This is a genomic window from Candidatus Pelagibacter sp. PS_23 (assembly GCF_059417905.1).
In genome coordinates this window covers 57,672-114,806 of record NZ_CM182071.1, presented here as the reverse complement: position 1 = coordinate 114,806, position 57,135 = coordinate 57,672, and the positions used below count along the sequence as shown (strand labels likewise).

The following is a 57,135-nucleotide window of genomic DNA, read 5'->3' as shown; positions in this document are numbered from 1 at the left end:
CTAATAGGGGTTCTTTTCACCTTTCCCTCACGGTACTAGTTCACTATCGGTCACTGAAGAGTATTTAGGCTTAGAGGGTGGTCCCCCTATATTCGAGCAGGATTTCTCGTGTCCCGCTTTACTCAAGAATTTTGTTAGACATTACTCATACGGGACTATCACCCTCTATGGTTAGCATTTCCAAACTATTCAAATTTTTCTAACAAAACTACTGGCCTACTCCGCGTTCGCTCGCCACTACTAACGGAATCTCAATTGATTTCTTTTCCTCTGGTTACTTAGATGTTTCAGTTCTCCAGGTTGTCTCTTTAAACCTATGTATTCAGTTTAAAGTACCACATAAAGTGGTGGGTTTCCCCATTCGGAAATTTTCGGATCAAAGCTTACATACAGCTCCCCGAAACTTATCGCAGTATATCACGTCCTTCATCGGCTTTCAGTGCCAAGGCATCCACTACACGCCCTTAAACGCTTGATTTATGCACAGAAAAAAATTCTTTTAACAGAAAATTTATCTATGTTGTGATCAAATTTTTATTTTGAACATTAAATAATAACTTTTAATGTTCGGATATAGATATTGATATAAATTATTTTTATTTACAGTTTTAATAACTAAATGTTTCCTGGTGGAGGATAGCGGGATCGAACCGCTGACCTCCTGAATGCAAATCAGGCGCTCTCCCAGCTGAGCTAATCCCCCAGTTAAGTATGGTGGGCCGAGAAAGACTCGAACTTTCGACCCCACCCTTATCAAGGGTGTGCTCTAACCAACTGAGCTACCGGCCCTACAAGAAGGAAACATTACTTTAAGAAGAGAAATGAGGACGGTCAACATTACCGATGTATATTATTTAGAGTGAAATTTTACTTTCACTCATCCTTAGAAAGGAGGTAATCCAGCCGCAGGTTCCCCTACGGCTACCTTGTTACGACTTCACCCCAGTCGCTGACTATACCGTGGTCAAGGGTTTGAAACCTTGCCTTAAGGTAGAACCAACTCCCATGGTGTGACGGGCGGTGTGTACAAGACCCGGGAACGCATTCACCGTGGCACGCTGATCCACGATTACTAGTAATTCCAGCTTCATGCACTCGAGTTGCAGAGTGCAATCCGAACTGAGGCATCTTTTCGGGATTTGCTTAACGTTGCCGTTTTGCTTCCTGTTGTAGATGCCATTGTAGCACGTGTGTAGCCCAACACGTAAGGGCCATGAGGACTTGACGTCATCCCCACCTTCCTCCAGCTTATCACTGGCAGTTCTTTCAGAGTGCCCAACTTAATGATGGCAACTAAAAGTGAGGGTTGCGCTCGTTGCGGGACTTAACCCAACATCTCACGACACGAGCTGACGACAGCCATGCAGCACCTGTGTTTCGTCCGGCCGAACCGAAAACTCTAATCTCTTAGAGTCGCGACGAACATGTCAAGTGTTGGTAAGGTTCTGCGCGTATCTTCGAATTAAACCACATGCTCCACTACTTGTGCGGGTCCCCGTCAATTCATTTGAGTTTTAACCTTGCGGTCGTACTCCCCAGGCGGTGTGTTTATCGGTTTCCCTGCGACACTGAAAATAAATTTCCAACGTCTAACACACATCGTTTACGGCATGGACTACGAGGGTATCTAATCCTCTTCGCTACCCATGCTTTCGTTCCTCAGTGTCAGTAATGATCCAGAAAGCTGCCTTCGCAATTGGTATTCTTTCTAATATCTACGAATTTCACCTCTACACTAGAAATTCTGCTTTCCTCTATCATACTCTAGCTGAAAAGTTTTGATGGCAGTTCCAGAGTTAAGCTCTGGGATTTCACCACCAACTTTTTCAACCACCTACGAACTCTTTAAGCCCAGTAATTCCGAACTACGCTAGGTCCCTTCGTATTACCGCGGCTGCTGGCACGAAGTTAGCCGGACCTTCTTATTCGGGTACAGTCATTTTCTTCCCCGACGAAAGAGCTTTACAACCCAAAGGCCTTCTTCACTCACGCGGCATCGCTGCATCAGAGTTTCCTCCATTGTGCAAGATTCCCCACTGCTGCCTCCCGTAGGAGTTTGGGCCGTGTCTCAGTCCCAATGTGGCTGATCATCCTCTCAAATCAGCTATTGATCATAGTCTTGGTAGGCCATTACCCTACCAACAAACTAATCAAGTGCGGGCTCATCCAATGGTGCATAAAGCTTTCTCCGTAAAGACTTATCCGGTATTAGCACAAGTTTCCTCGTGTTATTCCAGGCCAAAGGGTAGATACCCACATGTTACTCACCCGTCTGCCACTAAGTATTGCTACTTCGTTCGACTTGCATGTGTTAGGCGTGCCGCCAGCGTACGTTCTGAGCCATGATCAAACTCTCAAGTTAAAAAACGGCGCACACTAGCTTCATATATAAATTGTAAGAATACAATCCATACGATTTTGAAGTGTGTACGACAAATTTTGGTAACCTTAACCGTCCACACTTCTCTTCTTAAATTTTTACTTTTTAAATAGCTAATTGGGTCTAGAACGCCCAATAATCCTCACTAATCTATTGAGTAAACAATAATTTTACTGAGAAAGTGTGCTGCTTATAAGCTAAAATAAAAGTAAATCAAGCATTTAGCATTTAAATAAATGCTCAAATATATCAATAAATACTAGGTTTTTTTTGATTTTTAGTCATTACTAAATTAATAATTCAAAGTTCAAGATGATATTTAGTTCAAATAAAATAATAAAAATAATAAAAAAAAACATTGAGATTACTTTTCTTTTCTTACTATTGTTAATTACGATTTCAATCACCAACATCTATAACGAAAAAAAGGTATTAATAGATGAGAATTACAAAAATTTAATAAATAATATTTATTTCCAAAAAAGTATTAACCAAATTTTTGACAATCTAGTTCCAAGATATAAAAATATTGATCATAAAATTTCTAGCGGTGAAACCTTTGATAAAATTTTAAATAATTATTCAATACCTAATGAAGAAATTAATCAGATCAAAAAAAAATTAAATTCAGATTATAATATAAATAATCTTCAGTCAAATCTTGAAATAAAAATTACTATTGATCAATCAAATAATAAAAAAATTACTTCTTTTTTATTTCCGGTTTCTAGAACAGAAAAAATTCAATTAACAAGAAATCTAGATAATAACCTTTTTGAAAAAAAAATAATTATTACAAATTTAAATAAAAAAATTATTTTTAAAGAAGGAAAAATTACACAAAGTTTATATAAAACAGCTATTGATTTGAACGTTCAACCAAATGTGATTATTGAGTTTGCAAGAATTTATGGATTCCAAGTTGATTTTCAAAGAGATATTAGGAAAAATGATAATTTTCAAATCATGTATGAAGTGTTTGAAGATGATGATGGTAAAATATTTGAGACTGGTAATATAATTTTTGCAGATCTAAAGCTAAGTGGAAAAAATAATGCATTATATTATTTTGAAAAAAAAGGAAGTGAAGGACACTATGATGAAAATGGTAAGAGTGTTGAAAAAGCATTGATGAAAACCCCTATTAATGGTGCAAGACTTTCTTCTGCATTTGGCATGAGAAAACATCCTATAGATGGTTTTAATAAAATGCATAGAGGAACTGACTTTGCAGCCCCAATGGGCACTCCTATTATGGCATCTGGAAGTGGACTGATAACTAGAGCAAGATGGTGTGGTGGTGGTGGAAATTGTATTAAAATAAAACATAATTCAACTTATGAAACTATTTATGCTCATATGAAAAATTTTGCTAGAGGAATAAAAGAAGGAATAAGAGTAAAACAAGGTCAGATAATTGGTTATGTCGGGTCGACTGGAAAATCTACAGGTCCACATCTACATTATGAGGTAGTTGTAAATGGAAAAAAAGTTAACTCTCAAAAATTAAAGTTGCCTTCTGGTAAAACTCTTAAAGGAAAAGAAAGAGAAATATTTGAGGTAGAAAAAATTAAATTAGATGTTTTAAAATCAGAATTAATTATTGGATAAAATTAACTAGCAGCGACTTTCTTTTCAACCACTTTTTTATCTAGACTTTTTACAACTTTTTTAACTTCAGGTTCAGTCACTTCTTTTTTAATCGTCTCAGCTTCAGTTTTAATAGTTTCTTCAACTTTTTTTTCTGAATCTACTGGCTTAATAGTTGAAGTTGCAGATGAATTTACTCTAGCCATTCTAAGGCTTTCTTGCTCGTTTTGAACTCTTGTAAAGTGATCCGCATGTTGAAAATAATTTTCAGATAAAATTTTATCTTCATTAGCTAAGGCTTCTCTCGCTAAATCATTGTATTTTTCAATAAGTTTAACTGCATTATGATTATTTCTACCTGGAACTTTTCTTTGAAAATTATCATTGTTAGAAAATTTTGACCCTTCATTATTGCTTCTAAATGGAGGTCTTCTATTATTATTGCTTCTAAATGGAGGTCTTCTATTATTATTACTATTATTACTTCTAAATGTTACCATAATATTTTTTCAATTTAAATTTTAGTGCTGATTATACAGCGATCATTGTTGCCATAATCTTTTATGGCTTTGTTAACGTAAAAACCTTCTTCTTTTAATATTTTTATAACTTTATTTTTTTGATTAAAACCAATCTCTAAAATAAATTTACCATTTTTCTTAATCAGATTACTTGTCTTATTGATTACTTTTCTGATTTTTGAAAAACCATCAAACCCACCACTTAAAGCTAACTTTGGCTCAAAATTAACTACATCTTTTTCCAAATATTTTAAACTTAACTGTTCAATATATGGAGGGTTTGAAACAATGATATCATATTTGCCATTATTAAAATTGTCAACACTTGAGTGAAAAAACTTTACTCGATTAGTTAAGTTTAGTTGTTTTGCGTTAAATTTACTTACATTTATACTTTTTTTAGAAATATCTATTCCAGTGCCATAAAAATTAGATCTCTCTTTTAATATAGATAAAAGAATACATCCAGATCCAGTTCCAATATCAAGAATTTGTAGTTGATCATCTTTTGAATAAATTTTTAAAACCTGTTCTATTATTAATTCACTATCAGGTCTTGGAATTAGCACATCTTTATTGACAAAAAATTCATCTTTCCAAAACTCTTTTTTATTTATTAAATAAGCAATTGGTTCACCTTTTTTTCTTCTTTCAATTAAACTTTTAAATTTTCCTAATTGCTCTGAGTTCAAAACTTCTTTAGGGTTTAAAATAATATGCTTGTTATCTCTTTTAATCGAGTTGGATAATAATATCTCACTATCAAGTTGAGGATTGGCTATCTTATTTTTTTGTAGGATATCTATTCCTTCTTTCAGAATATTTTCTATATTCATTTTAATTAAGATTGCTCAATTTTTCTTCTTGTGCTTGTAGCGTTAAGCTTTCTACCATTTCATCAAAGGCTTCTCCTTCTAAAAAAGCTTCAAGTTTGTGTAAGGTTAGATTAATACGATGGTCTGTTACTCTTCCTTGTGGAAAATTGTATGTTCTAATTCTTTCAGAACGGTCTCCAGTTCCTATTTTGCTTTTTCTATCTTCAGATCTTTCGCCTTCTATTCTTGATCTTTCTAATTCATAAAGCCTTGATCTTAAAATTAACATCCCTTTTGCTTTATTTTTGTGTTGTGATTTTTGATCTTGTTGAGATACAGATAATCCAGTTGGAATATGAGTAATTCTCACGGCACTATCAGTTGTATTAACGGATTGTCCACCTGGGCCACCAGCTCTAAAAACATCAATTCTTAAGTCTGAATCATTTATTTTTATATCAACCTCTTCTGCTTCTGGTAGAACGGCCACTGTTGCTGCAGAAGTGTGAACTCTCCCTTGAGTTTCTGTATCTGGAACTCTTTGAACACGATGAACTCCACTTTCATATTTTAATGTTGAATAAATATTTTTCCCCCTAATTGATGCAATAACTTCTTTCAGTCCCCCTGCCTCACTCTGAGACATACTTATTAATTCTAATTCCCATTTTTTTTGATGACTAACTTTTTCATACATCTTAAAAAGATCTGCGGCAAACAAACTTGCCTCTAACCCTCCCGTACCTGCTCTTATTTCTATAATTGCATTTTTTTTATCTGCCTCATCTTTTGGTAATAAAAATAGTTTTAATTTTTTTTCTATGGATTCGTTTTCTAATTTTAAATCTTTTAATTCTACTTCAGCCATTTCTTTAAACTCATTATCACTATTTGAGTCGCTTAATATTTTCTCCAGATCTTTTTTTTCACCCTCATAAGAAAAATATTTTCTAGCATCATCAATTACTTCGTTTAAATCCGAGTATTCTTTTGATTTTTCGGCAAAAAGTTTTTTATCCACTTCACCTGATGATAACTCTTTCTCCAAAATAGAATGCTTAGATATTAAATCTTCAATAGTTTTTAGAGGTATCATTGTATTTATAATTTTTTATCAAGTTCAGCAGCTTTTTTTTCAACTTCACTTACAACTCTTGATATTATGTCTTCTGATAAAACTTTTTCACTTTGAATGCCAGATAAATAAAGCATATTATTACCCTTACCGCCTCCAGTAATTCCTATATCTGTCATCGCTGCTTCACCAGGTCCATTAACTACACAGCCAATAATCGATAATGTTAAAGGGGTTTTGATGTGAGCTAGTTTATCTTCTAATATTTTTACCGTGTCAATTACTTGAAATGCTTGTCTTGCACATGATGGACAAGATATAATTTTTACACCTCTATTTCTTAAATTAAGTGACTTTAATATTTCATTACCAATTTTAATTTCTTTAACTGGATCATCAGACAAAGAAATTCTTATAGTATCCCCTATTCCATCCATTAAAAGTGAGCCAAGACCTATTGATGACTTAACACTACCCGATACAAAACCTCCAGCTTCTGTGATCCCTAGGTGTAATGGATAATCTGTAACTTTTGATAGTTGACGATACGCTGCAATAGATAAAAATATATCTGAAGATTTTACACTTATCTTAAAATTAAAAAAATCTTGATCTTCTAAAATCTTAATATTCCTTTGTGCGCTTTCAACTAAAGCTTCTGGGCATGGCTCTTTATATTTTTCTAAAATATCTTTTTCAAGAGAGCCAGCGTTAACACCTATTCTAATAGAACAATCATTATTTTTAGCAGCACTAAGTACATCGTGTATTTTTAATTTATCACCAATATTTCCTGGATTAATTCTTAAACATTTTGCTCCATTTTCAGCTGCTTCTATTGCTCTTTTATAATGAAAATGAATATCAGCAATTATTGGAACAGATACATGTTTTGTAATTTCTTTAAGAGCTAATGAAGACTCTTCATCTGGGCAAGAAACTCTAACCAAATCTGCACCCTCTTCATGAATATCATTAATTTGTTTTATTGTGGCCTGAATATCGGTTGTTAAGGTATTGGTCATTGATTGAACAGAAATAGGATTGTCACCACCTATTTTTACATCACCAACATTTATTACTTTTGTTTTTTTTCTATGAATGTCTCTAAATGGTCTTAAGCTCATCAGTTAATCTAACTTAAATTCTTTGTGAAGCACTGCTACTGCTTTTTTTATCTGTTTATTTGAAATTAAAACTGAAATTTTAATTTCAGAAGTTGAAATAACCATTATGTTAATCTTTTTTGAAGCCAAAGCTTGGAACATTCTATAGGTAATTCCTGGTGTTGTAATCATACCCACACCAATAATAGATACTTTTGAAACATTATTATCATACGTAAGTTTTCTAAATGAAATTCTTTTATTTTGTTTAATTATTTTTTCTGTTTTTTTTACATCCTCAGATTTAATTGTAAAAGTTAAGTCTGTTTCTTTTCCATTTAAAGAAATATTTTGAACTACCATATCAACATTAATTTGATTAAGTGATAATGGTTTAAAAACAGCAGCTGCTACTCCTGGTCTGTCCTTAACACCTACAATCGTAACTTTAGAATCATTTTTTGTAGAAGTAATTCCAGTTATTATTTGATTACTGAAGGTTTTTTTTGTACCAGTTATTAATGTGCCTTTCTTTTTTTGAAATGAAGATTTAACTGAAAAATTAATATTATTTAGTTTTGCATCTTGCACAGATGTAGGTTGCATAACCTTTGCGCCTAATGATGCCATCTCTAACATTTCATCGTAGGAAATTTTATGAATTTTTTTAGCTTTAGGATGATTTCTTGGATCTGTAGTATAAACACCATCTACATCAGTGTAAATATCACACGCATCAGTATTAAAAAATTTTGCAAGCATTATTGCTGATGCATCAGTTCCACCTCTGCCCAGTGTTGTAAGTCTATTTTCTAAGTTAATGCCTTGAAAACCAGTTATGATAGGTATTCCACCTGATTTCATGAAACTAAGTATTTTTCCTTTATTGATTTTGCTAATTCTTGAAGAGCTATAAGGTCCTTCTGTAATAATTGGTAGCTGCCAAGACATCCATGATCTAGCTTTAAAACCAAGGTGTTTTAATCTACCAGCAATTAATGCACAAGTTGCTTGCTCTCCTGTTGCTAACAAAACATCATATTCTGCTGCATCAAAGGTATTACTTAATTCTTTTGTTTTTTTTATTAATTCATTGGTTGTGCCACTCATTGCAGATGAAACCACAATGACACCCATTTTCTTCTTTTTGTAAGAGGAAATAATTTTTGCTACGCTCTTTATTCTATCTATACTTCCAACGGAGGTTCCACCGAACTTTAATACAACAGTTTTCATTGATAATTTTGTAATTTATATTTGATAAAATACATCTTAATTGTTATGTCCACAAGTTATCTATTATGAATTCAATAAATAAAAAAGAAATTGAGAAATTTTCCAAAATTGCTGAAGAATGGTGGGATCCTAATGGTAAATTCAAACCATTGCATAATTTTAATCCAATAAGAATTAGATATATAAAAGAAAATATTATCAAAGATTTTAAAATTAGATCATCTGATAAGCCGTTAAAAAATATTAAATTACTTGATATTGGTTGTGGTGGAGGGTTATTATCTGAACCAATGTGCAGACTAGGAGCAAGTGTTGTTGGCATTGATGCATCAAAGAAAAATATTGAAGTTGCAAAATTTCATGCAAAAAAAAATAAACTTAAGATTGACTATAAAGTTGCATCTCCAGAGATGTTAAAAGATAAAAAAAAATTTGATGTAATTTTGAACATGGAAATAGTTGAACATGTTAATGATATAGACTTTTTTATTAAAGAAAGTTCAAAATTATTGAAAAAAAATGGAATAATGTTTATCGCAACTCTTAACAAAACATTAAAATCTTATGTATTTGCAATAGTGGGTGCTGAATATATTTTAAAATGGCTTCCAATTGGAACACATGATTGGGAAAAATTTGTTAAACCTAGTGAGCTAATAGATATAAGTAAAAAAAACAATCTATCTCTTAAAAAATTAGATGGAATGAATTTTAATATATTAGATAATAGCTGGAAAGTAACAAATGATACTTCTGTTAATTATATTACAAAATTTATAAAAAATTAGTTCGTAGTATCTTTTATCCAAGGCAGTATTTCTGCTTTTATACCCTCTTCCTTTAATTCGTTAAGATCTTTTTTTGTTGCAGTACCATAAATACCTTTGGCTTTTTTTTTGTCTTTATAATGTAGAGACCTTGCCTCATAAGCAAAATTTTCTCCCACATATTCAAAATTTTTTTTTATAAATTCTTGATATTTATAAATTGTTTTTTTTATTTCTTTATATTTTTCACTGGATGAATCAATGTCTGTTAAAATATTTTTTGAAGTACTCACATTAGGAGACATCAAGCCCTTTCCAACATTTAAAGAATTACAAAAATGACAATTTAAGAATTTTTTCTTTTTAAGTTTTTCATATTCCTTAGACGATGAAAACCAACTATCAAAAGTAGTTTCACAATCTTTACATATGAGCTTGTATTTGATCATGGTTTATAGTTAATAATTAATAAAGTTAATTCAATATCAAATTAGCTTCTATAATCAGCATTAATCTCAATATATTTTTTTGTTAAATCCATTGTGTAAGCAGTAAAACTTTTTGATCCCATATTTAAATTTACTGAAATATCTATTGATTGACTTTTCATATAGTTAGCCACTTCATTTTCTTTATAATATTTAAAAATTTGTCCTTTTTCTATAATCTTAATACCACCAAAGTTTATTGCTAATTTTTTTAAATCTATTTTCACTCCAGATTTTCCTATAGCCATTATTATTCTGCCCCAATTTGGATCTTCTCCTGCGATGGCTGTTTTAACAAGATTTGAATTCGCAATAGAAAAAGCTATTACTCTTGCTTCTTTCTCACTTTTTGATTTAGCTATATTGATTGTAATAAATTTAGTAGCTCCTTCACCATCTTTAACCACTCTTTTTGACAAATTTAATAATACTGAATGCAGTGCTTTATCAAAACTAAATATCTTTTTATCATTAATATTATTAATGATTGGGTTTTTTACTTTTCCTGTTGAAAAAATAGAAACCATATCATTTGTACTAGTATCGCCATCACAACTGATTGCATTAAAGGTTGTATTAATATTTTTCTTTAATAGTTTTTTTAAAACATCGTTTGAAAGATCTGCATCTGTGAAAACGTAACCTAATGTGGTCGCCATGTTTGGAAAAATCATTCCTGATCCTTTGGCAATTCCATGGATCTTAACTTTTTTATTTCCTATTTTGCATTCCTCCATGGTAATTTTTGGCTGTAGGTCTGTTGTCATTATGCCTAATGCAGCTTTCATCCAGGTAAATTTGTTTTGCGTATATTTAATTTTTTTGATTAATTCTGGAATATTCTTTTTAATTTTTTCAGTTGGATATTTTTCTCCAATTGTTCCTGTGCATCCAAAAAGAACTTGATTTGATGATATCTTCTTTGGAAAATCTTCATCTTCAGTTTGTTTTTTTGTTAATTGTAATGCTGCTTCTTCTGCTATTTCTTTTAAACCTTGGTAACCATCTGATCCTGTAAATGCATTAGCATTTCTAGTATTAATAATCAGAGAGCTTATTTTTTTACTTTTAATATTTAAATTCCACTTAATGTTCTCTGAAACTATTTTTGATTGTGTATAAACAGATGCATAGTTTGCCCCGTCTCTAAAATAAAACATAACCAAATCATCCCTAGGTTTGCTGTATAAATTTGCACAAACTGTGGATATTGAAACTCCATCTAGATGTTCTAAATCTTGAAAGTCACTATTTTTTGACTTTAAATTTAGTGAGTTTATAAAGTTTTTAACGTTTATTGGCATGTGTTTAAAATATTTATTTAATACTTATATTAAAAGTTATAATTAATTATATACCAGAAAATTAAATGCTTAATCCCTTAAATTTTATCACAAAGTTTATTAAATCTAGCAATCAAAAAGAGCTCGATAGAATAAACAAAATAGTTGTAAAAGTTAACTCCTTGGAAGCATCTGTTAAAAACCTTAGTGACGAAGACTTTCCTAAAAAAACTACAGAATTGAAAGATAGACTTAAAAATGGTGAAAATTTAAACACCCTATTGCCTGAAGCTTTTGCACTTGTGAGAGAGGCTTCTAAGAGAACAAGAAATGAGAGACATCATGATGTTCAAATACTTGGAGGTGTTGTGCTTCACGAGGGCAAAATTGCAGAAATGAGAACTGGTGAAGGTAAAACTTTAACAATAAGTCTTGCAGCTTATTTAAATGCTCTGACAGAAAAAGGGGTACATATAGTTACTGTAAATGACTATCTTGCAAAAAGAGACTCGCAAGAAATGGGGGAGATATATAAATTTTTAGGATTAACTTTTGGTTTTATAAATAATGACCAAGATGATCTTGAAAGAAAAAAAAATTATAATTTTGATATTACATATGCAACTAATAGTGAATTAGGGTTTGATTATCTTAGAGACAATATGAAATTTTCAAAAGAACAAATGGTTCAAAGAGGACATGTTTATACTATTGTTGATGAAATAGATTCTTGTTTGATTGATGAGGCTAGAACGCCACTTGTAATATCGGGAGCGGCTGAAGACAAAACAGAACAATATCTTGCGATTGATAAACTTATAAAAAGATTATTACCAGAACATTATGAGATTGATGAAAAAGATAAAAATATATTGCTTACGAATGAGGGAATAAATAATGTGGAAAAAATATTCTCTGATGCTGGAATTCTAAAAAATAATAACTTTTATGACCCTGAAAACTTAAGTTTAGTTCATCATGTAAATCAATCTTTAAGAGCTCATCATCTATTTGAAAAAGGAAGAGACTATATTGTTAAAGATGAAATATTAAAAATTATTGACGAACTTACTGGTAGAATATTAGAGGGAAGAAGATTTGGAGATGGCCTACACCAAGCACTTGAAGCCAAAGAAAGAATAGATGTTCAAGCTGAAAATCAAACTCTAGCATCGATAACTTATCAAAATTACTTCAAACTTTATAATAAAATTTCAGGATGTACTGGAACTGCAGCAACTGAATCTCAGGAGTTTTATGAAATATATAATTTAATTGTGGTTATCATTCCTACGAATAAAGAAATGATTAGAAAAGATTGGAATGATCAAATTTTTAGAACTGAAGAAGAAAAAAATAAAGCCATCATTGAAAAAGTTCTAGAGTGTCACCAGCAAGGTCAGCCTATATTGGTTTTCACTTCTAGCATTAATAAATCAGAAATTTATTCAAAATTACTTAATGATGAAAAAATTAAACATGTAGTTTTAAATGCAAAAAATCATGAAAATGAAGCTGAAATCATTGCAAATGCTGGAAAAATGAATTCAGTTATAATCACAACAAGTATCTCGGGTAGAGGTGTTGATATCCAGTTAGGTGGAAAAAAAGGAAGTCAACCTGATGATGAACTTTTAGAAAGTAAAAATAAAATAAAATCACTTGGTGGACTATTTGTTATTGGTACAGAAAGAATGGAGTCTAGAAGGGTTGATAACCAAGCCAGAGGAAGAGCTGGTAGACAGGGCGATGAAGGAAGTTCAATTTTTTATGTTAGTTTAGAAGATGACTTAATGAGAATTTTTGGTTCAGAATCTATGAATAATATTCTTCAAAAATTAGGCTTAAAAGATGGAGAAAGTATTGATCACCCTTGGATTAATAAAGCACTTGAGAGGGCGCAACAAAAAGTTGAGGCTAGAAATTTTGATATAAGAAAAAATTTATTAAAATTTGATGACGTGTTAAATGATCAAAGACATGTAATATTCTCTCAAAGAAATGGTGTGATGAACAGTGAAAAAGTTTTTGATTATTCAGATGAATTCTTATCTGAAATTATTAGTCATCTAATCACCTTAAAAACACAGAAACTATCAACAACTAAAAATAATGAATTTAACAATCAGTTAAAAACTTTACTAGGAAAAAGTGTTGATGATAATGAATTTAAAAATGTTACTGAATTAAAAGATGAAGAGTTCAAAAATAAAATTAATTCTAAATTTTTAGAAGCAAGAAATGAAAGAATTAAAATGTTGGATGAAGAAAAAGCAAAAGAAGTTGAAAAAAGAATTTTTCTTCAGTGTATAGATTTAAACTGGAAGTCACATATTCAATATCTTGAACAACTAAGACAAGTTATTGGCCTAAGATCTTATGGTCAAAGAGATCCATTAGTTGAGTATAAAAAAGAAGCCTTTTTTCTTTTCGAAAACTTATTGAATAAATTGAAAATGGATTTTGTTACAATTTTAATAAATTTAAAAATAGTTCAAGAACCTAGTGAAAGTATTTCAAGACCATTAAAAAAAGAAACATCTAACGATCCAAAATGTTTACTAATAAAAAGAAAAAATAAAAAAATTTCAAGAAATGAGAAATGTGAAGCTACAGGTAAAAAGTTTAAAAACTGTTGTGGGGCCTTATAAAGAAAATATAAAATAGCCCAATAAAACTATTACTCCAAATAAAACTGCTAAATTTAACTTTGATTTAAAGAAGTTTTTAATAAATAAATTAACCTTACTCTCTTTCATGCTGAGTGTACTTAGATCGTCTAGTTGATTTACGAAACCTTTAGATCTTCCAATAGTTAAAAATTTATTTTTTCTATGATTAAAAATTTCTTCTCCACTCATGTTAAAAAATTCATTCAAATTTTTTTCAATCGATTTTCTTACGTTATCTAATATTAGGTCTCTATCTCTGTGGGCACCACCAATTGGCTCTGGAATAATTTCATCAATTACTTTTAGTTCTAAAAGGTCTTTTGAAGACAATTTCATAGCTTTTGCTGCTTCTAAAGTTCTTTTAGGGTCTCTCCATAAAATGGTGGCACAGCCCTCTGGAGATATTACTGAGTAAATTGCATTTTCTAACATGATTACCTTGTTAGATGAAGCAAGTGCTATTGCCCCTCCTGATCCACCTTCTCCAATAACAATTGCAAGAGTTGGGACGTTTAAAGACATGCAGCACTCAATTGATTTTGCAATTGCCTCTGCTTGACCTCTTTCTTCTGCTCCTACACCAGGGTAGGCTCCGGGTGTGTCTATAAAAGAAATTATCGGAATGTTAAATTTATTTGCTAATTTCATTAATCTAATTGTTTTTCTGTAACCTTCAGGTCTCATCATTCCAAAATTTCTTTCAATTCTACTTTCAAGGCTGTCCCCTTTTTCTTGACCAATAACTAAGACAGATTTTTCATCAAATTTTGCAAATCCTGCTAATACGGATTTGTCTTCTCCATAATATCTATCACCTGACAATGGGATAAAATCCTCAAATAAATTATCGATAAAAAATTTTGCTTTAGGTCTGTCTTCATGTCTTGCAACTAGAGTAGTTTGCCAGGGGTCTAAGTTAGAGTAAATCTCTTGTAGCTTATTATCTATCTCTTTTTGAGACTCAGATATTTTTTTGGTATCTACTTCCGAAAGACCATCTTGATTATAAGGGTCTTTAAGTTTGTCTATTTCTATCTCTAAATTTTTAATATCTGTTTCAAAATTTAAATAATTTTTCATATGATTGTTTAATTATTAATTAATTGAGAAAAAAGGCAATAAAATGTTTTAAATAATTTATATTTGACATAATTCTATTAAAGGGTACTCTTAATTGATATCGGGAGAGACTATTAGATAATAGCGCCGAAGGAGCAACCACCCCGGAAACTCTCAGGCAAATGGACCGATAACAAACATAACACTCTGGAAAGAGATTTATCTCGCCGATGGAGCAAAACTCTCAGGCAAAAATACAGATGGGGTAAAATGGGTGCTATGAAAGAACAATATACAAAAATACACAATTTATCAGTTTCTAATAAATTGCTTAACTTCGTTAATGAAGAATTGCTTAAAGATACAAATATTTCTTCTGAAAAATTCTGGGAAGGCTTCGACCAAGTAGTTCATGAGCTAGCCCCAAAAAATGAAGAGCTATTAAAAATAAGAGAAGATTTACAAAAAAAAATAGACGATTGGCATATTGCTAATAAAGGTAATGAAATTAATCTTGAAGAGTATAAAAAATTTTTAAAAGAAATTGATTATTTAAAAGAAGTAGGCCCTGATTTTAAGATCAAAACAAATAATGTTGATGAAGAAATAACTAGTATTGCTGGACCTCAATTAGTAGTTCCAATCATGAATGAAAGGTATACACTGAATGCAGCTAATGCTAGATGGATGAGTTTATATGATAGTTTGTATGGTACAGATGTAATCGAACAATCTGAGGATAGTGCCACTCAAAGATACGATCCTTTAAGAGGAGAAATGGTTATAAAATATGGAAGAGACTTTTTAGAAAAATATTTTTCTCTAGAAAATTTTGAATGGCATAATATTACAGGCTTTAAAATTGATAATGGCTCGTTAACAGTATTAAAAGATAGTAATAAATCATCTTTAAAAAATAAAGATAAATATATTGGTCATAGAGGAGAGGCCAATGATCCATCAGCAATAATTTTAAAAAATAATAATCTTCATATAGAAATAATTATAGACCCAAATGCTTTTAGCGCTCAACAAGATCCTGCTAAAATTAGTGATATTATTGTTGAAGCTGCAGTTTCAACTATTTGTGATAATGAAGATAGTGTTGCTGCAGTAGATGCTGATGACAAAGTTATTTGTTATCGTAATTGGCTTGGACTTATGAAAGGTGATTTGAAATCAACTTTTGAAAAAAATGGAAAGACTTATGAGCGTAAATTAAATCCCGACAGAAGTTATATTTCTAAAGATGGAAAAGGATTAAAGCTACATGGAAGAAGTTTATTATTGGTAAGGAATGTTGGACACCTTATGACTAACTCAGCAATCACTTTAAAAGATGGATCTGAAATACCAGAAGGTATTATGGATGCCTTTATAACTTCAGCAGCTTGCCTTCATGATATTAAAAAAAAAGGTAATTCTAGAACTGGTTCCATTTATATTGTTAAACCAAAAATGCATGGTCCTGATGAAACCTCATTTACTGATTTAATTTTTACTAAAGTTGAAGAAGTTTTAGGATTGGAAAAATACACCTGTAAAATTGGAATTATGGATGAAGAGAGAAGAACCTCTTCTAATTTAAAAGAGTGCATTAGAACACTTCAAAATAGAGTATTTTTTATTAATACTGGTTTTTTAGATCGTACTGGTGATGAAATGCATACTTCAATGGAAGCTGGTCCTATGATTAAAAAAGGAGATATGAAATCTTCTAAATGGATTGGGGCATATGAAAATAACAATGTAGACATAGGTCTTCAATGTGGTCTTTCTGGTAAGGCTCAAATTGGCAAAGGGATGTGGGCTATGCCGGACAAAATGAAAGAAATGATGGAACAAAAAACTGGCCATCTAAATGCTGGTGCAAATTGTGCTTGGGTTCCCTCACCTACAGCAGCAGCTCTTCATGCTCTTCATTATCATGAGATAAATATTTTTGAGAAACAAAAAGAAATTCAAAAAAGGGAATCTGCAAAACTGGATGACTTGTTAACAATTCCTGTAGCAGATAGACCAAACTGGTCAATGGAAGAAATTAACTCCGAAATTTCCAATTCTGCACAAACTCTTTTAGGGTATGTCGTCAGATGGATAGATCATGGAGTTGGCTGTTCAAAAGTACCTGATATTAATAATGTTGGTTTGATGGAGGATAGAGCCACTTTAAGAATTTCTTCTCAACATATAGCTAATTGGATACATCACGATATTTGTACAAAATCACAAGTTATGGAAGTAATGAAAAAAATGGCAAAAATTGTTGATGATCAAAATAAAAATGATGGTGCCTATACTCGCTCCGGAAGAGGAAGCTACGAAATGATGTCTGAAAATTTTGAGCAATCAATTGCTTTTAAGACAGCTTGTGATTTAATCTTTAAAGGTAAAGAGCAACCTTCGGGTTACACAGAACCGTTATTACATCTAAATCGATTAATAAAGAAATCTAGTCAGAATTAGTTTTAATTCCAGTTCTGTTTTTAAAAGCTGAATATAAAGTTCCATCATCGAGACTTTCTATTTCACCACCAACAGGAAGTCCTTGAGCAAGTTTTGTAACCTTAGTAGAAGTTTTTTTTAAACTATCCTCTATGTAATAAGCAGTAGTTTGACCTTCTACTGTTGCACTTGTTGCTAGTATAACTTCTTCAATATTTTCTCTTGAAACTCTTTCTACTAATGAATTAATCAAAAGATCCTCTTTTCTCTGGCCGGCAGAAGAAATAGTGCCACCAAGAATATGAAAGTAGCCTTTATAGATATTTGAATTTTCAATTGACCATTGATCTGCAATGTCTTCAACTACACATATTTTATTATATTTTTCTTTTGAATTTTCACAATTGTTACAGCCTAATGAATTAGATTTTAAAGTACCACAAGATTGACACCTAATAACATTTTTATAAACTTGTGCCAACGTGTTTGCCATTGGCTTTACAAGTTCATCCCTATTATTAATAAGTTTTAATACAATTCTTTTTGCAGATTTAGGACCTAAGCCAGGAAGTTTAGAAATTAATTTAATTAACTCTTCTATCTCATTAATATTTTGCATATTCTTAAAGCGGCCATTTAAAACCAGGAATACCTAATCCACTTGTAGACTTAGAAATTTCTTCAGATGTCTTAGATTTTAATTCTAATTTTGCATTATTATGGGCAGCCACTATCAAATCTTCGATTATAATTTTATTTTCCTTTAATATTTCGTCTGAAAGGTCAATTTTGATCATTTCATTTTCACCATTTAAAGTAACCTTTACAGAATTTGAACCAGACGTTCCTTCTACCTGAATGTTCTTTATTTTTTCTTGGCTCTCTTTCATTTTAGCCTCTAATTCTTTTGCTTTATCTAAAATTTTTGTAAAATCAGTCATTCTTTAATCTTCTTTTCTAGGTTTAACATCAATAAGTTCTGCGTCAGAGAAACTTTTTAAAATATCTTTATAAATTGAGGAGTTCTTTACACTTTCTATCAGTTCTTTTTTTTGATTGATTTCTTCTTCTTTTTTAGATGGCTGTCCTTTAGTTTTGCTTAGACTTATAATCCATCTTTCATTGGTCCATTCAAAAAGTTTTGTTGAAAGATCTTTAATAAAATCTTTATCTAAATCTTCATTAAATGAAATTTCAATTCTTTTGTTCTCAAAACTTACAAGGTTAACATTTTTTTCTAATTCATATTTTAATTTAATCTCTTTTTTAGAAGAGCATGCTTTTAATAGATCATCAAATGAATTTATAAGACTGGTATTTGTTTCAATGTTATTATTTTCTTTTTCTTTGATATCTTTTTCCTGAACAATATTTTTCATTTGCCCTATTGTTTCAGATTTATCTTTTATTCCAAAAATATCTTCGTTTGTTTTTTTTGGGGAAAAAGATGTTTGGTTTTCACTTTCAGATAATAGTTTGCTATCGTCTTTATATTTGTCACTTTCCTGTTTAATGCTTTTTAAATGAATTAATCGAATTAAGAACATTTCCATTGATAAATGTTGATTAGAAACAATATCAAGCTCCTCAAGTGTTTTAATAGTAAATTGCCAAAATAATATTAGGGTCTCATTATTAACTTTTTCTGAAAGATCTTTAATTTTATTAAACTCTTCATCATTCAATAAAAAATTATTACCATCCAAATTGAGTGAATCAATATTTTTAAAATAATATAAGAGCTCTAAAAAATCATTAATAAAAATTTTTGGTTCAACACCCTGGTTATATATTTCTCTGTAAGTATTTAGAACTTCAGTTTCTTTACCTTCAAATATCAATTCAAATAAATCAATTAATTGAGACTTATCAAAATAACCAAATATTTTTTGTGCTGCTGCAAGATCTAATTCTTTGTCTTTATCCAAGGTAAGTAAAGCCCTATCAAGTAACGACAGCGCATCCCTAACTGAACCCTCAGAAATTTTAACAATTAATTTAAGAGCATCATCTGATGCATTACCATTTTCTTTTTCTTTAATTTTCTTAATAAAATCAAACAACTCTAACGATTTAATTCTAGATAAATCAAACCTTTGACAACGTGAGACTACTGTAATTGGAATTTTTTTTATTTCTGTTGTTGCAAAGATAAATTTTAAATATTCTGGTGGCTCCTCTAAGGTTTTTAACAATGCATTGAATGCTTGTTTGCTAAGCATGTGAACTTCATCAATTATAAATATTTTATATTTAGCAGTAGTTGGGCCATATCTAGAAAATTCAATAAGGTCTCTTACATCGTCCACCCCTGTTTTACTTGCTGCATCCATTTCCAATACATCAATATGATTTGAGTTAGAAATGGCATTACAATTTTCACAAAGTTCCTCTTTACACAAATTATCTATTCCATTTGAACAATTTAGAGATTTTGCAACGATCCTTGCTGTTGTCGTTTTTCCTATTCCTCTAATTCCAGTAAAAAGATAGGCATTAGGCACTTTATTAGCCTTAATAGAGTTAGAAATTGTTTCCGCAACAACATCTTGCCCTATAAGATCATTAAATGTCTGAGGTCTGTACTTTAAAGCTAAAACTTTTGTATTTTTATTCATTTTATATAAAGGAGACTAGAACCTGAATAACTGTCTCTACGACTGCTTCCGTTAAGATCTGGTCGGGTTCAAGCAGTATCCACCTCTAGCCTCCAAAACTATTATAACAGTAATGTTTTCTATTCTACAAGAAAAGTTTCTAAGTTATTTTTCTCTAAACTTATCAGCCTCAAAAACACCTAGTACGTGAAAATCTTGGCAATGAAGTCCTAATTCTTCTAAAGACTTTTGTATTTTTGGATTGTCGATGTGTCCCTCTAAATCACATAAGAAAAAATATGACTCAAAGGAATTTTGCTCTGGATAGCTTTGAAGTTTTGTAAGGTTAACTCCATTGATCGCAAAACCACCTAATGATTGATAGAGAGCTGCAGGCTTGCTTTTTAGCTTAAATAGAAAAGAAGTTATGTATTTCTTATCACCAAAATCAGGCTGTAAAACTTCATTACCCATTACCAAAAACCTCGTAGCATTCCCTTTTTCATTCTCAATATTTTTTGAAAGTATTTTTAGATCATAAATTTCAGCACTTAAAGTAGAAGCAATTGCTGCTTCAGTTTTAATTTTAGTCTTTGAAATTGTCTCAGCCGAACCAGCAGTGTCAGCACGAATATGTTCAACTAAATTATTTTTTTTAATAAATTTAGAGCACTGTGACAAAGCTTGAGCGTGAGAATAAACATCTTTGATATCACTTAAATTGCTATCTGGCTGTCCTAATAAATTATGTTCAATTTTCTGAAAATGTTCCGCATAAATATTAAGTCTATACTTAAAAATAAGATATTCGATTCCAATATTTCCTGTAATTCGATTTGATTCTGGAATTACCATTCTCGAATTTTTATCTTGTGATGTTTTTAAAAAACATTCATCAAATGTCTTACATGGAATTATTTCTACTTTAGGATCTATTTCTAGTGCTGCTAAATGTGAATAAGCACCGAATGTTCCTTGAAAATAAATTTTGGTCATTTTAGGATTTATATTCCATAATTTTTTTTATAGCTAGATAATCTTCTTTTGTATCTACACCAATGGGAGAAAAGTTTGCCAAAGCAACATTGATTTTCAGATTATTATCTAATGCTCTTAACTGTTCTAATCTATTTTTTTTTTCTTTTAATGTTTGGTCTAGACTAACAAATTTTTTTAATGTACTTGCTTTATACGAATAGATTCCAATATGATGATAAGTATTTTGATCATTTCTTGAAAAACCATCTCTAGTAAAATTTAATGCTATTGGAAAATTATTCTTTTCTAATTTTGTTTCTGTAATAACCTTAACTATATTTTGATCAATTAACATTTTATCATTTTTAATTTCTGCTGCTAGCGTTCCAATTCCAGAATTACTATTAATCATAAAGTTATTTAAATTTATAATATCATTTTTATCGATATTTGGTTCATCCCCTTGCAGGTTTAATATAAAATCAATGTCTTTAATATTAAGCTTTTCGTAAGCCTCAAAAATTCTATCTGTGCCGGTTTTGTGAGTGTTACTCGTCAAAACAGCTCTACCACCATTTTTTTCAACATCATCGAGTATTTCTTGATCTTCGGTTGCTACTACTACCTCGCCAATATTTGTTTCTTCTGCCTTTTTAAAAACATGAGAAATTATTGATAAATTATTAATTGTTAAAAGTGGTTTACCTGGCAATCTACTTGCTGACATTCTTGATGGAATTAATATTAATGTTTTAGCCATTATAAATTTACCAATTTATGCGTCTAACAGACGCAAAATTAAAAAATTAAAAATTAAGTATTTTTTTAATTATCATGTTATATCTGCAAAATAATAAAATTTATATGGATTCGTTCGAGCTTAATAAAATTATTGCTGCTATTTTAATGGTTGCGCTTCTTGTAATTGGTTTAGGAAAAGTTGCTGATGGTGTCTTTCATGTAAATAAACCAGAAAATCCAGGGTATCAAGTTGAAGTTGAAGGACAACCAGCTTCCACAATATCCCAAGTTGCTGAAGTTGAGCAAAAAGTAGACATTGCCGCTATAATGGCTCTAGGCGATGTAACTTCAGGTGAGAAAATTTTTAAAAAATGTGCAGCATGTCACTCTATTGAAAAAGGTGGTCCAAATAAAATTGGTCCTGCTCTTTATAACGTAGTAGGCAGTAAAGTAGGTGCTGTAGAAGACTACAAATATTCTAAAACTTTAGCCTCATATGGTAAAGACTGGACTTTTGAAGAACTTAATGGTTTTTTAACTAAACCTAGCTCATATTTGAAAGGAACAAAAATGTCTTACGCTGGCTTGAGAAAAGAAGCAGATAGAGCCTCGATTATTAAGTACCTAAATCAAAATAGTGATAGCCCTAAACAGCTACCTTAATTTACCAAAACAATATAATAAAATACTTTTTTGAACGTGCACTCTATTTAGAGCCTGCAGCCATACTTCAGAGTTTTTTCCCAAAAAAACATCTGTCGTAACTTCTTCTCCCCTTGGAAGACAGTGTAAAAAAGTTGTATCTTTTTTAGCAAAACTCATCAATTTTGAATTAATTTGAAAGTTTCTAAAATCTTTAATTTTTTTATTTTTATTAACTTTATCGTTCAATGAAATTACTTTATCTGAAAAAATTACATCAGCATTTTTAACTGCTTTTTTAGCATCATTAAAGATATGAATTTTTCTTTTATTTTTTTTTACCCAATCTAATACAAATTTTTTAGGCCCATAATTCTTGGGACAGCCAATATTTAAGTTGAATGAAAATTTAACTGAAGCAGCAATCAAACTATTTAGAACATTATTAGAATCTCCAATCCAGCAAATATTTAATTTGGAAATAGATTTTTTTTTAATCTCTTCAACTGTGAAAATATCTGATAGCACTTGTGTTGGATGAGACGATGGACTTAAACCATTTATTACTGGTATCTTTAAGTATCTGCTAAATTCTTCTATTTTTTTATCACTATCAGTTCTCAGCATAAAACCATCCCCATAAGTTGATAAGATTTTAGCAGTATCTGCTAGACTTTCGCCACCTTTTCCTAGGTGTAATTCATTAGCTCTAAGTGTTATAGTTCCTCCACCTAGTTGTTTTATTGCAAGGTAAAAACTTAATCGCGTTCTCAAACTTGCCTTTTCAAACATTTGAATGAGTAACTTGCCTTTTAAAGGTTTATCTTTATCAACTTCTAGAGTGTTATAATTTTTTCTTTTTTGTTTTCTATTCTTTGCATCAATGATGATTTTTTTAAGGTCTGCTGAAGGTATATCTTTAAGGTTGATGAAATGTTTCATATTTATTTATAAGTAGAACACACTTTTTTAATAATATTTATTGCTATATCTATCTCTTCTTTTTTAACATTAAGAGGAGGTAATATTCTAATAACATTTTCAGCCGCTCTAATTGTTAATAATTTATTATCCATTAGTTTCTGTATAAATTTTGTTTGATCATCATGAAGTTGTAATCCGATTAATAAACCAACGCCTCTTACTTCTTTAATTATTTTAGGAAACTTTTTTCTTAATTTATTTAATTCTGAATAAAAGTATTTTGATAATTTTTTAACATTTGAAAGAAATCCTTTTTTTAATATTTGATCTAAAACAGCATTTCCAACAGACATAGCTAGTGGGTTGCCACCAAATGTTGACCCATGAGTTCCAGCTGTCATTCCTGATGCTACCTTTTTATTCATTAAAACTGCACCTAACGGAAATCCACCTCCAATACCTTTTGCTATTGGGACAATATCAGGCTTAATTTTAGAATTTTCAAATGCAAAAAAATTTCCACTCCTTCCAATTCCACACTGAACTTCATCTAAAATTAATAAAATTTTTCTCTTATCACAAATCTTTCTTAATTCTTTTAAACACCAATTGGGTATAACTTTAATTCCTCCTTCTCCCATCACAGTTTCAACCATAATAGCAGCCGTTTTTTTTGTTATTTTTTTTTTAAAATCTTTATGATTTCCAAATTCAAAATGGTCAAATCCATCAACTTTTGGTCCAAAGCCCTCAGTCATCTTCTTTGATCCACTAGCATAAATTGTAGCTAATGTTCTTCCATGAAATGAATTTTTAACACACAGAATTCTATTTTTTGAAGGTTGTCCTATCGAATAAAAATATCTTCTAGCAACTTTAATTGCAGCCTCTGTGGCTTCTGCTCCACTATTTTGGAAAATAATAAAATCTGCAAAAGTTTTTTTTGCCAATCTTTTAGCCAATTTTTCTCCCTCTGGAATGATAAATGCATTAGAAACATGCCAAAGTTTTTTAGATTGTTTGTTAACTGCTTTTATTAAATATGGGTTTGCATGCCCCAAGGAATTTACTGCTATTCCCTGAACAAAGTCTAAATATTTTTTTCCATTAGTAGAATATAAAAAACTTCCTTTGCCATATTTAAAGGAAATTTTTCTTCTATTATAATTTTTTGCTAAAGCGCTCATTAACTAAGATTTAATTTTATAACCTTTTTTGTAAAGAAGAAAAGCAACATACCACATAACAATACTTAATATGGTTAGATAGATTAGGCCTATTGTTATTGGTCCATCTGATTTTCCTAAGAAGCCATATCTAAACCCATCGATCATATAAAAGAATGGATTTATGTGACTAATATTTTGAAATAATTCTGGCAGTTTATCTATAGAATAAAATACACCTGATAAAAAACTTAATGGAGTTATTATAAAATTTGTTACAGTTGCTGTATGATCAAATTTTTCAGCCCAAAGGCCAGTTATAAAACCAAGACTTCCAAGAATAAATGCACTTAAAAAACCAAAGACAAAAATATAAAAAATATTATAAATTGTGATATCAACTATTAATGAAAAGACAGCTATTGAAATTATAGCTATTAAAAAACTTCTTGTTAAGGCAGCCAATATTATTGCCATTGATACTTCAAGGGCTGATAATGGTGCATAGAGCATGTCAACAATATTTCCTTGAATTTTTCCTATCATTAGTGAAGAAACAGAGTGACTAAATGATTGTGTTAAGATGCTCATCGCAATTAAACCAGGAGCTAAAAAATTTATAAAAGAATAGCCAAGCACATCTCCTCTATTATTGCCTAAAGCTAGGGACAAAACTGATAAAAATAATAAACTTGAAACAAGTGGAGATAGCAAAGTTTGCTGCCAAACTGCCATGAACCTGTTGCACTCTTTAAGCCATAGGCTTTTAAAGCCAATCCAATTTACAAAGCCAAACTTTTTAACTCCGATATGATATTTTTTATCCAATTCAACCATAAGTAATCATATATAAATTTTAAAAAAAGATGTGTATAAAACAGAAAAATCCATTGTCTTTTTTTTATTCTTGTGTGATCTGTATATAGTTATAAAATTTAATTAACATACTAAATATAGAATATGAGCTGGAACGAAGAAAAAGTAGAAAAGTTAAAAGAACTTTGGGGCAAAGGAAGCACTGCAAGCCAAATAGCTGAAATAATCGGTGGTATTAGTAGAAATGCAGTAATTGGTAAAGCTCATAGATTAAATTTATCATCAAAAATTAAAACTAGAAATACATCTTCAAGCCAAAATTTTGATAATAGTTCAGAAGAAAATTCTTCTAAGCAAAAAAGAGGCCGAAAAAGTAAGTTTCAATCCCTAATTATTGAAAAAGACTTTGAACCAGAAAATCCTAAGAAATTAGAGGAACTAGACGAGAGCTCTTGTAAATGGCCTATAGGTCACCCTGAAGAACAATCATTTTATTTTTGTGGACGATCGTCTTTAAAAGATTTTTCATATTGCAAACTTCATTTACTATATGCCTATCAGCCAAAAGGAAGAAAAGAAGAGCCTGTAGCTGATAAAGATGAAGAGACACCTCAGTATATTGATAAAAAAATTAATACTGCTTAATAATTTTTTAATTTAATTAATCTTAATTTTTTATTTCTTATTCTTTCCATTAAACCCTCTAATCAGAGATTTTATGATTAGATAAATTAGGTAAGAGAAAATTGAGAATATTAAAAAATAAATAATATTAATTATCATAAATAATCATACAATTTTAGTATAGGAAATTCTATTAAGAATTAGCAGGGTTATATTTTTTTGTAGAAAATTGCCCACCTTCTCTCCACATATAGCAATATTTTTCTACTTCATTATCAAATACTCTTGTACTTGGAACCCCAATATCAGCATTAGTTTGATATTTACCTGAAGGAACATTGTCATATTTTAAAAGCGTAAGCTGATCTATTGTTAGGAGTGGTTTTGGAAATAATTGAAAAAATTTAGCAGATATAGTTGCTACAAAAAGAGGTAATGGTACTAATAATCTTTTTTTATCTATTAAATGTAATAATTTTTTTAAAATTTCTTTTAAGGATAAGATGTCAGGCCCAACACACTCTATAATTTTCGAGTAAATATTTTTAGAGACAACATGATAAATGGTATCAGTCAAATCCGAACAATGTATTGGAGCAAATTTAGTTGATCCATTATAATAAAGAGGGAAAAATGGAAGTCTACTGAGTAAAGTCATAAAAGACGTAGTAAAATTATCATCAACTGAATAAACTACAGAAGGCCTTAATATTGTTGCTAAAGGAAAATTTTTTTGAATATTAAGTTCACCATCTAATTTACTGTTTGCATACTCTGAGTCTGGTGCATTATTTATCCCTAATGCTGACAAATGAATAAATTGCTGAACTTTATATTCTTTACAAAGTTTAGATAAAATAGAAGGAAAAATAGAGTGAATATTTTTGAAAGTATCGCCCTTGCCACTTTCATATAAAATACCAATTAAATTTATACAAATATCAGTTTGGGAGAAAAGCTTTCTAATTTTTTTTTCATCAAAGATATTAGCTTCAACAATGTCTATGTAACCTGCATTAGCTTGAGTTTTTATTGCATATCCTTTTTGATGAAGGTTTCTAGTAACCACAGTTACTTTATAATTATTTTTAGTAAGCTTTCTTATTAAATGACGACCTATTTGACCACTACCGCCAAAAATTAGACAATTTTTTGCTTTCATATATATATAATTAAAAATGAATATTGATATTAAACTTCACAAGAGTGATCTACCAGAAGATTTAGATTTAGGCAATATTATAGCGGTTGATGGAGAGTTTATGGGTCTCAATGTTAAACGTGATCCTTTATGTCTTATTCAAATATCAACTGGTAATTCTGATGCTCATATTATCCAGCTTGATAGGGAAAAATATGATACTCCAAACTTAAATAAAGTTCTTTCAGACGAATCAATCACCAAAATATTTCACTATGGTAGGGCGGACATGGCTCACATTAAGCATTACCTGAAAACAGAAACTAATAATATTCTTGATACAAAAATAGCTTCAAAATTAGCTAGATCCTATTCTGATAGTCACTCCCTAAAAACATTAATTAAAGAATTTATGAACGTAGATGTAAGTAAACAATTTCAAAGTTCAGACTTTGGAGGAGAGCTATCTCCAGCACAATTAAAATATTGTGCTAATGATGTTATTTATTTGCATAAAATTCATGAAGAATTAAATAAAATTCTAGTAAGAGAAAAGCGAATTGATTTATATAAGAGCTGTTTAGCATTTTTAAAAACTAGAGTTGATCTTGATTTGGCTTTATTTAAAGACGATATATGGTCTCATTAAATGAAAAAAAGAAATTATAAAAAAATTGCAAAGAGTGTAATTGATCTTGAAATCAAAGCTTTAAAAAAACTAAAAAATTCAATTAATAATTCTTTTAGTGAAGCGGTAGAATCGTTGGCAAACTGTCAATCAAAAGTGATACTATGTGGGGTAGGCAAAAGTGGATTAATAGCAGCAAAAATTTCAGCAACACTTTCCTCTGTTGGCACACCTTCATTTTCACTATCTGCAAATGACTGTTCTCATGGTGATCTTGGTAGTATTTCAAAAAAAGATATTTTAATTTTGATAAGTTATTCTGGTTCCACAGAAGAGTTAAAAAATATTATTAAATATGCAAATCGAAATAAAATCACTCTAATAGGAATAATGTCTAAAAAAAATTCGATATTATACAAAGCGTCTGATATCAAAATACTCATTCCAGAAGTAACTGAGGCAGGTCTTGGTATCGTTCCAACTTCAAGCACAATTAATCAATTGAGCATAGGTGATGCGTTGGCAGTAGCAGTTTTAAATAAAAAAAATATTAATAAAAAAGATTTTAAAAAATTTCATCCCTCTGGAAATCTTGGCGCACAACTTAGAACTGTTGAAGAATTAATGATCACAGGAAACAAAATTCCATTCGTAAATGAAAGCTTAAATATGAAAAAAGCTTTACAAATTATTTCAAATAAAAAACTTGGTACTTTAATTGTTCAAAATAATAAGAAAATCACTACAGGAATAATTACTGATGGCCAAATTAGAAGAGTTAATGCAATGAGCAATAATCTCCAAGATCTATCTGTCAAAAAAGTTATGACCAAAAACCCTATAAGCATCAATCTAGACACTCTTGCTGAAAAAGCTTTATCTATAATGAATGCAAAGAAAATCACCTCCCTATGTATTCATAAAGATAAGAACAAAAAAAAGACTGTTGGTATTCTACATATTCACAACATACTTCAGTCAAACATTCACTAAATGAACAAAAAGACAGGCCTACAAGTTGTAATGGTTCTTATTATTATACTTATTTCATTATGGTTTTATTTAAAATATTTCACTAAGAATTTTGAAGATGTAAAGGAGACTCAAGTTAGAGAAAAAATTGATGAAAATCAAAATAGCAACTCAACCTATATTGATGATATTAATTATGTTTCTACTGATGCTAAAGGTAATAAATATCAGATCACTGCAAAAAAAGCTGAAATTAAAATTGAAAATCCTGATTTAATGTTTCTAAGCGACGTTGTAGCTTTTATTTTAATAAAAGATTCAGACACAGTTAAAATTACTTCTAATTTTGGCAAATATAATTCAAAAAATTATGATACTATTTTTTCTGAAAATGTAATAGTTATTTACCCAGGACATAAGATATCTGGAGAATACTTGGATTTTTCCTTTTTAAGTAATCTTGGCACATTTACTGAAAATGTCGTTTATACTGGAGAAAAAACAAATTTATATGCTGATAAAATTGAAATGAATCTTACTACTAAAGACACTAAAATTTTTATGAATGATACTGGAAAAAAAGTATTAATCGAAGGAACTAAGTAATATGGGTGTAATAAAAAAATTTAGAATTAAATCTTTTAAAAACCCTCAGCCCTTTATCTCTCTAGAAAATATATCATTATCATTTGGTAAGAGAAAAATTTTAGACAATGTAAGCTTTAAGATTAATCATGGACAAATTCTAGGAATGTTAGGACCAAATGGAGTTGGAAAATCAACAATTTTTAATTTAATCACAGGTTTAATTAAACCTGACTTTGGTAAAATTAAATTTGAAGGGATTGATGTTGTTGATTACCCAATTTATTTGAGAACAACAAAATTTAGAATTGGGTATGTTCCTCAATATGGTGGTTATTTTAGTGATCTTACTTTATTAGAAAATTTAAAAGCAATAGCAGAAATCGTAATCGACGATAAAAATTTAATTCATCATAAGATTGATATGCTTATAGCTAAATTTGAATTAGACGCTATCAGGGATATAAAAGCAAAGTTTCTATCTGGTGGACAAAAAAAGAAGCTAGTAATTGCTCTTGCCTTATTAAGTGACCCAAAGGTGCTTTTACTTGATGAGTGTTTCGCAGCACTAGATGTTCTTACTATTAAGATGCTACAGGAAATCATTGTTAATTTACAAACAGAAAGTAATATAACTATTTGTATTTGTGATCACCAAGCGCGAGATCTTCTTTCTTGTGTAGATGTAGCAGTCATTTTATCAAACTGTAAGATTGTAGCGCAAGGATCTCCAAATGAGTTGATTAATAACACTGAGGCCAAAAATGCTTATTTCGGTGACTCTTTTAAATTTAATTAAAGCATGTCAAAAACACTCATAATTAAGGATAAAATAAAAAAATTTAATAAACAAATAAGAGTTAGTGGAGACAAGAGTTTAAGCATAAGATGGGTTCTTTTAGCTTCTCAAGCAATTGGAAAATCAAAAGGTTACAACCTTTTAATGTCAGAAGATGTATTAGCTGCAATTGATAGCATCAAAAAACTTGGCATAAAAGTGCGGATACAAAAAAATTACTGTGAAATAGTAGGCAATGGGATTAATGGCTTTAAATACAATAAAAATTTAACAATTGATGCTAAAAATTCTGGAACACTTGGTAGATTAATTCTAGGTCTTTTAATTAAATCTACAAAAAAAATAAAGATAATTGGTGACAAAAGTTTATCTAAAAGAGATTTTTCAAGAGTAACCACACCTCTAAGAAAATTCGGGGTTAAATTTTCTTATAAAATAAAGAATAAACTACCTTTAACAATTCTTGGCACACAATCAGCAAAAGGTATTAAATATTTTGAGAACAAAGGTTCAGCTCAATGCAAAAGTAGCGTAATGCTTGCAGCACTAAATGCATCAGGAACAACCTCTATTAAAGCAAAGAAATCAAGAAATCACACAGAATTACTTTTTAAATATTTAAAAATTCCAATCAAGGTAAGAGAGACTAAAAAGTTTGATTTTATAGATATTAAAAAACCAAAAAAAATTAATGCCTTCAATTATCAAATTCCAGGAGACATAAGTTCCAGTGCTTTTTTTATGGTACTAACAACGCTTGCTGATAATTCAAAACTTTTAATTAAGAATGTAAATATCAATCCTTCTAGAATGGGAATTATTACAATCTTAAAAAAGATGGGAGCCAAAATAATAGTTAAAAACCAAAAAAATTATAGAGGAGAAAAAATTTCTGATATTTTAATAAAAAGTTCAAAAAAACTTAAAGCTATTAATTGTCCAGCAGAATTAAATAGTAGTGCCATTGATGAATTTTTGGTTATTTTTTTAATTGCAGCAAAAGCAAAAGGTATTTCTTATTTTAAAGACCTTTCAGAACTTAACCAAAAAGAAAGTCCAAGATTAATTTGGGGTTCTAAAATTTTAAATATGATGGGTATAAAAACAGATTTAACAAACGATTCTATTAAGATTTATGGACAACCTGATTTAGAAATAAAAAAACTAATAACTGTTAAAAACTATCTAAAGGATCACAGAGTTTTTATGATGAGCACAATTGCTGCTTTAACCTTTGGCGGAAAATGGAAAATTTACGATAAAGATTCTATCAACACTTCCTTTCCATCTTTTTTGAAGATAATTAAAAATATAAACCATTCATCACTATGAAACTTAAAAAAAAAATTAAAATCGCTATAGACTCACCTGCTGCTGCTGGTGCTGGCACTCAAGCAAAATTAATTTCTAAACATTTTAACTTATTTTATTTAGATACAGGAAAAATTTATAGATTAATTGCAAATATTAAACTTACTCAACCAAATAAGTATAGTCATAGTTTAATAAAAAAAAAGATGCTCAAATTAACTATGAAAGATTTGCAAAATAAAAAATTATTATCGGATGAAGTTGGAACAATGGCATCAATTATATCAAAAGATAAAAAAATAAGAAAACTTGTTCATGCATTTCAAATTAAAAGCGCTTATCATCCTCCCAAAAAGTATAATGGATCTTGTTTAGATGGAAGAGACATAACTTATAAGATAATTCCTGATGCTGATTTTAAATTTTTCATAACAGCAAATACTAAGACTAGAGCTTTAAGAAGGTATAAAGAGTTAAAAGGACTAAATAAGAAAATATCTTTTAATGAAGTCCTAAAAAGTATCAAAAACCGTGACAAAAGTGACTATAATAGAAAAGTTTCACCTCTTATGAGAACTCGAGATTCGGTCTTGATTAATACCACGAATTTAACTAAAAGATCATGCTTTTTAAAAATTAAACAAATTATGGATAGAAAACTCAAAGCTTAATGGAAATTTATAAAGACCTTTCAAACCCTGCCTCTAAAAAATTCGAACAATTACTAAATTCACAGTTTACTAAAACAGCAAATCTTGAAGAAGGAAAAATTATTACTGGTGTAGTAAACAAAGTTACTGATAACTTTGTATTTCTTGAAGTACCTGGTTTAAAATCAGAACCTATCTTAGATATTAATGAATTAAAAAGCATGGGTATGCTTGATAAAGCAAAAGTGGGTGAAAAAATTTCTGTTCTTCTTGAGAGATTAGAAGATAAAAAAGGTGAAGTACTAGTATCAGCTTCAAAAGCCCAAAAAATTCAAGGTTGGGACAAACTTGTTGAAGCGTATGAAAAAAATGAACCTATCATGGGTAAAATTACTGGACGTGTTAAAGGTGGATGTATAGTTGAGCACATCGATACTGGTTCTTTAATGTTTTTACCTGGATCTCAAATTTCAGATAAACCATTAAAAGATATTAGTCATTTAATGAATGAGCCTCAAAAATTTGCTCTAATAAAATTAGATAAAGTTAGAGGGAACGCATGTGTTTCTAGAAGAGAAATAATCTCATCATTTAAAAAAGAAGATAAAATTAAAATTGTCGAAAAATTCAAAGTTGGAGATATAATTAAAGGTGCTGAAGTAAAAGGCTATAGTTCATTTGGTTGTTTTTTTAGTGTTAATGGTGAGCTTGATGTTTTAGTTCACTTACAAGAAATTTCTTATTCAAGAGTTAATCATCCTGATGAAGTTTTTACAATTGGTGAGAAACATGACCTTAAAGTAATCAGTGTTGATCTTGAAAAGCTTCAGGTTGGTTGTTCAGTAAAACAGCTTACACCAGACCCTTTTGAAAACATTTCAAATTACGAACTAAACAAAATCTATAAAGTAAAAGTCGTTAAGCTTATGGACTTTGGAGCTTTTTGTGAGCTTGAAAAAGGATTATCAACTTTATTGCACTCAAGTGAATTAAGTTGGACTAAAAAAAATATTTCTGCAAAAAAAATGTTTAAAGTTGGAGATGAAATTGATTGTGTAATCACTGAAATTGATAAAGAAAAAAGAAGAGTGGCAATATCTCACCGTTTAACAACTGATAACCCTTTTGAAACATTTGAAAAAACTTACCAAATTGGATCTGAGGTTGAGGGTGAAGTTGCAAGTAAAAATGAATATTCTATTTTCTTAAAAGTTGATGGCTTAGATATTGATGCTTTCTTGCATTGTAATGATTTAACTTACCTAAATAATGGTGAAGAAGAATTAGCAAAATATAAAATTGGCGATAAATTAAAAGTTAAAGTGTTAGAAGTAAAAGCAGCAGAACAAAAAGTTAGAGTTGGCTTACGTCAAACTCAACCAGACCCTTTTGATTGGTTTAATGATAAAAAAGTTAAACAAACTATCACTGTTAAGATTATTTCAACTGACAACAAAGGTCTTGTTGTAAGACCTGAGGGCTGTGAAATGGACTTCATTATTAAAAAATCTGCAATAGCTATAAACGCAGCTGACGCAAGACCTGCTAGATTTACTGGTGGAGAAAGAATTGACTGTGCTATTCAAGAGTTAGATATAGATAAAAGAAAAGCAACATTAAGTATTAAACTTTTAGAAGAAATTGAACGTAAAGTTGCACTAGATACTTATGGTTCTGAAGCAAGTGGTAAAAACTTACCTTTCTCATCATTATCTGATGATTTAGAGAAAAAGAAAAAAGAAGACGAATAAAAATTGGCTATTGTAAAATCAAAGCTTCTAAAACAACTCGCTAATAACTACCCAAATTTTTTAAAAAAAGACCTAGAAAAGTTTACTGATATTATTCTTACTGAAATAAAGCAGGCCCTTAAACGAGGAGATCGTGTTGAATTAAGAGGTTTTGGAATGTTCTCTACTAATATTCAAAAAGCAAGAATATCAAGAAATCCCAAAACGGGAGAGAAAGTGAATACGCCTGAAAAAAAAACAATTCACTTTAAAATGTCTAAGGAAATGTTTAAAAAATTAAACAATGATGAATAAAAATATCTTTGTTGCTTGTGATACATCAAGCTTAAAAGAAATAAAAAAAATAATTAGCGATACGAAAACTAATAAACTTCAAATAATTCCAAAATTTGGCTTACAGTTTTTTTATTCAAAAAGTGGAAGAGTTTTTCTTCAAAATTTTAAGAAAGATTATTTCTTAGATTTGAAAATAAATGATATTCCACAAACGGCTTTATCTGCAATGGATAGTTTAAAAGATTTAAAGAAATGTAAATATATTACAGTTCATGTAAGTGGTGGTCTTGAAATGCTTAAAGCTATTACAAAAAAAGCTAAATCAATTAACAAAAATTTAAAAGTAATAGGAGTTACAATTTTAACAAGCCTTAACAAAAAATCTCTTAAAGAAATTGGTCACACCAAGACCGTAGAGCAGCTAGTATTAAAACAAGCTGGTCTTATAAAAAAATCAGGTGCAGCTGGAATTGTGTGTTCTGCACAAGAGGCAAAAATAGTTAGGAAAAAATATAAAAATTTATTTATTATTACACCAGGAATAAGGCTACCTGGAGATGATGCAAATGATCAATCTAGAGTAATGACTCCAAATGATGCTTTTAAAAATAAAGTTTCTGGTATTGTAATGGGAAGGTCATTAATAAAGGGTAATATCAAAAACAACATTAAAAGATTAATTAATCACTTAAATCAATGATCCAACCCTGCAAGATTTGTGGGATCTCCGACTCTAAAACTTTAGAATTTTTAACTTCCCATCCTACCCCACCTAAGATGATAGGGTTTATTTGTAATTGGCCTAAATCAAAAAGATTTGTTGAACACGACAAGCTTAAAAAGCTATTAAAAGTTGATAAAAAAAAATCAGAATATGTTGCTGTATTAGTTAAACCTAATGAAGATATATTAGAAAAAATAAAGGATTTACCATTCGATTATTATCAACTTTATGATTGTACACCTACTGAAGTTAAATCAGTTAAAGAAAAATATAATAAAAAAATTATTGTTGCAATAACTGTAAAAGATCAAAATGATACAGTTAAATATTTAGAATATAATGAACTTGCAGATATAATATTATTCGACAGTAAAGGTTATGAAAAAAGCATGTCCTTTGATCATCAATTGATTAAAAATATTAAAATTAATAAAGAATTGATGCTTGCTGGGAATATTCAAATTGAAGATAACCTTGAAAATTATAAAGAAATAGCAGACATTATAGATATTTCTGGAGGTCTAGAAACATCTGGATTAAAAGATATTTCAAAAATAAATATTTTTTTAAATAAAATTAAATTAATTAACAATGAAACTTAAAAAAAAGATTCCTTTAATCGATCAGCACAACAAAAATGGATTTTGGGGTGGTAAATTTGGTGGTAATTTTATACCTGAAACTTTAAAAAAGCCTATTGAAGATTTAACTGAAATTTTTGAAAAACTTAGATACGATAAGAAATTTCTTAAAGAAAGAGACTATTATTTCAAGAATTATATAGGCTCTCCTACTTCATTTGTTAAACTTCAAAACCTATCAGATCACTTAAGTGGAGCTCAAATATATGCCAAAATGGTGTCAGAGGCGAACGGAGGAGCTCATAAAATTTATAATGCAACAGTTCATTGCCTTATTGCTAAAAAAGCAGGGAAAAAATATGTCGTTGGTGATACGGGCGCAGGTTATGCTGGAAAGATGCTGAGTATGGCAGCTAAAAAATTTGGCCTTAAATGCAAAATATTCATGGGTGCAAAGGATATTAAAAGACAAAAGCCTAATGTAGATGCAATGAAAAAGAATGGTGCAGAAGTTGTACCCGTTTATTCAGGAAGCCAAACATTAGTAGATGCTGTCAGTGAATGCATGCGTTATTGGGTTTCAAATTGTGATAACACCCATATGTGTGTTGGATCAACAGTAGGCCCTAATATATTTGTTAAAATTTGTGGCTGGAGTACAGCTCAAATTTCAAGAGAATTGAAAGTTCAAATTCAGTCAGAATTTAAAAAGATGCCTAAAAAAATTAAACTCATTAATTGTGTTGGAGGTGGAAGTTCAGCTTATGGGTTTTGGAGTGAGTTTATTGATTATGACAAAAAACAGATTGAATTAATTGGTGTTGAAGCTGGTGGACCAAAAAATTCAAAACTACATGCAGCACCTCTAACTAATGGAGCTAAACTTGGGATATTGCATGGAGCTGCAGCTTATGTTTGTCAAAATAGTGAAGGACAAATTAACGATACCGCTTCTATTTCTGCTGGATTAGATTATCCTGGGGTATCCCCTATTCACTGCTTCTTAAAAGATACTAAAAGAGCAAGATATACATCTGCAACTGATGAGGCGGCTTTAAATGCATACAAACTAGTTACAAAACTTGAAAAAATAAACCCAAGTCTTGAACCTAGTCATGCTTTTGCTGAAGCTATAAAAATTGCTCCAAAATTAAACAAAGATACTATCATTATTGTTAATTCTTGTGGTGATGCCAAAAAGGATCGTGATATTTTAAAAGAAAGATTGGGAAAAATTAACTAAGATGTCAATAATCAACTTAGCATTTAAAAAAGTAAAAACTGAAAAGAGACCTGCATTACTAACTTACACGGTAGCTGGAGATAGTACTAAAAAGAAGTCTCTTGAGATATTAAAATCAATTGCAAAATATGCTGACATTTGCGAAATAGGATTTCCTCATAACACTCCAATTGCAGATGGTGGACAGATTCAATCAAGCGCTTATAGAGCTTTGAAAAATGGTATCAAAATTAAAGATGTTTTTTCAATAGTTAAAAATTTTAAAAAATCAAAACAATCAAAACCCGTAATATTGATGGGTTATTATAATATGATTTATCAATATGGAGATAATAACTTTATAAATATTTGTAAAAAAGTAGGAGTAGATGGATTAATTGTTGTTGACCTTCCTTATCCAGAAAATAAAGAATTTGCAAAAAAATGTAAGAAAAAAGATATTAGTTTTATTCAATTAGTATCTCCTACTACGTCTCTGGACAGAATGAAAAAAATTATAAGAGACTCACATGATATGGTCTATTATATCAGTATGCTCTCAACAACTGGTGGCAAGCTAAAGGTTTCGCCTAAAAAAATTTTAGAGCGTTACGGTAAAATTAAAAAACTTAACAAGAATAAGAATATTGTAATAGGCTTTGGGATCACTGAAAAAACCATAGCATCTTTAAGAAAGGCTGATGGATTAGTGGTTGGCAGTGCTTTATGTAAAGAAATATCAAATTCTATTAAAAAACGCCAAAATCCTGTCACAAATGTAACTAATATTGTGTTAAAGTTAAGAAAAAAAATAGCATGAATTGGATTAAAAAAACTTTAAGATTTGGTGAAAAGATTAAAACCATCATTAAAGCACGTGCAACCAAAACAGAGATAGCTAATAGTGACTGGACCTCATGTTGTAAGGGGCCAATCTTAAAAAAAGATTTAGAAGAAAACTTATGGGTTTGCCCATCTTGTAACAAACACCACAGAATAAACCCACGTCAGAGATTTGACATTATATTTGGCAAAAATAATTATGAAGTTCTAAAAACTCCAATTCCTCAAGATGACCCTTTAAATTGGAATGATGCAAAACCTTATAAAGATAGATTAAAAGCTGCTAGAAAAAAAACTGGCATGGATTGTGGAATGATGGTTGTTAATACTAATATTCTAAATTTAAAAATCACAGCAATTGCATCTGATTTTGATTTTGTAGGTGGCTCAATTGGTGCTGCAGAAGGTGAAGCTTTTTTATACGGAATTCAACATGCAATAGAAAATGAACAACCTTTTGTAGTGTTTACTTCTGGTGGCGGAATGAGAATGATGGAAAGTCTTATATCTTTAAGTCAAATGACAAGGACGACACTTGCAATTAATGAACTAAAGAAAAATAATTTACCCTATATTGTTGTTCTAACTGATCCAACTGCTGGTGGTATTACAGCGTCATATGCAATGTTAGGTGATCTGCACTTAGCAGAACCAGGAGCTCTTATAGCTTTTGCAGGAGCAAGAGTAATTCAAGGCACTGTAAGAGAAGAGTTACCAGAAGGCTTTCAAAGAAGTGAGTATGTAGAAAAAACTGGCTTTGTAGATTTAATTGTAGAGAGAAAAGACTTAAGAGAAAAAATTGGATCATTATTATCAATATTGTTAAAGAAAAATTCTGCTATAAATTCATCAGAAAATGAAACTTCAGAAGATAGTAGAGCGCTTACAAAAGCTGCATCCTAAAGAGATTGATCTAAGTCTAGATCGAACTAAAAATCTTTTAGAAAAATTAGGCAATCCTCAAGATCAAATTAGTTGTATTTCTATTGTTGGCACGAACGGAAAATTTTCAACTATCCAGGCACTTTATGCAATTTTAAAAGAGGCTGATTATAAATGTAATATTTATACCAGTCCTCACATTCAAAAAATTAATGAGAGATTTGTCTTTAACAATAAGCCTCTAACAGATGATGAATTAGCCAATCTTTTTTCTGAAGTAGAAGAAGCGAATAATCAAACACAAATCACTTTCTTTGAAATTTTAACTGTTGCTTATTTTCATTATGCAAAGAAATACCCTGAAAACATTAACTTAATTGAGTCAGGTCTATTTCATAGATTTGATGCAACCAATATTTTAAAAAAAAACTTAGCTACTATTGTAACAGCTATTGGTCTGGATCACTTAGACTGGCTTCCAAAAGAAGAGCAAACAGTTGAAAAAATAATATTTGAGAAAACATCCACTTTGTTAAACTCTAAAATAGTAGTTGCAAAACAAAGCTCAAATGAAATTAACAAAAGTATTGAGGATACAATTAAAGATAACTCTTCTAAAAAAATAATCTTTAATAAAAACTATAATTTTACCTTAAAAGAAAATAATTTTTTTTATTTTGAAGATGAATTTGGTTCTCTTAAACTTCGAAAACCCAATTTGCCTGGAGAATTTCAATTAGAAAATGTCTCTACAGCAATTGCAACTGTTAGACAATTAGCAGACTATAAAATAACTGATGAACATATTAAGAGTGGTATTACTAAAATAGAAAGTATCGCACGACTACAAGAGTTAAAATCTGGAAAATTAAAAGATTTAACTAGTAATAATTTATTATTTGTTGATGGATCTCATAACCCACTTGGCGCAAAGGTATTAAATGAATATCTTCAAAGTCTAAATTGTAACAAACATATTATTTTAGGAATGATGGCTAACAAAGACCACAATGAATATATGAGTTACTTTAAAGATATTAAATCTTTAACAACAATTGACATTCCAAATCAACCCAATGCTATTAAGGGAAGTGAACTTAAAGAGAAAATTAAAAATTTTGAAAATATTAATTATAAAGATTCTATTGAGGAAGCAATTGGCTCAATTGATCTTCAAGAAAATGATATTATTTTAATTACAGGGTCTTTGTATCTTGCGGGAGAAGTTTTAAACTTAAACTAGATATTCTTATCTAGAAATTCTTTCATTTGACTCTCAGCAACTCCACCAACTTTTCTGTCTACTTCAATACCTTTTTTGTAAACAATAACAGTTGGTACACCTCTTACACCAGCAGCTGAACCTGTGTTAATTCCACCATTTTCTATGTCGGCATAATAAAAGTTTGCTTTATCTTTGTAGCTATCTGAAAACTTATCCATGATGGGTTTAAGGCTCTTGCAAGGAGCACACCATTCTGCAGAAAATTGAACTACAGAGATATCTTCATTCTTAATTTTTGTTTCAAATTCTTCGTCTTTAAAATCAATAAGCATATTTCATATATAAATTCTTATTAGATTTATTCAATATGTAAAAAAGGATTTTTTTAGTTAATTAACAGAGACTTATTATGCTTGTTCGTATTTTTTTTGAATACCTTCAACGAACTCATTAATTTCGTCTAAAAACTTGAGCTTTTTCTCATCTTTTTCGTTGGTATATCTATCTCTTAAATTATCACACTCAAAATAAAACTCTTTGCATGTCCACCATTTTTCTTTTTCATCACTTAATATTCTTTCGGCTATTCCACGTTTAATGGTCTTAAACATATCAGGAGGAAGTGTCTCAGGTGATTCTTGATATATTATTTTTTTTCCAAAGCTTACCATTCTCTCGTCTTCAAATTTATCTAATAATATTAATTTATCTTTCCAAGAAGCTGCATGCCATTTTGGAAATAAAGCTGTATCTTTTTGAGGAGTAAATTTTTTATAAATTGTCTCTTCTGCCAGTAAATCAACTTGTGAATCGAATTGTGCTTTTTCTTCAGCTGTTTCTCGTAATGCGGTTAAAACATTTTGAGAAAATCTCTCATTACTGTTTACTAATTTTGCACGCTCTTTAATTAGATCAGGATCAAGATTGCTATATGGTTCAACTTGTAGTCCATAACTTGCGTCTAGAATTATAGGAGCTTTATTTGATCGTATAGTTCTTAAAAACTTTAATTTTTTAATAGCACTTTTAAGTTCAGAAATTGACATATCAAATAATGGGATCGGATCAATTTTAAGATCAAAAGCTTGGCCCCATTGATAGATTGGGTGAATACAATGTTTTGGGTGAAGTGGTGCAACTACAAATCTATAATTTTTACCAAAATGATATTCTGCTAATGTAAACATTTTTTCAGTTTTAAATATCGTCTCAGTATCACTCTTATTTGCTGTTCTTAAAAATGTATCCCAAGTCTGAGGTTGATTTTTTTTAATTAATCCTAAAACTTTAACAGTTAGTTCTGCATCAAATAAAGCTGAGTGAGCTCCACTTGATTCAAAGCCATTCATTCTAGCTAACGATTCTAGTTTCATGACCGCATTACCTTTTGCATTTGTTTCAGTTTTTATAACACTCTCATCAACTGCATGGGCACCTCTTGCAATGTTTAAACCATCATGTCTTTTGTTCGGGGTTGCATTGGTGATATAAGGATATCTAATTCCTCTAAAGAATTCGTTTCTTATCATCTCATCATCAAAGCCAATGTTTGACCAACCCATGAATATTGCTGGGCTCCATTTTTTAAATGTTGCTTCTAACTGAGATAACATTTGGTAATGACTTAAATTTCCTTTAGTTAATAAATCAACACTAGTTTTGTTAACTATCAAAGCCATTGCTTGAGGAACCTCTCCTTCTGGTAATCTACATCTAAAATTAAAACGATCTAATTCTTTAAAATTAGGGTCAACTAAAATACCACCTACTTCAATAATACTTCCCCATGAAGTATTGGCACTACTTGACTCAATGTCCCATATTGCTAAATTCATATTAGTTCATATTCCGTTGATGATAGTATTGTTCTACTTTTTCTAAAAACTTGTTTTGGTATTCTTCTAGTTTTTCACCTTGAATTCTAAAGTCTTGGAATAAATTATCTACAGTGCAAAGTAAAACAATTCCTTGGGTTATTTTTGAATTATGGACAACGTTATGAGCTAATGAATATGCCCCTAATTGAAGATAATAGTCCTCAATCCACTCTTCTTTTTTTGGTTTATTGGATTGTTTAAAATCAATGATAGTTTCTTGCCCTTCATACACACCGACTGCATCACATGTACCTGCGTATTTTCCAGGATAATACAATGTTGCTTCAGTACCATAAATTTCTGACAATTTTCCTTTAATACCTTGTTCGATAATTTCGTCTGCCATTTTTTTAGATTTGCTAGCCTCTTCTTCTAATAGCTCTAAATTTAATTGACCTAATAAATATTTTTCTAAATGAGAATGCATTGATGTGCCTCTGCTTGAAGCATCATTTTTAATTCTATTTGCTTCAGCAGCTCCCACTCTTGCCTTCCAATTTGCAAGGGATGCTTTTTTTTCTTCACTTTGTGTTGCTTGTAATATGGAAGTTACTGAAGGAAGCTTTTCTTGATTTACAGCATACATCCTTGAACCACTCACCATTGATCTCATAGATTTTGGATAAGTAAATTTATTATTCCACTGCATATAGTTTGTTATAAGCGGTATTGAAGAAAAAAAGAAATTAATTTTTTGCTTGTTTTGAATGGTCAACAAATTTTTCTACATTTTCTGTTTGAACGGCTTTATCAACTCGTTCAGGATCTTTAATATTTTCTAGGCTTCTGCTAATCGATCTTGCATCTGTTCCAAACTTATCAACAACAATCATTGCTTCTTCTAATTTTTTTCTAAGAGCAACTATATTTTCAAAATGTTTTCCAAATCTTGAGCTAATTGTTTTTAGATGATCGTAGATTTCTGTTGCACCTTTTTGAACTTTTAAAGATTGAAAGCCCATGTGTAATGATTGCAAATAAGCAGAAAGAGTATTTGGACCACAGATTACAACTTTATGTTTTTTCATTAATTCTTGAGTCAATAATTCTTTAGTAGTTGGATCTTGGTATTCAGTTAATTCTTTATATAAACTTTCAGTTGGCGCATAAACTATTGCAAAATCTGTAGTTTTTGGTGGAACAATATATTTTTCATTAACACTTTTAGCTTTTGCTTTAAATGCAGTAGCTAATTTTGCTCTTGCATCTGCAACAGCTCTTTTGTCATCCGCGTCATAACCATCGGTAATTGCTTTAAATTTTTCTACTGGGAAATGACTATCCACTGGAACTAGAACATCTCCTTGAAGCTTAATTGCAAATTCAACATTTTCGCTTGTGTCCTCTTTCATCTTAACGTTAGTCATGAATTGACTGGCAGGTAGCAAATCTCTTATTAAAGCATCCAAACTGAATTCTGCCAAAACACCATATTTTTTAACTCCAGCTAAAATTTTTGTTATACCTTCTTGGCTTTTATTTAATAACTCTACTTGGTTATTGAAGTTTCCTACTTTTTCATCAACTTTTGTTAAGGCCTCTGTCATATCTTTAGTTACCCCAGTTGATAGGTTGTTAAATGAAGTCGACATTGAACCAAGTGAAGTATTAATAGTAGTATTTAAAGTATCTTTTAATGAAGTAATTTCTGTCTTTAAATTGGCCATCTCTTCGGCTTCCTTATTTTCACTATCATCTTTTGGCTTAGACCTTAAGTTTAGATAAAGGATTGCTAAAGCAACTCCTAATAACAAGACTAATACGGTTAATAAAATTATGTCCATGATTCTAGGAGATATTTTATAGTAAAAATTTGATTTATATATGTAATTATTTAAAACTATCTCTATGGAATTAATCTTAATACTAAAAATACTACTTATTATTGGAGCTATTGTTACAGCTTACGCAGTGCTTAGAAACCTTGATATTATTAGGATTATTTTAATTTACGTAAAAGATACTTTACTTCGAAAGTAACTTAACTAGTTTTTTAACCAAACCATTTTTTAAAGAAGATTTTGAAGCCATCATGCAGGCTTCTGACTTTAAAATTTCACCATCTTTAAGAATTCGAAGATTATTTGCTCTTAGAGTTTCACCAGACGAAGTAATATCAGTTATAATTTCAGATGACTCTGTAAAAGGATACGCTTCAGTTGCACCTAAACTACTAACTAATTTAAATTGAGTAACTCCTTTTGAAAACAAAAACTCCCTTGTTAAATTGGGATATTTTGTTGCCACTCTTAATCTTTTTTTCTTTTTATCTTTAAATTCAAAAGCAATTTCTTCTAAATCAGCAACCGTTTGAACATCAATCCAAGGGTCTGGGATAGCCACAACCAATGTTGCTTTGCCAAATCCATAATTCTTAACAACACTTATCTTTTTTTGAATGTTAACTTCACTTTCTTTTAATAAATCATACCCAGAAAAGCCAAGATCTAAAGAGCCATCTCCAAGTCTTTCAACTATCTCTCTTGTATGAAGATATAATACTTTAACATTATTTAAGTTTTTAATAGATCCTAATAAATCTCTCTCACCTCTTTCTGAGATTAAATTTAATTTATTTTTTTTAAATATCTTTAAAATATCTTTTCTAAGACGACCTTTGCTTGGAATACCAATATTAATAATATTTTTTATCATTAGTAATTTAAATTTAAAGCAGCTCCTACTGCTGGAACTTGTTTTTTTGATCCAAGGTCTGAAATTAGATTGTCGTAACGTCCACCGTTAATGATGTTAATATTTTTAGATTTAGATTTAATATCAATTTTAAAGACCATACCTGTATAATATTCTAATTGACGCCCAAAAGACGCTGAGAACTCTACATTTAATTTTTGAATTTTATTTAATGAAGTTGGGAAATATTTTTGATCCACAACTAAATTAATTTTATTTTTTTTAAAAAAAATATTAAGGTTTTTAGCAGCTTGTCCTATTGGACAGTTAATTTTTAAAAACTCTTTAATAATTTTTGAAACGTTTTTACCTCTACTAGCTCTTCTTGGATCTTTAATCTTGTTATCAAATCTCTTTAAAATTTCTTCAATGGATCGTCCAGCAACTACTGTTTGCTGTTTATCTTTTAGCATTTTTTGATATCTCTTTTTATCAACCTCAACAATTGTTGGGTCCACATCAGAGTTTGTCTCTAACCTTTTTAATAAATCATTGAAGTATACTTCTCTCCAAAAGTGTCTTGAAAGCCTTAACTTCCATCTTTTTGGGATATCTAATTTTGAAATTAATAAATTGAAAATCTCAACATTACCAATTTTTAAAGTCCCTGATGAATATTGTAAATTAGATAAAGATTTTAGGGCTGTATTAATAATTTCTTTATCATCTTTTTTTTCATCTTTAGAACCAATGATCTCAAAGCCAACTTGATCTCTAATAATAGAATCTTTTTTATTATTTGATTTTCTATAAGCCTGACCGCTATAAAATATTTTCTCTTTTCCTTTAAGATTGTTTTCTAGGTATCTTAAACATGATGCTATTGTAAGATCTGGTCTTAGACAAAGCTCACTACCATTTTGATCAGTAAATGAAAAAATAAACTTTCTAAAATTTTCCCCAGATCGTTGAACGATATGATTGGCCTCAATTACTGAAGGTAAATCAATATATTTAAACCTTTTAGACTTAACAGATCTAAGAATTTTTTCAGATAAATTTTTTGATTTCATTAATTAAATTTTCTTTTGGGAACGTTAACTGATTGTTTTCACCTTTAACTCCTAAAAGGTTTTTTAAAGTAATCGTATTATCTTTAAATTCATTTTCACCACAAATAACAGCTATCGGGCATTGTTTTTTATTAGCATATGTTAATTGTTTTCCTAGATTTTTTTTACTATCTAAAAATATTTCAGAGTTAATATTATTGTCTCTTAAAACTTTTAAAATTTCATAATAATTTTTTAAATACTTTTCATCCATTACACAAATAATGACTGGTTTTTTCTCATCAACTTCAATTTGATCAAGTTGCATCATAGCAAATAATAATCGGTCAACACCAATACTCATTCCAGTTCCAGGAATATCAACTCCCTTAAATCTTGAAATTAATTTGTTATATTGTCCACCTGAACAAATACTTCCTATATCAACTTCTTTACCTTTGTTATTTGTTGTCTTAAAATTTAAATTTGTTTCAACACAAAATCCGTCATAATAAGCAAGACCTCTAACAATTGTAAAGTTTGTCTTTATTTGATCTAAATAATCTCCATAACTTGCTATTTCTAATAATTCCTCTAGTTCTTTAATTCCTTCTTGGGATAAAGAGTTTTTTAAATTTTCTTTTAATTCTTTTAAATCTTTTACTTTCAAGAAGTTGATTATTTGTGAAGCTTGATCATCAGTTAAGTTGGCACCCTTTGTAACAGCTCCACTTGCATCAACTCTTTCTTCTTTTAATAAATCTTCAACTCCTCTTAAGCCAAAGCCAGGCTTATCTAATTTATCTATTGCTCTCATAACCTTTATCTTCTTATCATCGGATATTTTAAGGTCTTCAATTAAACCTTGAACAATTTTTCTATTACTAATGTTAACAACGAACTGATCTTTTTTTAAACCACAGGCAAGAAGTGTACTTGCAATTAAATTACAAAGTTCGGCATTGGCTTGAGCTGGATTAACGTTACCAACGATATCTGCATCACATTGTAAAAAGCTTCTATAGCGAGCATTGCCTGCTTTTTCGTTTCTCCATACATCACCCATTTGATATCTTTTATAAGGTAAGGGTAATTCCTGATTATTTTGAGCAACAAATCTAGCTAATGGACTTGATAAATCATATCTAAGTGTAATATTTTTCTCCCCATCTTTGAATGAGAATACGTCAGACATAGGATTACTATCATCATCTGCAAGAAATGATCCTATGTTCTCTGAAATTTCAAATGAAGGCGTTTCAAGAGCGCCAAAACCAAATTTTACAAAATTAGCTTCAATAATATTAATTAACTTTTTCTTGAGAATTAATTTTTTGCCCCATCGATCTTCAAATCCTGAGGGTAACCCAGGAATTAGTTTATTTTCTTTATTCATCTTTTTGGTACCCGGGCTGAGAATCGAACTCAAACTTAAAGTTCCACAAACTTTCGTGCTAACCGTTACACCACCCAGGCATTCCTTGTGTTTATATTATTTTTGTGTGGATTTAAAATTATATTATAAATAAATAGCCTAAAGGCTATGGAAACAAAGTCTGTGAGTACTTCTTGATGTCTCTCTGTATGTAATATTTATAATCATGATCAGTCTTTTAGACAATTAAGAATAATTTTCAACACCTAAATATAAAAGGACGTTAAACTTATTTTTAAGGATAAAACGCCCTTTTAGATTTTTGAAGTTTAAGAACTAGTCTATTTTTTTTAAATTTACAGCTGAAGGGCCTTTCGGACCATCCTCCATCTCAAATTCTAGTTTATCACCTTCGTTTAGAAAACGCATACCTGCAGTTTTTACTGCTGATGCGTGAACGAATGCATCTTTTTCTTTATCTTCTCTTTCAATAAAGCCAAAACCTTTTTTACCGTTAAACCACTTTACTGTTCCTTTTAGTGTGCTCATTTTTACTTATCCTTTTATTATTTATATAAAAAATTATTTTATTTTTTTTATTTTTTCAATAATTTTTTGGATTTTTAAAGGAAGGTGGTGGTGGCCCCAACTGGACTCGAACCAGTGACACACGGATTTTCAATCCGATGCTCTACCAACTGAGCTACAGGGCCCCTTATTAACCTCTAAAAGTGATACGACCTTTGGTCAAATCGTAAGGTGTCATTTCAACTTGAACCTTATCACCTTGAAGTACTCTAATTCTGTTCTTACGCAATTTGCCTGCAGCATGAGCTGTAACAATATGGCCGTTTTCTAATTTTACTCTAAACATTGCATTTGGTAATAAATCCTCAACAATTCCTGAGAACGACAGCATTTCTTGTTTTGACAAATTTATTTTCTCCTAATTCTTTTTTCTACCGACTTAGCGTGTCCCACTAAACCCTCGTAGTTTGCAAGTGTTATAACTGATGGACCAAGGGTTTCAATCCCTTTTTTTGATAGGTTTATATATGAAATTCTTTTATAAAATTCATTAACACTAACTCCACTTGAATATCTTGCTGAGGAATTGGTTGGCAATACATGGTTAGAGCCAACATTATAATCTGTCATTGCCATTACAGCATATTTTCCTAAACAGATAGATCCTGCATTTTTAATCTTACTCACTACCTTTTTATAGTTCTTAGTATTAAGCTCTAAGTGCTCAGGAGCAATTTTATTTACTGTGTTAATAATTTTTTGGTCAGACGGCATATGAATTAAAATTCCATTATTAAGTAGACTATTTTTTGCAATCACTGCTCTAGGCAATTCTTTTAATTGATTGATAATTTCATAATTAACTTTTTTAATAATTGATTTGTCTTTTGAAATTAAAATACATTGAGCAAGGTTATCGTGTTCTGCTTGACCTATTAGATCGCTCGCTATCCATTCAGGATTTGAAAACTTATCACAAACAATTGTCACTTCAGAAGGACCTGCAATCATTCCTTCAATTCCAACATCTCCAAATACTTCTTTTTTTGCTGCAGCTACATAAGAATTTCCAGGGCCAATAATTTTGTCAACTTTTTTGATTTTCTTAGTACCATATGCAACAGCTGCAATAGCAGATGGTCCTCCAATTGAATAAATCTCTTTAATCTTACATTTTTTAGCAGCATATAATACCGCAGGATTTTGTTTACCTTTTTGACCTGGATTAACCATAACTAGTCTTTTCACTCCAGCAACAATTGCAGGTACTGCATTCATTAAAACACTGGAAGGATATGAAGCTGTTGAACCAGGTACATAAATTGCAACTGATTCAATAGGTACGTATTTATACTCTAATTTATTTTTTAGTTTGTCTGTATAAGAAATGTTTTTAAATTTTTGTAATGAATGGAATTTATAAATTCTATCATAAGCAAGATCTATTGCCTTTTTAACTTTTGGATCTAAAGACTGAATAGCTCTATTAATTTGTTTTATGCTTGGGGCAATAATACTATTTTTATTAAATCTCTTTTCATACTTTAAAATAGCTTTATCTCCATTTTTCTTAACATCTTTAATAATTTTAATAACTGAAACTGAATTAAGTTGGACTTTATTTTTTCGTTTAGACAGTAATGCGTCTAAAGTTTTGTCAAAGTTTTTATTTTTACTATCTAATATCTTAATCATTAATCAGCTTTGTTTTGGTCATCTAAAGTTACTTCAATTATTTCTGTCGATAATGTAATATATGCATTGTTTGTAAACATTAAGTTTATCTCATAATTGTCATTATTTTTTAAATAATCCATCCCAATTAACTCTAATTTTTCCTCAGGGTCGTTTTGTTTAATATTTTTAGATTTAACTCTATCTACAAATTCAAATTTGCAAATACTAGTAATTTTTTTATCTTGTTCTTCCGTTTCTACTTTAGATCTTTTTAATGATAATAGAAAAACTTTGTTTTTCTGAAGATACTTAATTTCATTAACTTTAACTTCAGCTCCAGAGCAACATGCTGAGATTACTTGTAATCCCTCATTATCTGTAGCTATAATTTTTGATAAATATTTTTTATCCATTAATTAATTCTCTTAATTTTAGCCCCTACTTTTTTTAATTTCTTCTCTATATCTTCATAGCCCCTATCAAGGTGATATATTCTATTAATTACTGATTTTCCTTTAGCTGCAAGAGCTGCAAGAATTAAAGATACAGAGGCTCTTAAATCTGTGGCCATTAATTCTGCTGCTTCAAATTTGATATTTCCTTCTATGCTTGCTTGATTTCCATTAATAGAAATTTTAGCTCCCATTCTATTAAGCTCTGCAACGTGCATAAACCTATTTTCAAATATTTCTTCTTTAATATGAGATCTTTTATTAGCCTTACATAATAATACCATCATTTGTGCCTGCAAATCTGTTGGAAACCCTGGATAAGGAGATGTTTTAATATTTATATTTTTAATCTTTTTACTTCCTTGAATAAGGATTTCATTTTTTTTTAAAGTAATTTTTGATCCTACTTTTTTTAAGATATTAATTTCAGTACTTATTATCTTAGGATCAATTCCAGTAATTTTCAAATTTCCTTCAGTTAATGCTGCAGCTATTAAATAAGTTCCAGCCTCTATTCTATCCGGCATTACTGAATAATCTAATTCTTTAAGATTGTTCACTCCTTCAATTCTAACCGTTCTCTTTGCAGTCCACTTAATATTACACCCCATATTAATTAAAAAATTAACTAAATCTTTAATCTCAGGTTCAATCGCACAATTTGATAAAGTTGTTTTTCCTTTAGCTAAACATGCGGCTATAATTAAATTTTCTGTAGCACCAACTGAAACTTTAGGAAATTTTATATTTGCTCCTATTAATCCTTTGGGTGCATTAGCATGCACATAACCTTGGATAATTTTATATTTAACTCCAAGTTTTGATAGAGCTTGTAAATGAATATCAACAGGTCTTGTCCCTATTGCGCAGCCGCCAGGTAATGAAACTTTTGCTTTACCAAATTTAGCAAGTAATGGTCCTAAAACTAATATTCCTGCTCTCATAGTTTTAACCAAACTATAAGCTGCAAAAGTTTTTGTTTGCTTGGTATTTTTGATAATCAATTCTTTTTTATTATCTTCAATAATTGAACCTAATGACTTTAATAAAAGTATCATTGTTTCAATATCTTTTACCCTTGGGAGGTTTGCTAAAGATATCTTTTTATTTGATAATAATGTTGCAGCTAAAATAGGAAGGGATGCATTTTTAGAACCTGAAATTCTAATTTGTCCCTTGAGCTTTGCTGCCCCAAAGACTTCCAATTTTTTCATGATTATACTTTTGGTAAAGTTACTCCAGTTTGACCCATATATTTTCCTTTACGGTCAGCGTATGAAGTTTCAGGAGACTGATCTCCTTTTAGAAATAAAAATTGCGCAACACCTTCATTTGCATAAATTTTTGCAGGTAGCGGTGTGGTATTAGAAAACTCAAGAGTAACTGTTCCAAAAAACTCAGATTCAATTGGAGTTACATTAACTATGATTCCTGTTCTTGCATATGTGCTCTTACCAACAACAATACACATAATATCTCTTGGTATTTTAAAGACTTCAATAGTAGTTCCAAGAGCGAAAGAATTAGGAGGAATGATAATATAATCAGAGCTTTTTTTGGTTACAAAATTATCTGAACTAAACTCCTTAGGGTCAACGATAGAAGAATTAACATTATGAAATATCTTAAATTCATCTCCTACTCTTGCATCATAGCCAAATGAACTAAGTCCATAAGAAATTTTACCATCCCTGACTTGCTTATCTATAAAAGGAGAAATCATTGACTGCTCAACTGCTAACTTCCTTATAGATTTATCAGAAAGTACTGACATTATTTACTTTTCTTCTTATTTTTTGTTTGAAAAATTTTTCTTTTTTTTAAATTTTTTCTAAGAGCCAGACTTAACTTCTCATTTTTTTCTTTATCATTCATTATTTGTCTGGATTAGTTAAAAAATCTAAAGTGATAGGCTTTGATGCATCTAAAGTTTTCTCTGGTTCTTCTTGAACTTTTGGTCCCTCTTTAGCTTCACGTTTTGCTTTTTTTTCAGCAAGCTTTTTTTCTCTCTTTGCCTGCTTCTCCATAAGCTTATTGCCTTTAGTAGATTTATAATCGTAATGAATGCCCATAAAATTTCCTCCGTAGGTATAAATCATTATATGAAAAAAATTAAGGCAATTTTTTGAAAAAATGATTTATTATAGAAATACTTCAATAAAATAACAAATTAGCCCCTATAGTTAAATGGCATAACATGTCCATGGTAAGGATAAATTTCAAGTTCGATTCTTGGTGGGGGCACCAGATTATTTTTTGTAGAATATTTTTCTAGCAACAATTGCAGCTACTAATAAAGCTCCAAAAGCAATCATTGGAATGTAGATATCTGGTGAATATATCAAATCAATGATTCTAGGAGCTTCTAAGTTTTGTTCTATGATTTTTTCAAGTCCACTTCCAATTGAAACAACTAAAAATAGTGGTGGAGTTAATCCTATTAATGTTGCCCAAAAAAAATTACTCACTCTAACATTAAAAATACAAGGTAACACATTTGATAATGCAAAAGGAATGCCTCCAATAAATCTATAAGCTAAAAGATAAATAAATTCTGATTTTTTAAATTTTACTTCTAAATTTTTAAATCTATTTAAAAACTTTTCTTTAATAATTTCTTTAAAAAAATAATTTCCAATGATGTATAAAATTGTTGCACCAATAGTCATTCCAATTATTAGAATAATCGTTCCAAGCCACTTGCCAAAAATAAACCCTGCTAAGAGTGCAACTGGCAAACCAAATCCAGCCATCACAACCCAGATAATTGTGGCTGTTAAAAATATTAAAGAAATTAAAAATAAATTAGTTTGTTTTAATCCAAAAAAATAATCTCTATTGTTTTTAATAAATTCATAGCTTGTTAATTCTTCGAGGGTGAATTTTGATAAAAAAAAGTATAAAAATGATGAAACAACTAGAAGATAAAATAAACCTAAAGTTATCTTAACTTTTTTTGATTTTTCCATAATTTATTGGTCGTATTATAAAATCTTCTATTTGCTATTTATACATATAATTACTATAAAGGGCGAAATTTAAAAAAACTTAAATAAATCCTATGAAAAGAACATATCAGCCCAAAGTTGGAAAACGTCTTAAGAAGCATGGCTTCAGATCAAAGATGACAACTAAAGGTGGGAAGAAACTTATTAAGAGAAGACGTGATAAGGGACGTAAAAACCTTACAGTGTCATCCACTCAAAAAAAACCTCAGGGTAAATAGTTCAAAATAAATGAAAAGCAAAATTGTTGCTCTTTCTAAAAACGAAGATTTTAAAAATTTACTTAAGAAAAAAAAAATCTCAAATAAATATATCACTCTCTTTTTTGGTCCTCTTGCAGATAAAGATAATAAAAAACTAAATATTAGCTTTGTAGCTAAAAAAAAACTAATCCGTAGTGCTGTAAAGAGAAATAAAATTAAAAGAAGATTAAGAAATATAATGAACGAAGCTATAAAAAAAGTGTCTATAAACTTTAATTATTCTTACCTTGTGATTGCGAAAATAACTATGCTAAACAATGAATATGCGATAATAAAAGATACTTTATTCCAAGACATAGAAAAGATTAAGTAATGAATATTATATCAAACATTTTAATTGGCCTGATCAAATTTTATAAAATGGTTATTAGCCCCTACTTAACTCCTTCGTGTAGATATCTTCCAACTTGCTCAGAGTATACAATTGAATGTTTAAGAACATATGGGCTCATTAAAGGGATATCAAAAAGCACTAAAAGAATATTTTCATGCCACCCCATTAAAATGTTAGGTGGTGGTGAAGGATTTGATCCAGTAAATAAAGAATTAAAGGCTAAGAAATAATGGATACTAGAAACGTAATCGCAGCAATATCCTTATCAGCAGCGGTAATTATTTTATACTCTCTTTTTTTTCAGCCTGACCCTGCAACTATTAAAAAAAATCTAGCTGAACAAAATAAAATTGAAAATAATGAAGACACTCCTAGCTTAGATAAAAATGAAAATTTTTCAAAACTTTCAAGAGCAGATGCTTTAAAAGAAAATGATAGAATTCAATTTGAAAATGGAAGTGTTGTTGGGTCAATTTCTTTAAAGGGTGCGGCGATAGATGATCTGACTTTTAAAGAGTACAATATTGAACTTAATAGAAATGAAAAAATAACCTTATTAAGCCCAAGAAATGTTGAAGATGGTTATTTAATTGAAAGTGGCTTTGTAAGCACTAATAAAAATATAGATATACCTGATGCTTCTACCGTCTGGGAAGTTTCAGGAAATAACAAATTAACTAATAATAATCCTGTAAAGCTAACATGGAGTAATACTCAAGGGATTACATTTGAAAAACATATAAGTCTAGATGATCAATTTTTATTTACTGTAAAAGAAAAAATAATTAACTCATCAGATAAATCTTATAATTTTTACTCCTATGGGCAAATAATTAGAAACGAATTACCAGAAATATCTGGTTTTTATATTTTGCATGAAGGGTTTTTATCTGTACTTGATGATGAATTAATTGAGGAAGATTACGACGATATCCAGGATAAAAAATTTACTCAAATCGCACAAGATGGATTTGTTGCTATTTCAGACAAGTTTTGGGTTACATCAGTTATACCACCAAAGGGTAAAGAATTTAAAACAACTTTTGACTATAAAAATAAATTCAGAGCAAATTACATATCTACCAAAGGTATTGAAGTTAAAGCAAACAGCTCTATAGAAGAAAAAATTCAAATTATAGTTGCTGCTAAAAGAGTAAATGTCATTGATGGTTATGCTGAAAATTTAAATATCAAAAAATTTGATCTAGCGATTGATTGGGGTTTTATGTATTTCATCACAAAACCTTTATTCTTTGTATTAGATTACTTCTTTAAATTGCTTGGTAATTACGGTTTAGCAATTATTACTGTCACTATTTGCATTAGATTGGCTTTCTTTCCTCTTGCCAACTTTAGTTTTAAGTCTATGGGTAAAATGAAGTTATTAGCACCTGAAATGGCTCGTCTGAAAGAATTGCACAAGGATGACAAAATGAAATTACAACAAGCAATGATGGCTCTTTATAAAAAAGAAAAAGTTAATCCTATGAGCGGTTGTCTGCCTATCCTAGTTCAAATTCCAGTTTTCTTTGCACTATATAAAGTATTATTTGTAACCATTGAAATGAGACACATGCCATTTTATGGATGGATACATGACTTAAGTGATAGAGATCCAACATCTTTATTCAATGTTTTTGGTTTAATTCCTTGGGATCCACCTTCTTTCTTATTAATAGGTGCGTGGCCTATTATCATGGGTATCACAATGTGGATACAGCAAAAGCTTAACCCAACGCCACCAGATCCTATACAGGCTAAAATATTTATGTTCTTTCCAGTATTTTTAACTGTAATTCTTGCACCATTTCCTGCAGGTCTTGTTATCTACTGGAGCTTCAACAACATCTTCACAATGATACAACAATATATTGTTCAAAGAAAAATGACTATCAAAACAACATAAATGTCATCGTTAAGAGAAGAAGAATTAATAAATATCCTACCCAAAGATGGCCCAACAGTTGAAGAAGTAAAAAAATATTTAGAAAAATATAATGATGAATTTATTATCATTAAGTGTGGTGGCAGTGTTTTAGTTGATCCAAAATTATTTAAAGTTTTTATTGAAGATGTAGTCGTTTTAAAAAAACTTGGTTTCAATCCTATAATTGTTCATGGAGGTGGAAAAAGAATTAATAATAAACTTTCAGAAGTTAATATTAAAAGCAATTTTATTAACGGACTAAGAGTTACTGATAAAGATACGATCAACATAGTTAAAGATGTATTAATTGAATTTAATAAAGAGATTGTTGAAGCTTTAAATGAGTTAGACTGCAAAGCAAAAAGAATTACCTCAAAAGAAAATAATATAATTACTGTTGAGCAAGAAGATAAAGATCTTGGATTTGTGGGAAAGCCTACTGGGATTAACAAAGAGTTCTTAACTGAAACAATAAAAGCAAACGAAGTACCAGTCATTGCACCCTTAGGTGTGGATAAAGATAATCAGACCTTTAATATAAATGCAGATACTACTGCAGGATCAATTGCAATTGAACTAAAAGCTAGAAGATTAATGATTATTAGTGATGTTGAGGGCGTATTAGACAGTGAAAAAAAACTAATCCCTGAAATTAATTCTAAAAAAGCTAATGAATTAATTGATCAAGAAGTAATTTCTGGTGGAATGATACCTAAAATTAAGAATTGTCTAGATGTTGCAAGTAATGGAGTTAAGGCAGTTGTAATAATTGATGGAAGAAAAAATCACTCACTCCTTTTTGAACTATTATCTGATAATGGTTCAGGAACTTTAATTAGAGAATGAAAAATTTAATTGATACTAAATACTGGCTATTCGACTTAGATAATACTTTGTATTCTGGACAAACAAAGGTTTTTTCTGAAGTTGATAAAAAGATGTCTTCTTTTATTTCAAAGAAATTTAATGTCGATTTAATTAAAGCAAGAGAAATTCAAAAAAAATACTTCTATGAATATGGAACGACATTATCTGGATTAATGAGTCACGATAAAATTGATCCACATGAATTTTTGGAATTTGTTCATGATATTGATATTAGCTGGCTTCCTAAAGATGAGATATTAAGAGAAGAATTAATTAAAATAAAAGAAAAGAAATATATTTTTACTAATGGTTCTCACGCTCATGTTGAAAATGTAACTAAACAACTAGGTATAGATGATTTGTTTGATGGAGCGTTTGATATTGTTGATGCTAATTTTATTCCAAAACCAAAAATTGAACCTTATAAAAAGATAATAGAAAAATTTGAGCTTGATCCAACAAAATCAATATTAATCGAAGATATTGCTCATAATTTAGAACAAGCGAAAAATTTAGGAATGAAAACTTGTTGGCTTGAGAATGATGAAGTATTTGCAAAAAAAGATGCCGATAAACCATATATTGATTATAAGATTAAGAACTTGCCTTCTTTTCTTCAAGAAATTAATATATTAAAAGCACAATAAAACTAACCTACTAAAGATAAAATGAAACTATGAAAGAATTTGAAAGCATTATTAATACAGCTTGGGAAAATAAAGATTCCATAAATGGTCAATCTGATAAATCTATATTAGATGCTATCAACCAAACAATTGAACTTGTTGATAAAGGTGAGCTAAGAGTTGCTGAAAAAAATGGCAATGAGTGGGTAGTTAATCAGTGGGTTAAAAAAGCAATAATGTTAAGTTTTAGAACTCATGATATGGATTCATTAAGCGGCCCGTATAGTAGTTGGTATGATAAATCTCATTTATTAAAAGGTAAAACAGCAAATTGGACTAAGGAAGATCATATAAAAGCTGGTTTTAGAATGGTTCCAAATTCTCCAGTTAGAAAAGGATCTTTTATTGGAAAGAATGCAGTACTAATGCCTTGCTTTGTAAATATTGGAGCTTATGTAGATGAAGGAACTATGGTGGATACTTGGGCTTCTGTAGGGTCTTGTGCACAAATAGGAAAGAACTGTCACATATCAGGTGGTGCTGGAATTGGAGGTGTATTAGAGCCAATGCAAGCTAACCCTACTATCATCGAAGACAATTGCTTTATTGGAGCTCGTTCAGAAATAGTTGAAGGAGTAATTGTTGGAGAAGGATCTGTATTATCTATGGGTGTATTTATTGGTCAATCTACAAAAATTGTTTATCGAGAAACTGGTGAAGTAATCTATGGAAAAATTCCACCATACTCAGTAATAGTTCCAGGTAGCATTCCTAGTAAAGATGGTAAAGGTCCTGCTTTATATTGTGCAGTAATTATTAAACAAGTTGATGAAAAAACTAGATCTAAAACTTCTATTAACGACTTATTAAGAGACTAAATGCCAACTTATAATGAAATCACATTAGCTAAAGAGCTAATAAGATTTCCAAGCATTACACCAATTGATGCTGGGGTAATGAAATTCTTAGCTAAAAAATTAACTACTATTGGATTTAAATGTAA

The 57,135-nt window shown here is 30.0% G+C and carries 60 protein-coding genes, 5 tRNA genes, 2 rRNA genes and 1 riboswitch (2 of these 68 running past the window's edge); of the genes, 29 read left to right on the top strand and 38 right to left on the bottom strand.

Translation table 11 applies throughout. The features are described from left to right. The 4 genes from AC5SLY_RS00600 to AC5SLY_RS00585 form a co-directional block, all read right to left on the bottom strand. Positions 1 to 478 (bottom strand): 23S ribosomal RNA (locus AC5SLY_RS00600); it reaches 2,276 nt to the left of the window's first position. A 149-nt stretch (positions 479 to 627) separates the two neighbouring features. Continuing rightward, a tRNA-Ala gene (locus tag AC5SLY_RS00595) sits at positions 628 to 703 on the bottom strand. A 9-nt stretch (positions 704 to 712) separates the two neighbouring features. Next, a tRNA-Ile gene (locus AC5SLY_RS00590) sits at positions 713 to 789 on the bottom strand. Positions 790 to 887: 98 nt separating this feature from the next. Beyond that, a 16S ribosomal RNA gene (locus AC5SLY_RS00585) occupies positions 888 to 2,362 on the bottom strand. Together the 16S and 23S rRNA genes with 2 tRNA genes alongside form the textbook arrangement of a ribosomal RNA operon. A 330-nt stretch (positions 2,363 to 2,692) precedes the next feature. Between AC5SLY_RS00585 and AC5SLY_RS00580 the strand changes: the two genes are divergently transcribed. Further along, positions 2,693 to 3,991, top strand: coding sequence for a M23 family metallopeptidase (locus AC5SLY_RS00580; RefSeq protein ID WP_494598864.1), 1,299 nt, complete (start codon positions 2,693 to 2,695; stop codon positions 3,989 to 3,991). Between the two features lie 2 nt (positions 3,992 to 3,993). On the opposite strand, the gene AC5SLY_RS00575 is transcribed toward AC5SLY_RS00580, so the two are convergent. From AC5SLY_RS00575 to AC5SLY_RS00555, 5 genes are read right to left on the bottom strand one after another with little or no spacing between them, the layout of a single operon-like run. Continuing rightward, complete coding sequence (locus tag AC5SLY_RS00575; RefSeq protein WP_271563825.1) at positions 3,994 to 4,470, bottom strand: DUF4167 domain-containing protein; 477 nt, start codon at positions 4,468 to 4,470, stop codon at positions 3,994 to 3,996. A gap of 14 nt (positions 4,471 to 4,484) precedes the next feature. Beyond that, positions 4,485 to 5,327 (bottom strand): peptide chain release factor N(5)-glutamine methyltransferase, encoded by an 843-nt coding sequence (prmC, locus tag AC5SLY_RS00570; protein ID WP_271563828.1) that lies wholly within the window; start codon positions 5,325 to 5,327, stop codon positions 4,485 to 4,487. A 1-nt stretch (position 5,328) separates the two neighbouring features. Next, a complete protein-coding gene (gene prfA, locus AC5SLY_RS00565; protein WP_494574099.1) occupies positions 5,329 to 6,402 on the bottom strand; it encodes a peptide chain release factor 1 in 1,074 nt (357 codons plus the stop codon). Positions 6,403 to 6,407: 5 nt separating this feature from the next. Then, on the bottom strand, positions 6,408 to 7,508 hold the full coding sequence (gene ispG, locus AC5SLY_RS00560; RefSeq protein ID WP_011281768.1) for a flavodoxin-dependent (E)-4-hydroxy-3-methylbut-2-enyl-diphosphate synthase: 1,101 nt from the start codon (positions 7,506 to 7,508) through the stop codon (positions 6,408 to 6,410). Positions 7,509 to 7,511: 3 nt separating this feature from the next. Continuing rightward, entirely contained in the window at positions 7,512 to 8,723 is a 1,212-nt protein-coding gene (locus AC5SLY_RS00555) for an aspartate kinase (RefSeq protein WP_494598863.1), read from the bottom strand. Between the two features lie 65 nt (positions 8,724 to 8,788). On the opposite strand from AC5SLY_RS00555, the gene ubiG reads away from it, so the two are divergent. Beyond that, the gene (ubiG, locus tag AC5SLY_RS00550; protein WP_011281767.1) at positions 8,789 to 9,511 is read left to right on the top strand and encodes a bifunctional 2-polyprenyl-6-hydroxyphenol methylase/3-demethylubiquinol 3-O-methyltransferase UbiG; all 723 of its coding nucleotides are present in this window, start codon (positions 8,789 to 8,791) and stop codon (positions 9,509 to 9,511) included. Here the strand turns inward: ubiG and AC5SLY_RS00545 are convergent. Then, a complete protein-coding gene (locus AC5SLY_RS00545; protein WP_011281766.1) occupies positions 9,508 to 9,939 on the bottom strand; it encodes a DUF1178 family protein in 432 nt (143 codons plus the stop codon). The genes ubiG and AC5SLY_RS00545 overlap by 4 nt on opposite strands. Before the next feature lie 41 nt (positions 9,940 to 9,980). Then, positions 9,981 to 11,282, bottom strand: coding sequence for a bifunctional glutamate N-acetyltransferase/amino-acid acetyltransferase ArgJ (gene argJ, locus AC5SLY_RS00540; protein WP_494598862.1), 1,302 nt, complete (start codon positions 11,280 to 11,282; stop codon positions 9,981 to 9,983). Between the two features lie 65 nt (positions 11,283 to 11,347). Here argJ and secA point away from each other — a divergent pair, with 65 nt between their 5' ends. Continuing rightward, complete coding sequence (secA, locus tag AC5SLY_RS00535) at positions 11,348 to 13,912, top strand: preprotein translocase subunit SecA (RefSeq protein WP_494598861.1); 2,565 nt, start codon at positions 11,348 to 11,350, stop codon at positions 13,910 to 13,912. Here secA and AC5SLY_RS00530 read toward each other — a convergent pair. Beyond that, a complete protein-coding gene (locus tag AC5SLY_RS00530; RefSeq protein WP_006997392.1) occupies positions 13,907 to 15,013 on the bottom strand; it encodes an acetyl-CoA carboxylase carboxyltransferase subunit alpha in 1,107 nt (368 codons plus the stop codon). The two genes, secA and AC5SLY_RS00530, sit on opposite strands and share 6 nt — an antisense overlap. Positions 15,014 to 15,104: 91 nt before the next feature. Next, a riboswitch (glycine riboswitch) is annotated at positions 15,105 to 15,192 on the top strand. Positions 15,193 to 15,262: 70 nt separating this feature from the next. On the opposite strand from AC5SLY_RS00530, the gene AC5SLY_RS00525 reads away from it, so the two are divergent. Then, a complete protein-coding gene (locus AC5SLY_RS00525; protein WP_494598860.1) occupies positions 15,263 to 17,458 on the top strand; it encodes a malate synthase G in 2,196 nt (731 codons plus the stop codon). Here the strand turns inward: AC5SLY_RS00525 and recR are convergent. The 5 genes from recR to kdsB form a co-directional block, all read right to left on the bottom strand. Continuing rightward, on the bottom strand, positions 17,445 to 18,056 hold the full coding sequence (gene recR / locus AC5SLY_RS00520) for a recombination mediator RecR (protein WP_006997394.1): 612 nt from the start codon (positions 18,054 to 18,056) through the stop codon (positions 17,445 to 17,447). The two genes, AC5SLY_RS00525 and recR, sit on opposite strands and share 14 nt — an antisense overlap. Before the next feature lie 4 nt (positions 18,057 to 18,060). Continuing rightward, on the bottom strand, positions 18,061 to 18,378 hold the full coding sequence (locus AC5SLY_RS00515; RefSeq protein ID WP_494598859.1) for a YbaB/EbfC family nucleoid-associated protein: 318 nt from the start codon (positions 18,376 to 18,378) through the stop codon (positions 18,061 to 18,063). A 3-nt stretch (positions 18,379 to 18,381) separates the two neighbouring features. Continuing rightward, a complete protein-coding gene (gene dnaX / locus AC5SLY_RS00510; RefSeq protein WP_494598858.1) occupies positions 18,382 to 20,055 on the bottom strand; it encodes a DNA polymerase III subunit gamma/tau in 1,674 nt (557 codons plus the stop codon). A gap of 144 nt (positions 20,056 to 20,199) precedes the next feature. Then, positions 20,200 to 21,030 carry a prephenate dehydratase gene (locus tag AC5SLY_RS00505; protein ID WP_494598857.1) on the bottom strand — a complete coding sequence of 277 codons (831 nt, stop codon included), beginning with the start codon at positions 21,028 to 21,030 and terminating at the stop codon, positions 20,200 to 20,202. Position 21,031: 1 nt separating this feature from the next. Beyond that, the gene (gene kdsB, locus AC5SLY_RS00500) at positions 21,032 to 21,772 is read right to left on the bottom strand and encodes a 3-deoxy-manno-octulosonate cytidylyltransferase (protein WP_494598856.1); all 741 of its coding nucleotides are present in this window, start codon (positions 21,770 to 21,772) and stop codon (positions 21,032 to 21,034) included. Positions 21,773 to 21,876: 104 nt separating this feature from the next. Here kdsB and AC5SLY_RS00495 point away from each other — a divergent pair, with 104 nt between their 5' ends. Then, positions 21,877 to 22,416: a c-type cytochrome gene (locus tag AC5SLY_RS00495; protein WP_026362699.1), complete on the top strand. Its 540-nt coding sequence runs from the start codon at positions 21,877 to 21,879 to the stop codon at positions 22,414 to 22,416. On the opposite strand, the gene argF is transcribed toward AC5SLY_RS00495, so the two are convergent. From argF to AC5SLY_RS00480, 3 genes are read right to left on the bottom strand one after another with little or no spacing between them, the layout of a single operon-like run. Continuing rightward, entirely contained in the window at positions 22,408 to 23,337 is a 930-nt protein-coding gene (gene argF, locus AC5SLY_RS00490; RefSeq protein WP_271616505.1) for an ornithine carbamoyltransferase, read from the bottom strand. The genes AC5SLY_RS00495 and argF overlap by 9 nt on opposite strands. A 2-nt stretch (positions 23,338 to 23,339) precedes the next feature. Next, entirely contained in the window at positions 23,340 to 24,506 is a 1,167-nt protein-coding gene (locus AC5SLY_RS00485; RefSeq protein ID WP_018413799.1) for an aspartate aminotransferase family protein, read from the bottom strand. Positions 24,507 to 24,509: 3 nt separating this feature from the next. Next, positions 24,510 to 25,322, bottom strand: coding sequence for an ABC transporter permease (locus AC5SLY_RS00480; protein WP_006997402.1), 813 nt, complete (start codon positions 25,320 to 25,322; stop codon positions 24,510 to 24,512). A 123-nt stretch (positions 25,323 to 25,445) separates the two neighbouring features. On the opposite strand from AC5SLY_RS00480, the gene AC5SLY_RS00475 reads away from it, so the two are divergent. Further along, positions 25,446 to 25,946 carry a GcrA family cell cycle regulator gene (locus AC5SLY_RS00475; protein WP_271615992.1) on the top strand — a complete coding sequence of 167 codons (501 nt, stop codon included), beginning with the start codon at positions 25,446 to 25,448 and terminating at the stop codon, positions 25,944 to 25,946. A gap of 172 nt (positions 25,947 to 26,118) precedes the next feature. Here the strand turns inward: AC5SLY_RS00475 and AC5SLY_RS00470 are convergent, their stop codons facing one another. Continuing rightward, complete coding sequence (locus AC5SLY_RS00470; RefSeq protein ID WP_271615993.1) at positions 26,119 to 27,087, bottom strand: complex I NDUFA9 subunit family protein; 969 nt, start codon at positions 27,085 to 27,087, stop codon at positions 26,119 to 26,121. A gap of 16 nt (positions 27,088 to 27,103) precedes the next feature. On the opposite strand from AC5SLY_RS00470, the gene AC5SLY_RS00465 reads away from it, so the two are divergent. The 14 genes from AC5SLY_RS00465 to AC5SLY_RS00400 are packed head-to-tail and all read left to right on the top strand — an operon-like array spanning position 27,104 to position 39,533. Beyond that, positions 27,104 to 27,715 carry a ribonuclease D gene (locus AC5SLY_RS00465; RefSeq protein ID WP_278386961.1) on the top strand — a complete coding sequence of 204 codons (612 nt, stop codon included), beginning with the start codon at positions 27,104 to 27,106 and terminating at the stop codon, positions 27,713 to 27,715. Further along, positions 27,716 to 28,687: a KpsF/GutQ family sugar-phosphate isomerase gene (locus AC5SLY_RS00460; protein ID WP_271615995.1), complete on the top strand. Its 972-nt coding sequence runs from the start codon at positions 27,716 to 27,718 to the stop codon at positions 28,685 to 28,687. Then, the gene (gene lptC, locus AC5SLY_RS00455) at positions 28,688 to 29,272 is read left to right on the top strand and encodes an LPS export ABC transporter periplasmic protein LptC (protein ID WP_494598855.1); all 585 of its coding nucleotides are present in this window, start codon (positions 28,688 to 28,690) and stop codon (positions 29,270 to 29,272) included. A gap of 1 nt (position 29,273) precedes the next feature. Then, the gene (locus AC5SLY_RS00450) at positions 29,274 to 30,050 is read left to right on the top strand and encodes an ATP-binding cassette domain-containing protein (protein WP_011281750.1); all 777 of its coding nucleotides are present in this window, start codon (positions 29,274 to 29,276) and stop codon (positions 30,048 to 30,050) included. Between the two features lie 3 nt (positions 30,051 to 30,053). After that, a complete protein-coding gene (gene aroA / locus AC5SLY_RS00445; RefSeq protein ID WP_494598854.1) occupies positions 30,054 to 31,382 on the top strand; it encodes a 3-phosphoshikimate 1-carboxyvinyltransferase in 1,329 nt (442 codons plus the stop codon). Continuing rightward, a complete protein-coding gene (locus AC5SLY_RS00440) occupies positions 31,379 to 32,032 on the top strand; it encodes a (d)CMP kinase (RefSeq protein WP_020169046.1) in 654 nt (217 codons plus the stop codon). Before aroA ends, AC5SLY_RS00440 begins: the two co-directional genes overlap by 4 nt. Next, positions 32,032 to 33,762 carry a S1 RNA-binding domain-containing protein gene (locus AC5SLY_RS00435; protein ID WP_494598853.1) on the top strand — a complete coding sequence of 577 codons (1,731 nt, stop codon included), beginning with the start codon at positions 32,032 to 32,034 and terminating at the stop codon, positions 33,760 to 33,762. The genes AC5SLY_RS00440 and AC5SLY_RS00435 overlap by 1 nt, the downstream gene beginning before the upstream one ends. Before the next feature lie 3 nt (positions 33,763 to 33,765). Further along, the gene (locus tag AC5SLY_RS00430; protein ID WP_006997412.1) at positions 33,766 to 34,056 is read left to right on the top strand and encodes an HU family DNA-binding protein; all 291 of its coding nucleotides are present in this window, start codon (positions 33,766 to 33,768) and stop codon (positions 34,054 to 34,056) included. Continuing rightward, on the top strand, positions 34,046 to 34,738 hold the full coding sequence (gene pyrF, locus AC5SLY_RS00425) for an orotidine-5'-phosphate decarboxylase (RefSeq protein ID WP_494598852.1): 693 nt from the start codon (positions 34,046 to 34,048) through the stop codon (positions 34,736 to 34,738). The genes AC5SLY_RS00430 and pyrF overlap by 11 nt, the downstream gene beginning before the upstream one ends. Beyond that, positions 34,735 to 35,364 carry a phosphoribosylanthranilate isomerase gene (locus AC5SLY_RS00420; RefSeq protein ID WP_271485504.1) on the top strand — a complete coding sequence of 210 codons (630 nt, stop codon included), beginning with the start codon at positions 34,735 to 34,737 and terminating at the stop codon, positions 35,362 to 35,364. Before pyrF ends, AC5SLY_RS00420 begins: the two co-directional genes overlap by 4 nt. After that, positions 35,354 to 36,586 carry a tryptophan synthase subunit beta gene (gene trpB / locus AC5SLY_RS00415; RefSeq protein WP_494598851.1) on the top strand — a complete coding sequence of 411 codons (1,233 nt, stop codon included), beginning with the start codon at positions 35,354 to 35,356 and terminating at the stop codon, positions 36,584 to 36,586. The genes AC5SLY_RS00420 and trpB overlap by 11 nt, the downstream gene beginning before the upstream one ends. Before the next feature lies 1 nt (position 36,587). Continuing rightward, positions 36,588 to 37,385: a tryptophan synthase subunit alpha gene (gene trpA, locus AC5SLY_RS00410; protein WP_494598850.1), complete on the top strand. Its 798-nt coding sequence runs from the start codon at positions 36,588 to 36,590 to the stop codon at positions 37,383 to 37,385. After that, positions 37,382 to 38,311 (top strand): acetyl-CoA carboxylase carboxyltransferase subunit beta, encoded by a 930-nt coding sequence (locus AC5SLY_RS00405; RefSeq protein ID WP_006997417.1) that lies wholly within the window; start codon positions 37,382 to 37,384, stop codon positions 38,309 to 38,311. Before trpA ends, AC5SLY_RS00405 begins: the two co-directional genes overlap by 4 nt. Next, positions 38,265 to 39,533: a bifunctional folylpolyglutamate synthase/dihydrofolate synthase gene (locus AC5SLY_RS00400; RefSeq protein WP_494598849.1), complete on the top strand. Its 1,269-nt coding sequence runs from the start codon at positions 38,265 to 38,267 to the stop codon at positions 39,531 to 39,533. Before AC5SLY_RS00405 ends, AC5SLY_RS00400 begins: the two co-directional genes overlap by 47 nt. On the opposite strand, the gene AC5SLY_RS00395 is transcribed toward AC5SLY_RS00400, so the two are convergent. The 16 genes from AC5SLY_RS00395 to AC5SLY_RS00320 form a co-directional block, all read right to left on the bottom strand. Continuing rightward, the gene (locus AC5SLY_RS00395; protein ID WP_494598848.1) at positions 39,530 to 39,847 is read right to left on the bottom strand and encodes a thioredoxin family protein; all 318 of its coding nucleotides are present in this window, start codon (positions 39,845 to 39,847) and stop codon (positions 39,530 to 39,532) included. The two genes, AC5SLY_RS00400 and AC5SLY_RS00395, sit on opposite strands and share 4 nt — an antisense overlap. A gap of 75 nt (positions 39,848 to 39,922) precedes the next feature. Next, positions 39,923 to 41,350 (bottom strand): exonuclease domain-containing protein, encoded by a 1,428-nt coding sequence (locus AC5SLY_RS00390; RefSeq protein ID WP_006997420.1) that lies wholly within the window; start codon positions 41,348 to 41,350, stop codon positions 39,923 to 39,925. Between the two features lies 1 nt (position 41,351). Further along, positions 41,352 to 42,041, bottom strand: a complete 690-nt coding sequence (locus tag AC5SLY_RS00385) for a hypothetical protein (RefSeq protein ID WP_027306781.1) — start codon at positions 42,039 to 42,041, stop codon at positions 41,352 to 41,354. A 37-nt stretch (positions 42,042 to 42,078) separates the two neighbouring features. Then, positions 42,079 to 43,176 carry a DNA recombination protein RmuC gene (locus AC5SLY_RS00380; protein ID WP_494598847.1) on the bottom strand — a complete coding sequence of 366 codons (1,098 nt, stop codon included), beginning with the start codon at positions 43,174 to 43,176 and terminating at the stop codon, positions 42,079 to 42,081. 181 nt (positions 43,177 to 43,357) lie between these two features. After that, positions 43,358 to 44,047, bottom strand: coding sequence for an ATP phosphoribosyltransferase (hisG, locus tag AC5SLY_RS00375; RefSeq protein WP_494598846.1), 690 nt, complete (start codon positions 44,045 to 44,047; stop codon positions 43,358 to 43,360). Next, complete coding sequence (locus tag AC5SLY_RS00370) at positions 44,047 to 45,099, bottom strand: ATP phosphoribosyltransferase regulatory subunit (protein WP_494598845.1); 1,053 nt, start codon at positions 45,097 to 45,099, stop codon at positions 44,047 to 44,049. The genes hisG and AC5SLY_RS00370 overlap by 1 nt, the downstream gene beginning before the upstream one ends. Continuing rightward, entirely contained in the window at positions 45,077 to 46,474 is a 1,398-nt protein-coding gene (gene hisS / locus AC5SLY_RS00365) for a histidine--tRNA ligase (RefSeq protein WP_494598844.1), read from the bottom strand. The genes AC5SLY_RS00370 and hisS overlap by 23 nt, the downstream gene beginning before the upstream one ends. A 5-nt stretch (positions 46,475 to 46,479) precedes the next feature. Next, positions 46,480 to 46,554 (bottom strand) — tRNA-His (locus tag AC5SLY_RS00360). 235 nt (positions 46,555 to 46,789) lie between these two features. Next, positions 46,790 to 47,002: a cold-shock protein gene (locus tag AC5SLY_RS00355; RefSeq protein WP_006997426.1), complete on the bottom strand. Its 213-nt coding sequence runs from the start codon at positions 47,000 to 47,002 to the stop codon at positions 46,790 to 46,792. 88 nt (positions 47,003 to 47,090) lie between these two features. Beyond that, positions 47,091 to 47,166: transfer RNA gene (locus tag AC5SLY_RS00350), tRNA-Phe, on the bottom strand. A 5-nt stretch (positions 47,167 to 47,171) separates the two neighbouring features. Next, on the bottom strand, positions 47,172 to 47,387 hold the full coding sequence (gene infA / locus AC5SLY_RS00345; protein ID WP_006997427.1) for a translation initiation factor IF-1: 216 nt from the start codon (positions 47,385 to 47,387) through the stop codon (positions 47,172 to 47,174). A 2-nt stretch (positions 47,388 to 47,389) separates the two neighbouring features. Next, entirely contained in the window at positions 47,390 to 48,676 is a 1,287-nt protein-coding gene (gene hisD / locus AC5SLY_RS00340; RefSeq protein ID WP_006997428.1) for a histidinol dehydrogenase, read from the bottom strand. Then, complete coding sequence (locus AC5SLY_RS00335; RefSeq protein WP_006997429.1) at positions 48,676 to 49,071, bottom strand: DUF2948 family protein; 396 nt, start codon at positions 49,069 to 49,071, stop codon at positions 48,676 to 48,678. The genes hisD and AC5SLY_RS00335 overlap by 1 nt, the downstream gene beginning before the upstream one ends. Further along, a complete protein-coding gene (murA, locus tag AC5SLY_RS00330) occupies positions 49,071 to 50,324 on the bottom strand; it encodes a UDP-N-acetylglucosamine 1-carboxyvinyltransferase (RefSeq protein ID WP_011281735.1) in 1,254 nt (417 codons plus the stop codon). The genes AC5SLY_RS00335 and murA overlap by 1 nt, the downstream gene beginning before the upstream one ends. 2 nt (positions 50,325 to 50,326) lie before the next feature. Continuing rightward, positions 50,327 to 50,884, bottom strand: coding sequence for a dCTP deaminase (dcd, locus tag AC5SLY_RS00325; protein WP_006997431.1), 558 nt, complete (start codon positions 50,882 to 50,884; stop codon positions 50,327 to 50,329). A 100-nt stretch (positions 50,885 to 50,984) separates the two neighbouring features. Beyond that, positions 50,985 to 51,182 (bottom strand): hypothetical protein, encoded by a 198-nt coding sequence (locus AC5SLY_RS00320; protein WP_006997433.1) that lies wholly within the window; start codon positions 51,180 to 51,182, stop codon positions 50,985 to 50,987. A gap of 101 nt (positions 51,183 to 51,283) precedes the next feature. Between AC5SLY_RS00320 and AC5SLY_RS00315 the strand changes: the two genes are divergently transcribed. Further along, positions 51,284 to 51,357, top strand: a tRNA-Thr gene (locus tag AC5SLY_RS00315). Positions 51,358 to 51,359: 2 nt separating this feature from the next. Here AC5SLY_RS00315 and AC5SLY_RS00310 read toward each other — a convergent pair. Continuing rightward, complete coding sequence (locus tag AC5SLY_RS00310; protein WP_011281734.1) at positions 51,360 to 52,079, bottom strand: TVP38/TMEM64 family protein; 720 nt, start codon at positions 52,077 to 52,079, stop codon at positions 51,360 to 51,362. 92 nt (positions 52,080 to 52,171) lie between these two features. Here AC5SLY_RS00310 and rpmH point away from each other — a divergent pair, with 92 nt between their 5' ends. The 8 genes in view from rpmH to dapE are tightly spaced (at most 29 nt apart) and all read left to right on the top strand, a layout consistent with a single transcriptional unit that may run on beyond the window. Beyond that, the gene (rpmH, locus tag AC5SLY_RS00305; RefSeq protein WP_494598843.1) at positions 52,172 to 52,336 is read left to right on the top strand and encodes a 50S ribosomal protein L34; all 165 of its coding nucleotides are present in this window, start codon (positions 52,172 to 52,174) and stop codon (positions 52,334 to 52,336) included. 10 nt (positions 52,337 to 52,346) lie between these two features. Next, positions 52,347 to 52,691: a ribonuclease P protein component gene (gene rnpA / locus AC5SLY_RS00300; RefSeq protein WP_011281733.1), complete on the top strand. Its 345-nt coding sequence runs from the start codon at positions 52,347 to 52,349 to the stop codon at positions 52,689 to 52,691. Continuing rightward, positions 52,691 to 52,942 (top strand): membrane protein insertion efficiency factor YidD, encoded by a 252-nt coding sequence (gene yidD / locus AC5SLY_RS00295; RefSeq protein ID WP_020169032.1) that lies wholly within the window; start codon positions 52,691 to 52,693, stop codon positions 52,940 to 52,942. Before rnpA ends, yidD begins: the two co-directional genes overlap by 1 nt. Then, complete coding sequence (gene yidC / locus AC5SLY_RS00290; protein ID WP_494598842.1) at positions 52,942 to 54,618, top strand: membrane protein insertase YidC; 1,677 nt, start codon at positions 52,942 to 52,944, stop codon at positions 54,616 to 54,618. The genes yidD and yidC overlap by 1 nt, the downstream gene beginning before the upstream one ends. Next, on the top strand, positions 54,619 to 55,485 hold the full coding sequence (gene argB, locus AC5SLY_RS00285; RefSeq protein WP_494574089.1) for an acetylglutamate kinase: 867 nt from the start codon (positions 54,619 to 54,621) through the stop codon (positions 55,483 to 55,485). Then, positions 55,482 to 56,153, top strand: coding sequence for a pyrimidine 5'-nucleotidase (locus AC5SLY_RS00280; protein ID WP_027306796.1), 672 nt, complete (start codon positions 55,482 to 55,484; stop codon positions 56,151 to 56,153). The genes argB and AC5SLY_RS00280 overlap by 4 nt, the downstream gene beginning before the upstream one ends. 29 nt (positions 56,154 to 56,182) lie before the next feature. Then, positions 56,183 to 57,010, top strand: coding sequence for a 2,3,4,5-tetrahydropyridine-2,6-dicarboxylate N-succinyltransferase (gene dapD, locus AC5SLY_RS00275; protein WP_006997441.1), 828 nt, complete (start codon positions 56,183 to 56,185; stop codon positions 57,008 to 57,010). Continuing rightward, positions 57,011 to 57,135 carry the beginning of a succinyl-diaminopimelate desuccinylase gene (gene dapE / locus AC5SLY_RS00270; protein WP_494598841.1) on the top strand. 1,033 nt of this gene lie beyond the right edge of the window, so the window shows 125 of its 1,158 coding nt (coding positions 1-125); it begins with the start codon at positions 57,011 to 57,013; its stop codon lies off the right edge, out of view.

Coding starts and splice junctions, on each gene's coding strand:
- AC5SLY_RS00395 (WP_494598848.1), bottom strand. CDS start 39,847: ATGCTTATTGATTTTAAAGACGAAGAATTTGAAACAAAAATTAAGAAT.
- AC5SLY_RS00385 (WP_027306781.1), bottom strand. CDS start 42,041: ATGCAGTGGAATAATAAATTTACTTATCCAAAATCTATGAGATCAATG.
- argJ (WP_494598862.1), bottom strand. CDS start 11,282: ATGCCAATAAACGTTAAAAACTTTATAAACTCACTAAATTTAAAGTCA.
- hisD (WP_006997428.1), bottom strand. CDS start 48,676: ATGATTAAGATATTAGATAGTAAAAATAAAAACTTTGACAAAACTTTA.
- AC5SLY_RS00435 (WP_494598853.1), top strand. CDS start 32,032: ATGGAAATTTATAAAGACCTTTCAAACCCTGCCTCTAAAAAATTCGAA.
- AC5SLY_RS00450 (WP_011281750.1), top strand. CDS start 29,274: ATGGGTGTAATAAAAAAATTTAGAATTAAATCTTTTAAAAACCCTCAG.
- AC5SLY_RS00320 (WP_006997433.1), bottom strand. CDS start 51,182: ATGGGCATTCATTACGATTATAAATCTACTAAAGGCAATAAGCTTATG.
- pyrF (WP_494598852.1), top strand. CDS start 34,046: ATGATGAATAAAAATATCTTTGTTGCTTGTGATACATCAAGCTTAAAA.
- hisG (WP_494598846.1), bottom strand. CDS start 44,047: ATGATAAAAAATATTATTAATATTGGTATTCCAAGCAAAGGTCGTCTT.
- AC5SLY_RS00420 (WP_271485504.1), top strand. CDS start 34,735: ATGATCCAACCCTGCAAGATTTGTGGGATCTCCGACTCTAAAACTTTA.
- AC5SLY_RS00390 (WP_006997420.1), bottom strand. CDS start 41,350: ATGAATTTAGCAATATGGGACATTGAGTCAAGTAGTGCCAATACTTCA.
- AC5SLY_RS00575 (WP_271563825.1), bottom strand. CDS start 4,470: ATGGTAACATTTAGAAGTAATAATAGTAATAATAATAGAAGACCTCCA.
- AC5SLY_RS00465 (WP_278386961.1), top strand. CDS start 27,104: ATGAATATTGATATTAAACTTCACAAGAGTGATCTACCAGAAGATTTA.
- AC5SLY_RS00335 (WP_006997429.1), bottom strand. CDS start 49,071: ATGGATAAAAAATATTTATCAAAAATTATAGCTACAGATAATGAGGGA.
- prfA (WP_494574099.1), bottom strand. CDS start 6,402: ATGATACCTCTAAAAACTATTGAAGATTTAATATCTAAGCATTCTATT.
- AC5SLY_RS00440 (WP_020169046.1), top strand. CDS start 31,379: ATGAAACTTAAAAAAAAAATTAAAATCGCTATAGACTCACCTGCTGCT.
- rnpA (WP_011281733.1), top strand. CDS start 52,347: ATGAAAAGCAAAATTGTTGCTCTTTCTAAAAACGAAGATTTTAAAAAT.
- AC5SLY_RS00380 (WP_494598847.1), bottom strand. CDS start 43,176: ATGGACATAATTTTATTAACCGTATTAGTCTTGTTATTAGGAGTTGCT.
- AC5SLY_RS00405 (WP_006997417.1), top strand. CDS start 37,382: ATGAATTGGATTAAAAAAACTTTAAGATTTGGTGAAAAGATTAAAACC.
- argF (WP_271616505.1), bottom strand. CDS start 23,337: ATGAAACATTTCATCAACCTTAAAGATATACCTTCAGCAGACCTTAAA.
- argB (WP_494574089.1), top strand. CDS start 54,619: ATGTCATCGTTAAGAGAAGAAGAATTAATAAATATCCTACCCAAAGAT.
- AC5SLY_RS00485 (WP_018413799.1), bottom strand. CDS start 24,506: ATGAGCGCTTTAGCAAAAAATTATAATAGAAGAAAAATTTCCTTTAAA.
- AC5SLY_RS00505 (WP_494598857.1), bottom strand. CDS start 21,030: ATGACCAAAATTTATTTTCAAGGAACATTCGGTGCTTATTCACATTTA.
- AC5SLY_RS00555 (WP_494598863.1), bottom strand. CDS start 8,723: ATGAAAACTGTTGTATTAAAGTTCGGTGGAACCTCCGTTGGAAGTATA.
- recR (WP_006997394.1), bottom strand. CDS start 18,056: ATGCAAAATATTAATGAGATAGAAGAGTTAATTAAATTAATTTCTAAA.
- murA (WP_011281735.1), bottom strand. CDS start 50,324: ATGAAAAAATTGGAAGTCTTTGGGGCAGCAAAGCTCAAGGGACAAATT.
- AC5SLY_RS00310 (WP_011281734.1), bottom strand. CDS start 52,079: ATGGAAAAATCAAAAAAAGTTAAGATAACTTTAGGTTTATTTTATCTT.
- AC5SLY_RS00475 (WP_271615992.1), top strand. CDS start 25,446: ATGAGCTGGAACGAAGAAAAAGTAGAAAAGTTAAAAGAACTTTGGGGC.
- prmC (WP_271563828.1), bottom strand. CDS start 5,327: ATGAATATAGAAAATATTCTGAAAGAAGGAATAGATATCCTACAAAAA.
- hisS (WP_494598844.1), bottom strand. CDS start 46,474: ATGAATAAAGAAAATAAACTAATTCCTGGGTTACCCTCAGGATTTGAA.
- AC5SLY_RS00495 (WP_026362699.1), top strand. CDS start 21,877: ATGGATTCGTTCGAGCTTAATAAAATTATTGCTGCTATTTTAATGGTT.
- lptC (WP_494598855.1), top strand. CDS start 28,688: ATGAACAAAAAGACAGGCCTACAAGTTGTAATGGTTCTTATTATTATA.
- dapD (WP_006997441.1), top strand. CDS start 56,183: ATGAAAGAATTTGAAAGCATTATTAATACAGCTTGGGAAAATAAAGAT.
- AC5SLY_RS00280 (WP_027306796.1), top strand. CDS start 55,482: ATGAAAAATTTAATTGATACTAAATACTGGCTATTCGACTTAGATAAT.
- secA (WP_494598861.1), top strand. CDS start 11,348: ATGCTTAATCCCTTAAATTTTATCACAAAGTTTATTAAATCTAGCAAT.
- AC5SLY_RS00480 (WP_006997402.1), bottom strand. CDS start 25,322: ATGGTTGAATTGGATAAAAAATATCATATCGGAGTTAAAAAGTTTGGC.
- AC5SLY_RS00460 (WP_271615995.1), top strand. CDS start 27,716: ATGAAAAAAAGAAATTATAAAAAAATTGCAAAGAGTGTAATTGATCTT.
- trpA (WP_494598850.1), top strand. CDS start 36,588: ATGTCAATAATCAACTTAGCATTTAAAAAAGTAAAAACTGAAAAGAGA.
- AC5SLY_RS00580 (WP_494598864.1), top strand. CDS start 2,693: ATGATATTTAGTTCAAATAAAATAATAAAAATAATAAAAAAAAACATT.
- aroA (WP_494598854.1), top strand. CDS start 30,054: ATGTCAAAAACACTCATAATTAAGGATAAAATAAAAAAATTTAATAAA.
- dcd (WP_006997431.1), bottom strand. CDS start 50,884: ATGTCAGTACTTTCTGATAAATCTATAAGGAAGTTAGCAGTTGAGCAG.
- AC5SLY_RS00470 (WP_271615993.1), bottom strand. CDS start 27,087: ATGAAAGCAAAAAATTGTCTAATTTTTGGCGGTAGTGGTCAAATAGGT.
- kdsB (WP_494598856.1), bottom strand. CDS start 21,772: ATGGCTAAAACATTAATATTAATTCCATCAAGAATGTCAGCAAGTAGA.
- AC5SLY_RS00515 (WP_494598859.1), bottom strand. CDS start 18,378: ATGACTGATTTTACAAAAATTTTAGATAAAGCAAAAGAATTAGAGGCT.
- rpmH (WP_494598843.1), top strand. CDS start 52,172: ATGAAAAGAACATATCAGCCCAAAGTTGGAAAACGTCTTAAGAAGCAT.
- dnaX (WP_494598858.1), bottom strand. CDS start 20,055: ATGAATAAAAATACAAAAGTTTTAGCTTTAAAGTACAGACCTCAGACA.
- yidC (WP_494598842.1), top strand. CDS start 52,942: ATGGATACTAGAAACGTAATCGCAGCAATATCCTTATCAGCAGCGGTA.
- AC5SLY_RS00525 (WP_494598860.1), top strand. CDS start 15,263: ATGGGTGCTATGAAAGAACAATATACAAAAATACACAATTTATCAGTT.
- ubiG (WP_011281767.1), top strand. CDS start 8,789: ATGAATTCAATAAATAAAAAAGAAATTGAGAAATTTTCCAAAATTGCT.
- ispG (WP_011281768.1), bottom strand. CDS start 7,508: ATGAGCTTAAGACCATTTAGAGACATTCATAGAAAAAAAACAAAAGTA.
- AC5SLY_RS00370 (WP_494598845.1), bottom strand. CDS start 45,099: ATGAAATCAAAAAATTTATCTGAAAAAATTCTTAGATCTGTTAAGTCT.
- AC5SLY_RS00545 (WP_011281766.1), bottom strand. CDS start 9,939: ATGATCAAATACAAGCTCATATGTAAAGATTGTGAAACTACTTTTGAT.
- yidD (WP_020169032.1), top strand. CDS start 52,691: ATGAATATTATATCAAACATTTTAATTGGCCTGATCAAATTTTATAAA.
- AC5SLY_RS00530 (WP_006997392.1), bottom strand. CDS start 15,013: ATGAAAAATTATTTAAATTTTGAAACAGATATTAAAAATTTAGAGATA.
- AC5SLY_RS00355 (WP_006997426.1), bottom strand. CDS start 47,002: ATGAGCACACTAAAAGGAACAGTAAAGTGGTTTAACGGTAAAAAAGGT.
- AC5SLY_RS00400 (WP_494598849.1), top strand. CDS start 38,265: ATGAAACTTCAGAAGATAGTAGAGCGCTTACAAAAGCTGCATCCTAAA.
- trpB (WP_494598851.1), top strand. CDS start 35,354: ATGAAACTTAAAAAAAAGATTCCTTTAATCGATCAGCACAACAAAAAT.